Below are 57,671 nucleotides of genomic sequence, written 5' to 3'. Positions count from 1 at the left end.
CGAGACGGTGCGGCACGGTCTGGAAGGCAACCTCTGCCGCTGCACCGGATACCAGAACATCGTGCGCGCGGTGCAGGATGCAGCGCAGCGGCTGCGCGGCGGTGCCACCTCGTCCGGCGACGCTGTGATCAAGGATGCCGCGAAGGCCGAGACGGCCGGGGGTGTGCGATGACCGCCACCGCTCAACCGGAAATCGGCAGGGCCCGGCTGCGTAAGGAAGACGAGCATCTGATCACCGGTCGCACCCGGTGGACCGACAACCTCGTGCTGCCCGGGATGCAGCACCTGGCCATTTTGCGCAGTCCCGTCGCGCATGCCCGCATCACCGGCGTCGATACCACCGCCGCGCGCGGCATGCCCGGTGTCGTCGCGATCTTCACCGGCGCCGATCTCGCCGCCGAGCAGGGCAGCCTGCCGTGCGCATGGCCGATCACCGAAGACATGAAGGCGCCGCCTGCACCCTCCCTCGCCGTCGACACGGTGAACTTCGCCGGCGAAGCCGTGGCCGTCGTGGTGGCCCGCGGCGCCTATGAGGCGCACGACGCGCTCGAGAAGATCGACGTCGACTACGACGAACTGCCAGTTGTGCTCGATCTCGCGGGCGCGGCCGCCGACGGCGCGGACCTCGTGCACCCGGATCTTGGTACCAACATCAGCGCTACCTGGACCTTCGACTCGGCGGAGGCCGGCACGGGCGGCGACGTCGAACAGGCCATCCGCGAGGCCGAAGTGCTCGTGCAGCGCACCTTCCGCCAGCAGCGGCTCATTCCGGCGTTCATGGAGCCCCGCTCGGTGGTGGTCGACCCGACCGCCGCCCAGATCACTATGTGGTCCTCCACCCAGATCCCGCACATCCTGCGGCTCATGCTGGCGATGACGCTGCACATCCCGGAGCACAAGGTGCGGGTCATCGCCCCGGATGTCGGTGGCGGTTTCGGCGGCAAGCTCCAGGTGACGCCGGAGGAGGTAATCGCACTGCTCGTCGCGCGGCGGCTCGGCAAGCCGGTCAAGTACACCGAGTCCCGCAGCGAATCCATGCTTGCGGCCCACCATGGGCGCGACCAGATCCAGAAACTGACGCTTGCCGCCCGCCGCGACGGCACCGTGACCGGCCTCAAAGTGGAACTGCTCGCCGACATGGGCGCCTATCTGCGGCTGGTCACCCCGGGCATACCGATCCTGGGCGCGTTCATGTTCAACGGCATCTACAAGTTTCCGTCGTATAACTTCACCTGCACCAACGTCTTCACCAACAAGGTGCCCACCGACGCCTACCGCGGCGCCGGACGCCCGGAAGCGACGTTCGCCGTCGAACGGATGATGGACGAACTCGCCGCCGAACTGTCGCTGGATCCGCTCGAGCTGCGGGCCCGGAACTGGATCACCCACGAGGAGTTCCCCTTCGACACCGTCGCAGGCCTGACCTACGACTCCGGCAACTACGAGGCCGCCACCGCGCGGGCGCGGGAATTGTTCGACTACGACGGGTTGAGGCGCGAGCAAGTCGAACGCCGCGAGCGGCAGGACACCGTGCAACTCGGCATCGGGGTGTCCACGTTCACCGAGATGTGCGGTCTGGCCCCATCGCGGACGCTCGGCGCGCTGGCCTACGGCGCGGGCGGATGGGAGCATGCGGCGATTCGGATGCTGCCCACCGGCAAGGTCGAGGTGGTCACCGGCGCGTCGCCGCACGGTCAGGGGCACGAGACGGCATGGAGCCAGATCGTCGCGGACCAGCTCGGAGTCCCGTTCGACGACGTCGAGGTGCTACACGGCGACACCCAGACCTCGCCCCGCGGCCTGGACACATACGGGTCCCGATCGCTGACGGTTGGTGGGATCGCGGTGGTGAAGGCCGCCGAGAAGGTGATCGCGAAGGCCAGGCCCATCGCGGCGCACATGATGGAATGCGCGGAGGACGACCTCGAGTTCACCGGGGGACGGTTCCGCGTGACGGGCACCGAGAAAGCCGTCGGTATCGCCGACGTCGCCCTCGCGGTGTTCGCCGCACACGACCTGCCCGACGGTGTCGAACCGAACCTGGATTCCGAGGCCACGTACGACCCGGACAACTTCTCCTTCCCGCACGGCACGCACCTGTGCGCCGCGGAGGTCGACACCGAAACGGGGCAGGTGCGGATTCGCTCCTACGTATGCGTCGATGACATCGGGCACGTGGTCAACCCGCTGATCGTGGAGGGGCAGGTGCACGGCGGGCTCGCCCAGGGCATCGCGCAGGCCCTGTACGAGGAGGCCGTGCACGACGAGTCCGGGACCCTGCTCTCCGGCTCGTTCGCCGAATACTTGATGCCGTCGGCGGTCGATCTGCCGTCGTTCACCACGGGACGGACCGAAACTCCTGCCACGGGTAACCCGCTGGGAGTCAAGGGTGTCGGCGAGGCGGGCACGATCGCGTCCACTCCGGCCGTGGTGAACGCGGTGCTTGACGCGGTGCGCCAGTTCGGGGTGCACGACATCGAAATGCCGTGTTCCCCGATGCGGGTCTGGCACGCCATCCACACCGCCCAGGGAGGTGCCCGATGATTCCGTCGAACTTCGACTACGTAGCCCCGACCACCGTCGACGAAGCAGTGGCGGCGCTCGCCGAGGGCGGGGAGGACGCCAAAGTCATCGCTGGTGGGCAGAGCCTGATGCCGGTGCTGCGGCTGCGGCTGGCCGCCCCGACCACCCTCGTCGACCTCAACCGGATCGATGAGCTGCGGGGTGTGCGCGAGGACGGCGACACCCTCGTGATCGGTGCGATGACCACCTACTACGAGGTGCTGCGCAATCCGCTCGTCCACCAGCACGCGCTGCTGCTCGTGGAGGCCACCCGTACAGTCGCGGACCCGCAGATCCGGCACCGAGGCACGCTGGGCGGGGGGCTGGCGCATGCGGACCCGGCGGGCGACCTGTGCGCACCAGTGCTGGCTCTCGACGCGACGCTGACGGCCGTGGGCCCCGCGGGTCGACGCACCATTGGAGTCGCGGAATTCTTCCAGGACTACTTCACCACCGCGCTGCAACCGGACGAAATCCTCGTGGACGTGCGGATCCCGAAGCACACCGACTGGGGGGCACGGTATGAAAAGTTCAACCGGGTCGCGCAGGCCTGGTCGATCGTGGCGGTGGCCGCGACTGTCGAGATCGACGGCGGGGTGATCCGGCAGGCCCGCGTCGCGCTGACCAATATGGCATCGGTGCCGGTGCGGGCCCGCGGTGTCGAGGAGGCGCTGATCGGTCAGGCGGCGAACGGGGAGCTGATCCGGGCGGCGGCCGAGCACGCTGCCGAGGACACCGACCCCATTACCGACGGCAACGCCGACGCCGAGTACCGCAGCCACCTTGCGAAGGTATTGACGCGGCGGGCCGTGGCGACAGCGGTCGGCGTCTGAAGGATCCTGTCGACCTGGAAGTCATCTCATGCAATTGGAACACCAACTTTCCGTGCCGGCCCCGATCGACATGGTGTGGCAGGCACTGCTCGATCCCGAACGGGTGGCACCGTGCGTGCCCGGCGCCACTCTCACAGGGGTCGACGGTGACTCGTTCACCGGCACCGTGAAGGTCAAGGTCGGTCCCATCGTGCTGCTGTACAAGGGCACCGGCAGGTTCACCGAACACGACGAGCAGGCCCGGCGCGCGGTGCTGAAGGCTGCCGCCAAGGACACGCGCGGCAACGGCACCGTAAACGCGACCGTCACCATCACGCTCATCGGGGACGGCGACCACACCACGGGGACCGTGGCCACGGACCTGTCCATCACCGGCAAACCCGCCCAGTTCGGCCGCGGCATGATCGCCGACGTCGGCGGGAAGATCATCGAGCAGTTCGCCGCGTGCCTGTCGGACAAACTCGCCGCGCCGGTGCCGGGTGCTGTCGCGGAACCAGAATCCGAGTCCGTCGGCGAGTCGGCACCGGAGGCTGAGCCGCTCGATCTGATGCGCTATGCGCGGGGCTCGGCCCTGCAGCGGATCGGCCCGGTGGTCGCGGCGGTGGCGGTGGCGGTACTAGCTGTCGCCCTTCTGCGGCGCCTACGGTCGCGCGACTGACCCGCTGCCTCCTGGCCAAAGGTCCCCCGATAGCCTGCGTCAGCGGCCAGGCCGGCGTTGATGACGTCCGAATCATGATGGTCATCGAGTTCAACCACCACGTGCTCTGTCCAAACCAGCCTCACCAGAACGTCTTTCGCATCAGACGCCATGAGGTATGCGAAGTCGCCGTCGACCATGCGCTGCAACGCGGCAACGCAGCGCTGGAGCCGGTGCTGCACCTCAGGGTCGTGGCCGACAACAAGGGCGGACGCTTCGACGCGGTCACCCATGGCGCACCTCCTCTCGGCACTCCTGGTTCTCGGCCGCCATAACAGCACGGCAGACCAACACGCCGCTGAAATGACGTTTACGCCGACTGGTCGTCGGCCGCAAGGGCGTTCGCTCTGCGACATCTCCCAAGGAAGCGTCCGAGCCCCGATCATGCTCGGCCGCACGGGCAGCCCGCGAACGCTCGCGCCGCGGCCGAAAGCCGTGTGGCTGTCGTCGAGTCCGTGACAGCCACGTCGGCTGTTGCAACATTGGTTCTTGCGGTCAGGACAACCGGGACTCCCGTGTTCTGAGGAACGGCGAGGCAGGACGAAGCTGATGGATGTTGTGATCAGCGGAGACGACGCTTTGTGCATCGGCGCGGAGTTGACGCGCGGTGGCCATCGGGTGCACTGCATACCGAGCGACCAGGAGGCCGCTGCCGAGAGCAGCACCCAACGGGTATCTCGGAAAAGACTCTCAAGACGCTACCGCCGGCCGATGCCGAAGTCGCGGGTTTCGCAGACCACGGTCTTCGGTGCTCAACGCCCGATGCTTCGCACTCTTCACGTCTAAGCATCCGCGGGATGATGGTGGAACCATCGGAGGTGACCGACATGGACCTGTACTTGATGCAGCACGGTCAGGCGACGACCGAAACAGAGGATCCCGAGCGACCCCTCACGGATGCCGGTCGAGCGGCGGTGCAGCGTGTCGCTAAGAGAGCCCGGGCTGCTGGCGTTCGGATCAGCGGCTGCCTGCACAGCGGAAAGCTGCGCGCAGAGCAGACTGCGCAGCTGCTCGTGAGGGAGATCGGCGTGGAGCCGAGCGTCGAGGCTCGACCGGGTCTTGCGCCGAATGACCCGGTGGTACCGGTCGCGCAGTGGCTTCGAACGGAGACCGAGCACCAGTCGCTTGCGCTCGTCGGCCACATGCCTTTCCTCGGCAGGCTTGCCTCGCTGCTGGTCGTAGGCGACGAGCAGGCCCAGGTGGTCGGCTTCCAGATGGGTGGCCTGGTGAAGCTGGAACCGAAGGTCGATCGGGACGGGTTCTCTGTGGCATGGGTGCTTCCGCCCGACCTCGCCTGACCATGCACAAAAAACCTGGACGGCGCCATGCATCACCGAGAACGGTGCCGCGATGATGGCGACGAGTCCGAGTAGCAGTGCGGTCTCCAGCGCAGCGGACGCGTGGACCTCAAGGTCCGGAGAGCCCTCGAACAGTCGTAGGTTTCCGACGTCTGAGATCAGGGGAAGTCTGAGTGATAGTCGGCGTTCTCCGAAAAGCGGAGATTCCCTCGCCTTAATATCGGTTCCCTTGTGCGGGAGTTCGCCCGCTTGCGTCGCGCAGCAAGTCGCGGTTGCGGTGCGCGATGGCCCCAAGACTTAGGCCAGGAAGCGGTCGTCGGCGCCTTGGGTTCGCAGCAGTTGACCCGCCATCGCCTGGCGGTATCCAAGGCAGACGCCGCTAGCGGTCATGATCAGCATGCCGGCGGCGCCCGGCAGCGCACCTGCGGCCATCTCCGACAACCGAGGGCTGCGCACGTACTCGTTGGAGTAGCCGGCCTCTTTGGACGTTTGTCCGCGGGCGGTCAGGCCGGCGTTTGTGGTTGGCGGCTCATGCAGTGGCGGCTCACTCGTCGATGGCTGACGCATCGGTGGCGCCGGTTCACCGGCCCACCGTGACGATGACGTGAATGCCGGACCACCGAATGTCGCGCGCGGTGCGATCGACGCGCCGAGGAGGGGGCCGGGCATAGCCGGCACAGGCGCGACGATGACCGGTACGGTCAGTACCGGCGGTTCGTTCCCGCCGTGAAGGGCCGCACCGGCTCCGACCGTCGTCGCGTCCACCGGCTCAGGCCAATCGGGCTCGCCGGGGGGTTGGTCGATGGGGGGCAGCACCGGCGCTAGGGGAGGCGGGGGCACCTCTTCGGGGAGGGGGGCGAGGTCGACGGGAGGCGGAGCTTCGGGAAGCAGCGTCGGCGCCCTGTTGATGGTCCTGCCGCCGGGACCGTTGTCGGCGCCGGAATTGTCATCGACAGGTTTCTTTTCGCCGCCTTCCGCACCGCCGGTCGTGTTTTGGGCAGTGTCGCCGGGTTGATCCCCTGCAGTGTTGGCATTCGCACCGCCGGCGTAGGTACTGGCGTCGGTGCGGTCGGCGGACTGGTCGGTGCCGCTCGCTGAATCGCTGTTGTTGGTGCTTTCGCTTACTGCCGAGTCGCCGGTATCGGCGGCGGCTACCGCGCCGCCGGCACCTGCCAGCAACGCAACGGCGATCGCGCATGCTGCGAAATGCATATCCGCCCGACCCATAGCGCCTCCCCCACGCCGGCGTTGCAACTGCCCGTCAGCATCCCCGACCTCGTACCAGTGTCGCATCTCATCCGCCGCGGGTCACGGCACATCGCGAAATCGCTTCGTCGGTGCAGTGTCGGACGAAGTGCGTTGTGTCGCAAGGCTTTGGCAGACGGATGAGGTGTGAATCGCCGACGACCAATCGCGCAGCGGCGGGGATGCAATCCTCCGTGGCGGACGAGAACCCATGTTGCGATGCCGCAGATTACCGCCGTCGCAACGTCATCGAACTTTGGCTGCAATAACCGCGGCAATGGCGCTCACTGGCATCCTATTAGGACAACTTGTCATCATATTGAGCCGTCACCGTTCATTAGTTCCGCCGCCGATTGATCGGACATGCCCTGGTTGTAGCACTCACTGGCCGGTAGCCCACCCTCGCGCTGAGCGGCGGCACGCGCGGATGCATTCCCGTTGGCGCGGCACCAAAGGTGATGTCGAGCGGCGGGCTTGGACGCAGCCACGACAACGAATCAGATTGAGAGACAACGACTTCTGCTGAAGCGCTGTGAGCGCAGGTGAAGAGTTTGCGGTCATCGGCACTGAATCCATCGGTAACTTACCGTTGTAGTGAGCTTCGCACGGGTAAGCGTCTTTGAGACTCACCCGAATGCTTGACGTTTCATGCGCTGGATCGTAGGCGTCGGCCCGCTCGGTCGGCGGAGAGTGCGTATCGCAGTCCCAGGGGTCTTCACGGTGTGGTTGCGACCAACTGCCACCGCAAACTGCAACGAGGAGAGCGTCAATAATGTGGCAATCTCTTTAGTGAAGCAAAACATACGTAATTCCGTGTAATGAATGCGTCAGGCGGCATGCACCGCAAATTCAGCCGCAGAGAACCCATCGTGTTCAAGAGGTCTTCGATTCCGCCCGAACGGCTGGCCGGCCGCAAGCCACCGTCAAACGCGGGGAGACCATCCGGACCCCGGGTCACTGGCCGCTAGCGCAGCCGCGGCAACCCAACGTGTCGTGCCGACCAGCGCTCGCCCGAGTGCTGCGGGGAGTCGCGTGGTGAACTCAGGGCCGTGGCCAAGTCTCCGGCAGACCATGGCCGCCGTCGGCCACCACCACCGTCCCGGTGACGAACGAGGCCGACTCGTGGCCGAGAAACAGCACGCACGCGGCGATCTCCGCCGGCGTGCCACTGCGCCCGATCGGTCCCGCCGCCGCGGCGGCGGCTTCGAACGTCAACTGTGACTCGGTGGCGATGTAGCCGGGCGCAACGACGTTCACGGTGACGCCGTCTCCGACGACCTCTAAAGCCAGCGCCCGCGACAAACCCACCAGGCCCGCTTTCGCGGCGGTGTAGGTCGACTGGCCCGGCATCGCGTTCACCGTGCCCGTGGTCGACCCGATTGAGACGATTCGCCCGTATCCGGCCGCTGTCATCACGGGCACCACCGACCGGCACATGAGAAACGCCGTCGTGAGGTTGCGGGCCAGCGCCGCATCCCACTCTGCCAGCGACATCTCCGCGACATCGTCGTCGGCGTCCCAACCCGATGACACCGACGTCATGCCGGCGTTGTTGACGAGCACGTCGACACGGCCCCACCGGTCCAGCGCCGCGCGCACCAAACCGTCGGCCGCCCCGTCGACGGTCAGGTCGGCGATTACCCCGACTGCCGAGTCGCCGAGTTCTGCGACCCGCTGATGCACGCGCTCGGAGGTGGCGCCAAGCACCACGCGGCCACCCTCAGCGACGAGCTCGCGTGCCACCGCCGCACCGATGCCGCCCGGCGCTCCGGCGCCGGTCACGATCGCCACCCGGTCCCGAAAGCGCGCCACGGGTCTAAACCTATCCCGGGTCGGTTGAGCGGGTGCTGTCTTGACCGACCCGCGGGGTGCGGCTTCAGTGCGTTGACACCACCTCACAGCCATAGACACCAAAGGTGCTCAGGCAACGGGGCGGAAGCGCGATCAGCGGTAGGTATCACGGCAAAGGCGAAGGAGGCGAGTACCTCCGGCGGTTGGGCGAGAAGCCCATGACAGTGAAGGCAACCCGCGCCCAGGCTCGTCGCGGCGGGCGTCGATGCCCGAGCGCTGACCAGTGCGCACGGGGGCGACGATCTATCGCAACTACTTCGCACCTGTCGACGGCGAGAGCGGGCAGACGCGCGAGCGGCAGATCGATGCGGTGAACCCGATGGGTGCGGCGTTGTCGTCGAAGCTGGGCCGCCCGGTGTCGACCTGTGGACGATGAGCAATGGCTACGCAGTGTGTACGCAGAGTGGGCTCGACGCGATCGCCGGCCTGCTCGCGGGGTGCACCGACGAGGATCGCGACGAGCTGCGGGGCCGTTTGGCGATCGGCGTGCACCGCGACGTCGAAGTGACGGATGTACGCGAGAGCGCGCGACGCCTTGTGTCGCAAGCATTCTGCTCGGCGCTACCCGTCGTGTACGGCGGTGACGCGCTCGTCGTGGGAGGCCATTGCGCGGTTGGTGCTGGAGGCCAGCTATGAGGCGACGCTGCTGTCGGCGGTGGAGCAGTCGGTGGCCGGCGGGTCGAACGTCGTGCTGCTGACGCGGGTGGGCGGCGGCGTGTTCGGGAACACCGACGCGTGGATCGACGATGCCATCGTGCGGGCGCTGGGGATCGTGGAGCATGCGGGGCTGGACGTTCGGTTGGTGAGCTTCGGCAGCGTGCATCCGTCGTTCCGGGCGATTAAGGAACGGTTCGGTGGGTAGCGCCGCGGCGTGGCCGCACGACGGCGTTCTTCATGCGTGGTGGGTGGAACCGGGGCGGTTGCTTGCGGGTGAGGATCCGGCCTCCCTCTCGCCCGGGACGACGGCGGAGAAGATTCGTCTGCTCGTCGAGGCGGGCGTCGAGTCGATCGTCGACCTGACGACGCCGGAGGATCGCCTCGACTCGTATGCGGAGGCGTTGAACGTCGCAGCGCAGAAGGTGCTGCGCCCGATTCGTCACTTCGCGCATCCCATTCCCGACATGGGTGTCCTCGATCAGGAAGGATACGACCGGATCATCGCGTGTATCCACGGCGAAATGGACTCCGGGAGAACCGTTTACGTACATTGTTGGGGCGGCAAGGGCCGCACGGGCACCGTGGTCGGGTGTCTGCTGATCCGACGCTGGGATGGACTACGACGGTGCGATCAAACGGATCGCCGAGCTACGCGCGGGCACTCGCAAGGCGAGTGAACCCTGTCCGGAGTCGTCGACGCAGCATCGCGTGTTGCGGGAGCGGGCGGGTCTGCCGAGGCGATGACGACGTCATCACGTCATGGACCTTCGGGTGAGATGTCGCCGTGCTCGCCGACGACCTCCCGTTCCTCGGCTGGGTGTCGCCTTCGAATGGGAGAATGGACGCCATGAGTGAGCCGGATGTTCCCGAGGATCTCCCGGCGCCTCTGGAGTCTGTCGGCCCGATGCCGGCCGTGTCCCAGCCTGTGTGTGGTCGTTGCGATTGCTCCCATCCCTCCGAGTGCCTTCTCCGCCCGCACGGCCCGGAGCGTCCGTCGTTCGTTGTGGTGTGGGTGGTGGGTGCGGCGGTGGTGGCGGTCGTGCTGCTGGTGCTGGTCGTGGCGTTGTTGTTGTGACGCCGCCGCGCGGGGCTGCGCTCCACCAGAACTGCCTCCGATAGCGACCGCAAAGTGGGCTGGATTACGACGGTGCGAACGAACGGATCGCGCTCCGCGCAGGCACTCGCAATGCGGGCCAACCCTGTCCGGAGTCGTCGTCGCAGCACCGCGTCCCTGCGGGAGCGAGCGGCTCGGATGGGGCACGAGTAGTCCACGTCCCGCGCTCAACCCCAGGGTCGGTTGGTCGAGTGCCGTCTTGACCGACCTGCCAGTGCGGCTGTCAGCGTGTTGGCACCCGGATCACAGCAGAGACACCAAAGGCCCTCAGGCGCCATCACTTTCAACGTTGCGGTCGTCGATCGCTCCCAGATTTCCTACCACCTAGCAGGGGCCCCAAATGGGTACCAGCGGTAACGCCGCCGGGCCGATTGCGAGCGACTCTGGAGGGGCAAGTACATAGACAAGCGAAGGAAACTCCACTATGCGAATCGGATTGAAGACCATCACACCGATGCTGGCGGCGGCGGCTGCCGCGGTCGCGATCGGCGCCGCACCGATAGCCGCGGCCGCTCCCGCTCCCGCTCCCGCTCAGCTGGCGACGATCGCTCCGGCCCCCACCGTGCAGGCGGCCGGTTGGGGCGGCGGCGGTTGGTACGGGGGCGGTCACGGCGGTGGCTACGGTCACGGCTTCCGCGGTGGTTACGGCGGCGGCTTCCGCGGTGATTACGGGCACGGCTTCCGCGGTGATTACGGACGTGGATTCCGGGGCTGGCGCTGGTAAGCGGCCGATGACGCGCGAGGTCGAGGTCGTGTTGTCGCGGCCTCGACCGCGCCGACCGCGCTCCGCCGGCAGTCGTCGGGGGTTGAGGCGCGAAGCGGCGGACGCAGCGGCCGCTCAGCTGGTTCAACGCCTCCAAAGCCACAGTTGGACAAGCGATTCCGACCTCAAGAGTCATGGTGCGACGCCGAAGTCGTCAGCCTCTCGACTCCGTAGCCGTGACCTAGGGGGTGTGCTGCCACCGGCGGCCCAGCAATGGGAGGTCAGTGGCGTACGCGGGCTCGATGACGCGCGGAGCGAATATCTGCGGAACTTGTTGCGGTTCGCCGCAATTGGTTTCGATACGTGGTCATTGCGCCTAGCATCGGCATATGGAGCGGCTCAGCGGGCTGGACGCGAGTTTCCTCTACATCGAGAGCCCCACCCAGCCCCTGCACGTGTGCTCGATCCTCGAGCTAGACACCTCAACGGTGCCCGGTGGCTACACCTTTGATCGACTTCGCGGCGCGTTGGCCTTAAGGATCGCGGCCGTACCCGAGTTCCGGGCAAAGCTGGCCGACAGCCAGCTCAATCTGGATTATCCGGTGTGGGTCGATGACGATGCGTTCGACCTCGATCGTCATCTGCTCCACATCGACCTGCCGTCGCCGGGAGGGCGCCGGGAATTGGTGGAGGTATGCGGACACATCGCTTCCACGCCGCTCGATCGCGACAAGCCGCTGTGGGAGATGTGGGTAATCGAAGGAATTGCCGACACCGACCCCCGCGCGGGTGGCGTGTTGGCAGTGATGACCAAGGTCCATCACGCCGTGGTGGATGGGGTGACCGGCGCCAGCCTGCTGTCGCAGCTGTGCACTGCCGAACCCGACATGCCGCCGCCGGAACCGGTGGAGGGCCCCGGGACGGCCGGCCCGCTCCAGATCGCGGCGGGTGGCCTGGTGAGGTTCGCCTCCCGTCCGTGGCAGCTGGCCAATGTGATGCCGTCGACCGTCGCGACGATCGTCAAAACGCTGAGCCGTGCGCGCACCGGCCTGACCATGGCCGCGCCGTTCGCCGGCCCGCCAACCCGGTTCAACGCATCGGTCACCGCCGACCGCAACGTCGCGCTGGCCCAGCTGGACCTCGACGACATCAAGAAGGTCAAGGACCGCTTCGACGTCACGGTCAACGACGTGGTGATGGCCCTGTGCGCGGCGGCGCTGCGGTGGTTCTTGGGCGATCACGACGAGCTGCCCGCCCGGTCGCTGGTGGCGATGGTGCCGGTGTCGGTACACGACAAATCCGACCGTCCGGGCCACAACCAGTTGTCGGGAATGTTCTGCAAACTTCAGACGCACATTGGTGACCCAGCGGAACGACTGCGGGCGATCGCGCTGGCGGACGCCGCCGCCAAGAACCACAGTTCGGCCATCAATCCCACGCTGTTGCAGGACTGGGCACAACTCGCCGCCCGAGCGGTGTTCGGCGCCGTCTTTCGGGTTGTCGCCGACTCACCGCTCATCGCACACCCCGTCCACAACCTCATCATTTCGAATGTGGCGGGTCCGCAAGCTCAGCTCTACTTCTTGGGCTGCGAGGTCGAGGCAATGTATCCGCTCGGCCCGCTGTTCCACGGCTGCGGGCTGAACGTCACGGCGATGTCGGTGAACGGAAAGCTGAACGTCGGCGTCGTCTCCTGCCCGGACCTGATCCCCGACCTGTGGAGACTGGTCGACGGCTTCAATGTTGCACTCGACGAGTTGCTTGAATGCACGGCTCCGGCGCGCATGTGAGGTGACGTACCGCGGCTGCGTCCGAACCCGCATCACCCGGACGAACTGCGCTCGCGCAACGCTCGGCTCGGGCAGCTCCATCGACCGCAGGAATGGTTCGGTGTCAACACTCGCACCCGATGCCGTCCTGGTCGCGGTCAAGCTTGGCTTGGTAGTACGGCGAGTCCGAGGGAATGTCGCAGTCGCCGTTGGCCTTGGCCTGTGAACAGTTGGAATACGGGACGGCGTTGGCGATGACGGGCGGTGCCAACGCCCCGATTCCAGCGATGGCGAGTCCGACGAGAGCAGCACGAATCAACAAGGTGTTTCCTTTCATGGGCGGGTTGTCTTCCAGGGGTTGAAAGCGCGGGGTGAGGTCGCCACGTGTGGACGCGGCGTCGTTGAGCCTCACCAACTGGTCGGGCGCATGTTCACCGCATCGGAAACGGTGATGATTGCTGCCTGGACGGGGCGCACCCACGGAAGCGATGGGCGCGATGGCCACGCCTGCTGCGGGGAGTTTGCGAAATTTATTTACTCCCCAGTAAATGCACACGATTTGGCCACTTTATACATAGCCTGAATGTTGCTGTGCCAGATTGGTGATTCCAGTCCGTCATCCCATGAATCTCACTGGTGGATGGCTACGAGTTTGCCCAGCACGCCGAATGGGGCGGTAGCCTCTCGCGTCCCGACGTGGCTGGCACGAGGCTTTACAGCATGCAGGAATCAACTACGGACGTCGCGAGTTGCCGTACGTCAATCGTTGGCCGAACTCGGCGCTCGGCACCGAAGGACGCCTATGTTCCATGCGCCCGGGCCCAGCGAAGAGCACAAAATTGGTCACAGCGACGCTACGTGTCTATCGTCAGGGGTGACCATCGACGAGCAAGAAGCAGCGCCGACCGTTGAGTCGGACGATCTGATCGAGGACAGCCCCGAGCTGCCAGCCGACGAGCCAAAGGTTCCAGGACCATGGCGAGCGTCCGACGGAGCACCGATTTCCTTCGCGGAGGCGCAGGCCGAGTGGGCCCGAGTCGCCCACGGAGTCCTCGTCAAGACGGCGACGCGTTACAACGACTACCTCACCTACTCCGAGCTTGCGCGCCGCGTCTTGGACGAGTCGGGCATCCTGTACGGCGCGCATCAACGGAACTGGATCGGCAAGGTCCTGGTCGCGGTTGCCGACCGGAACGCCACTGAAGGCGGTCCACTGCTGACGTCGCTTTGCGTCTCGAGCGGTGACGAAAAGGTCGGCGCGGGTTACGCATATGCGTTGAAGATCGCGGGCCAGCCAAAGCCAAAGGATCTTCAGCCCCACGCCGCCGAGTCCAGGCTCGAGTGCTACCGCTTCCATGGCGCCGACATGCCGGCTGATGGAGGCCAACCCACCACGACGCGCGCGGTTTCGGCGAAGCGCATCAGGACCGAGCCGCCGGTGGAGAAGCCGGTCATCCTCTGCCCGGTGCACTTCAGTCAACTTCCGTTGAGCGGGCAGTGCGACCTGTGTGACTAGGCGGTTCTAGCGGCTTTGCGATTGGACGAACGCTGGGTCAGGCACGCGAACCTCACCGGCGACTAGTCGAGGGCGAACGACTCGTCACGGAGCCGCTCCATCGCCCGACCGTCGGTAAGTTCGGACCCATCATCGGTGTGGCGCCAATAGTGCCGCACCATCCAGTACAGCGCGGCCCCGCGCGGCACGTAGAAGTCGGCCCCGTCCACGATCTCCTCGCCACCGTCTTCAAACAGAAGACGATCGCCCTACGAGTCCGACGCTTCGTGTCCGTGTCGTCCTTGATGTCGACGACGTCGTCCCAATCGACGGACTTGGTAGAGACCATGTTGGCGACGTCGATTCCCACCGGCGTCACCTTGAGGTATCCGATTCCTCCACGCCGCATCGCGCTGACGAGTCCGAGGACGGCGGCCACGACCGCTAACGCCATCACCGTCGGTGAGAAGATCTGATATCCGCGTGACATCAGGATGTCGAGTCTGCCTGTCGGGGCGTTGAAGATGAACACCAACCCACTGGGAACAACGCACGCGAATCCGACGATCATCAGCGTGCTGAACAGCCGGTCAGGACGCAAAACAGTGCCGTCCGAATCGGTTTCAGCGCGCAACGAGGTCCGACCCAACGACACCAGTAGTAGCGCTGCCGTCGCGATCAGCGGAAACACGGATATCCCAAACAGTGCGGTCGGCGTCAGATAGTGGCCCCGAATCGTCGCGACCACGGACCAGTACACCCCGAACGAGGTGAACGCGAGCACACCCACGGTTATCCACACGAGAAGGCGCCGGCTCGCTTGCCAGTTGGCGGGCTCGGGAAGCTTCTGGATGGACAAGCAACTCCCCTTCCGCCATGGCCCGTCGCCAGCTCGACTCTGCACCTCTGTCAGCTGCCGCGAAATCCGCTGGGGCTCAACCGGGCCGACGCCGCGCCATCCGTAAGCTCCGACCTCGCTTCAGGATGTCGCCAGTAGAACGCGACCATATCGCGGAGCGCGTTCTCGTCAGCCGTGTATGACCCTGTTGAAGCCACTGTGCAGACTTTGCGATCGGACAACTTGACGATGATCGCGCTGGCCGTCAGGTTGCGTGCGCCGGGCCGGGTGTCGGTGACCGCCTTCACCGCCGACCAATCGCCTCGCATGGCGGAGAGGCCGCCGCCGAACTCGAAACCTGAAGTGGTCAAGCGCATATAGCTCAGAGAGCCTTGACGGATTGTGCGCCACAACATCGTTGCGCCTATCAACGCCACGATAGCCGCACCGACCGGCAAAGCGTAGCGCTGAACGCGAGGAATGGGTATGGCCAACAGGCCTACGGGAGCGAGAACTGCGAACAACGTCGCGGCGGCGGTACCGGATGCGAGGACCGATCTGCTCAGCAGGTCGACGACACGATCAGGGCGGATAGTCGTGCCCACAGCATCGAATTCAGTTCTTGCAGTTACCGTTCGGCGAGATGTCCTGATACCGATCGCCACTAGCCCGAACCAGCTGACGCCGACCGCGAGGACTGCCAAAGCAGTCATGAACTCACCGCGGCTGAGGAACACCACCCCCCAGTAGGCGCAGAACGCTCCGAACACGGAGAAGAGCACAAACCCGACGTATTTCATTACGGACAGATCACTTCGCCGAGCTGAGTGCCCGCCCACCCGAACAACCATCCTCCGAACACCGACGCCGTCCCCGCCGCAAAAGGAGCTAGCTCCGGCACCCCAAGCGCCGTCGAACCGGCAGCCGCTCCAGTTCCACTCAGATCTCCGCCATAGAAACCCAAGGCGCCCGAAATCCCAGCCACGCAAGCCTCGTGGAAATTCGCGGCACTCATCACGTCGTATGCCGAGGTTGCGATTCCGAGGACTGGGCCGGCATAGCGAGCCGCCTTGCCGACGTTCTCCACCGACGAAGAGGTGAGCATCGGGATGCCACCGCCCTGGGATGCGTGGACGTCAAGAGCAGTGAGGGCCCCACCGATCGAACTGAGCACCGGATGCGAGAAGAACGGGCTGTCTGCAGGAATGGTGCCTTGCCGACCATCCGGCATGATGATGCCCGCGGTGCGTTTGCCGTCCGCTGTGACCGTGGTGGTGAAGACGGTGTGATCCGCCCACTCGATGGATGTCGACTTCACGCCAGTGAAGGGGTCGTTCCACGAATGAGAACCGACGACCCACTTGCCGCTCGGGTCGTAGTAGTCGTCGGCGACGTTGTCGACTTCGGGCCCGCCCCATCTGGTGATCTTGTGCTTGCTTCCGTCTTGCATCATCAGCGTGGTGACGTGCTGTCCGTCGCTGGTGTCTTTCTCGCTGCTGTCGCGGACTGCCGTGGCCATGTCCTCGCCGCGTATGACGTCCTGTTGATGCATGCCGAGGAGTGTGCGCGGGTTGGGTACGTCGTCACCGGGACGTTTCTGGCCAGGAACGAGAACGGAACTGGGATCGTTGGGATTGGGCAACGAAAAGCCGTGATCCGCACCCGCTTTCGTCACCGCGTTCGCGGTGTCCTCGTCGGCGTCTCCGACCGCAAGCAACATCTGGTTCACGGCGGCCTGCTCCGAGCGTGCTTGACTCAGCAGGGCGGCGGCCTTCTCGGCGGACATTCGCACGGGTTTGATCAGGACGACCCAGTTGTCCGTGACGTGCAACTCGCCCTGGTCGATCTGGTCGGCCTTGTTCAGGAGTGCCGTACGTGCGTTGCCAAGGGGTCCACTGCCGTTTCGAAGTGCGGTCGCGACATCGTTGGCGTACTCCGAGAACTTCAACGTCTCGCGGTTCGCGCGGCCGAACATCGCGGTGGCTGCTGAATGCGACTTGCCTTCCCACGCGCCCGCCTCCGGCATGTGCTCGATCGTCGAGCCGACCCCGTTCACCGCATTGGAAATCGCCCCGGCGCTCGTCGAGATCGTCGATGCCGACGTCGTCAGTGATCCCGGATCCCAGCCTTGAAGTCGAGGGCGAGAGGGCAGCACCGTTAGAACAGTCCGTCGAACGTGCCGGCCAACGCTTCATCGACGACCTCGAATCGGTCGCCTGCACCGCGGACGGCCACGCCCATGTCGGTGAGGCTCTTGGCCAGCTTCTCGGTGGTTTGGGCGAGATGTGCACCTACTAGGCGCACCGCCCATTGGGTCGTCGACCCTGCCAGTCCGTCGGCGGCCGTCTCCGTCTTGTGTCCGATGTCCGCTGTACGGATCGACACCCATGCGGCATCTACCTGGGCGGCGAAGCTACGCAGGATTTCCGGATCTACCAGCATCGAGCCACTCCCCCAAGGACATGTGCCTGCAGCTGGTTCGCCATCGGCCAAACTGCAGATTGGTACTTAACGAGGCTAACATCGGGCCGACGTAGGATCGGGCGGCAATCGGTACGGCTTTGAAGCAGCCGCAGGGCCTGGGTCAGCCAGCAGAACTGGAGTGGTTCGATGGCAACTATGCGCACCTTGCATTCGGTGTTTGTTGCGGCGCTGCTCGTCGCTTCGGTTGCTTGCTCGACGACCAACGGTGGGGGCGAGGCTCCCGCGACTCACACGCCGTCACCGGCACCAACCATGATCAGCAAGGCCTTCGACACGGACCTGACCGCGGCCGGGATCCCGCAGGATGCGCACCTGACGCTCGAGTCGTGGGCAATGTCGGCTTGTCAGCTCCTCCCGAAAATGGGTATGAGCGACAAGGAGGTGATCGCGAACCTGCCGGGTGACGTCGCACCCAATGGCGTGACGCTCACCCCCGAGCAGGCGACCAAGGTGTGGGCCAGCGCGAAGGTGAATGTCTGCGGGCTACCGAAGACGACGTTGCTCCCTCCGAGCTGACGGAATCTCGTCATTAGGCACCCCCGGTGATTTTCATCGAAGGGTGCCGTGGCACGACGACGGGATGCGGGAAGGCGATCTGACGATCCGGGCATCGATGACCGGCTGGTTCGCCGAAGCCCTTACCGCTGCGGGACATTCGTGGGTGCTGTTGACCGGATCGCCGCAGGAGCGATTGGACATCGCCATCCGCACGATCGATCCCCTGCTGGCGCATCGCGCTCGATTCGGTGAGCCCTTGCACGGCCCGGGCTTCGAGGCGACACGTGACTGACTAGGCCGCAGCGCGGCGAGAGTTGTCCGAGAAGACCGGCGTCGACGCCGATGCCGCTGGCGTGCACGTCGAGCAGCTCGATACTTACCGCGACCCACGGATCGCCGCCAGTCTTCAGGTGGTGTCGGTCGCTGCACGTCCCGCTGGCACCCGACCTGCCCGAGGCCGTAGAGGGTCGCGATGCACGCGATGCGGCGTGGTGGCCGGATCGCGAAGCGATATCACTAGATCGCGTCGTCGAGATCCCAGTACCTGGCTCGCCTCAAGACATCGCGCTAGTAGCTCGACCTCAGCGCGTCGACCATGGCAAGTGTCGGTGCGGTCAATTCGTCTCGAATCCCGCTCTGCGCGTGAGCGTATGGAATGAACGCGCGTAGCAGATCGGGAGCGTCCAGCGCGACCTCCAACGGAATTCCGTCCTCGTTGTACGCCGCGCCGCCGACCGCTTGCTCGACACGCGCCGAGCTCCACCGCAACGGGTCGCCCGTCCCCGTCTCGAACAGCTCCAGCAGCAGTTCCCGATGGCTATGGTCGGTGAACGGTCCTGCGGAACTGGTCGCGAAGAACTCGTCGCAGAGCTCGTCGTTCGCCTCCCAATCGCCAGCAGGTGACCGGCGTTCACCGCCTTCGGGTAGCCGACCCAGCAGCCACTGAACCAATGCCCTGTAGAGCGGCCAGGTATCGGTCGCGGGTGGGAGGGTCGGCTTGTCGAGCGCATCCTCGATCCACGCCCGCGCGTCAGCCAGACTCATCTCGAAAACGTTCGTATCGGTGCTCGTTTCGGCTACGCGTGCGAGGGTCCCATCGATCGGCTCCGGCACCGCGCCTGCGTCAACAACGCTCGACCACAGGTTGTGATCGATCTCGACCACGACGGTTAGCTCATGGCCGCTGTCGAGTCGCATACCGATCACGAGTTCGTCTACGTCCCCGAAGAGATTGGTTCTGCGTACGGCGCGGTACACGTCGACCCGCGGCAAAGCGGAGATCCATCGCGGCAGAGGCTCGCCTCGTTCAGCCACCTCCTGTCGGCATCGGAGCGCTGGCGCGGCGTCGTCGATGAGAAGTTCGGCGATGACCGCCAGAAGCGCCGTCGTCTCCCGGTTTTGCACACCGATCAAGCCGGTAAGGACCCGATCCAGATGGCTGGTGTCGGGCTGGCCGGACGTCAGCGATATCCGCGGCTCGGGTTTCGCCACGTGGATCACCATGCTGGCCATGCTGAGCATGCTCAGCGGATGCCCTGTCACGGCACCGCGTAGTGCGTCCCTGAATGTCCAGTCGGCGGAACTTTCGCCGTTGCGCTTGCTGGCCCGCCGCTGGCCACGTCGGACCTGTTTGGCCCTGCGGGCCCGTCGTTGGTTGCTCATGTCGCGGACGCTACTCACGGGCAGTGACATCGCTGCCGACACGATTTAGAGCTTCTTGGCGTCCAGCGCCTTCATCAGCGAAGGACGCCGACCGTAGTCCAGGCGGATCTGCGCGATGAACGACGCGAAATCGGCGCTGCGACCGCCTCGTTCATAGAGTTTGGCCATCGTCGACAGTCTCGCCGCGATGTCCGGATAGAGCTTGGAGTTGGGGTACCGCAGATCCTTCTCGAGCTCCGGCCGGTACAGGTCTGCAGCGTCGACGGGCCGAGCCTCCGCCCCACGGTCGGCCAATTCCCGCCACGCCCAGCCGGGGCCGTAGCGATCGGCGGCCTGCCACGCGGCATCGACATCCCCGTCGCTCAGCGAGAGCTGGACCAAGACCGCACCGGCGGCGAAGCGGTCAGATGCCAGTTGTCGCGCGTGGTCCAACGCCCAGGCGCGTTCGGTATCGACGCGGTCGACGCCGGTCGCGAAATCGACGAGGACGCGATAGGCGCCGACCGACGGCTGTCGGACGAAGTCCGCGCGGAGGACGGCGATCGCATCGTCGATCCGACCGAGTCCCTGGTAGGTCCGCGCAACATCGTCCGGGCTCAGCCAATAGGCGTTGCCGCCAACGTGGCTCGAGAATCGCCCTTCGGCAACTGCGCGATCGATCCACGCCACCGCGTCCTGGGTGCGGCCGGCTGCCCGCAGCCGGTCGACGATCGCGCCGTACTGCGGGTGGTCCCGCTCAGCAAGCAAGTGGACGGCCCGGTCGACGTCGCCGTCGTGATCGGCGAGCTCCAGCAGCATGGCGTCGACCTCGAAGCGTCCAACCTGATTACGATCTGCGAGCTTGCGGTCCAGCGCCGCCACCGCCCGGCGGTAGGTCCCGAGTGCGTTCTCGTCGAACGCGTCCACGAAGTCGGCCAAGACCAGGTGCGGCCACCCTGGCGACTCAGCCCGGAACTTCACCAGCCACGTCGCGAGTTTGACGGGGTCGGGCTCGCTCAGCCGGCAGGCCCGCGCGTAGAGGTCGGCGGCTCGCTGGCATTCACCGCCGATCGAGCCCGAGGAGTCGTCAACCTGCTCAAGGATCTTGCGCAGCCGGGTCAGGGCAAGCAGCGATGCCGATCGCGCGACTTCGGCGGCACCACTGTTGACGTGGTCCTCGAGTTCGTCGAGCACTTCACTGGCCACTTCCGCGACCTCAAAGGAACGCCGGTAGTCGATGAAGCCACGAAACTCCAACGTGTTTCGTACATGGGCTTCCAACTCGGCTTTCGCTCGCGAGTCATCACCCGACGTCGTCGTGGCACGAATCTCCAGCAGGCGACGCACGCCATCATCGCGCTGTACGAGTGTCATGACCAGGTCGCGCAGCTCTTCGACGTCCATCGCCTGCACCGCCGCTTGCAGCGATGCGTCGGCCGTACTGCTGGCCGTGTCGTCGACCGCGACCCGACCGGTGTCGATCGCGGCGAGCCCGGTCGCGACCAGATGCTTGCAGAAGTTGCCGTCGGCATGGTGTGGGCAGGTGCAGGACCCGTCGGGGATTCGGCCGGACCAGTCGAGCTCGACTTGGTAGACCTTCTTGGCCTGGACCGATGCGTAGGCCTTGACGTCAGTGATGCGGAGCCCTCGGACGTACCGAACGTAGTCTTCGCCCCGCGCGTAGACCAGATCACCAGCTGCCATGAGGAGCGTCGTTTCGGACAATGGCACGTCACCATGGTGCCGGATGCCGAACCTCGGCTCGACCGCATCATCGAAGACCCAGTACTTGGCGTGCTTAGCACCTCCGGTTCGTAGCTCGATCTCAGCGCGTCGACCACATCGAGTCTCGGTTCTGCGGCCCTCATGGCGGGGCGAGTGCGCGCACGTACTCGTCGCGCGAGAGAACGAGCGTGTTGGTCGGCGTCGCTATGTCGACGTAATCGTGGCCTGGTCCCTCGTTGCTACTCATCACCGTCAAGTCCTCAACGATTTCAACCGCCTTGGCTTGGTCCGCCACACCACGCGATGTTCGCCGAGTTCGATATCGGCTGCGCCCGCTTGTATGACGAAGTGGTGGGTCACCCCGTCATGCTCCAGTTCAGATGACCCTCGCCGTTCGGCGTCTCTGAGCGCGGTGATGAATGTGGTCACCCCAGCGCCATCCATGGCCAGCAACACCACGTCTTCTCCTTTGAACTCTGGAGCAAGTTCTACGCGGATTATGTTCATGCGACTCCAGGTACTCGAGTCGACCGAATCTTCACATCTGGACTTTGCGATCAGAGCGCACACGAACGCCGAGCGCTTGACATTCAACTCGTTCAGCAGCTCCTGCTGACTCAGCTCTCCCTTGTCGCGCAGCCTGTCCCATGCGGCGGCGATCATCCAGGCCGGTACCCGCTGAGGGCCAGTGCCGAGGCTCATCGACCGTTCGGTTTCCACCAGGACACCTTCACGATCCAGGACGACGATCCTGTTGAGCTTCTTGGCACTCAGCGTCAGAATCACTGTGCCCGGACCGACTACCTCCGAGACCTGATCATAAAGTCCATCGCCGAACTCTCTGGGGCTCATGCAGACCCAGTGACCACGACACCCGACGGAAGCCTTCTGAGGTTGCCGCTCGCCAACGCACGGTCCAACGCTTCATCAAGTCGAGCTCCGACATCCCGAGTGATGCGCACCCCGCCGAATATGGCGAGAGCGTCGCGCTTCAGATCATCGGTCGCGATGCCGCCGGACTGCTCGGTCACGATGGCCATGGCGTTTCCGATTTCGACCAGGCTCACCTCCGCGATCGGCCGACCCTCACCCTTCTTCGAGGCTCGGACCATCCGCCAAGTAGCCGGGTGTGTTCCTCTGGGCCAGTAGAAATCTCGGTCGTCACTCCGCATGTATTCGACAGGCACGATTCGTTGAATCGCGCCTCGACGTGCCTCGTTGACCTTTCCGAGGCTGAACGCGCTTGCTACGAGCTTGGCCAATCGATCACACTGAATCGGCGCCTCGGATTGCATGATCGACTCGACGATCTTGAGCACTTGCGATTTGTTGTAGGCACTTCCGATCGCGTCCAATACGCTGATATCGCCGACGACGATTGGCATCCATGCGCTGAAATCCGTCACATTGGCGTGGCGTCGAACGACGACTGGCTGGGGCGGCATAACCGTTGAGGGCGCCGACCTGAACGTGAAGTCCCCTTCAGTCGTGTGAGTGGGCTGCTCGATGGGCGCGGCCGGCATCACCTCGACCGAAGGCTCCAAGCGCCGTAGCTTGGCCACCGTCACCGCTTCACGCAACCGCGTCACGGTCGCCTCTCGTTGATTCAGCCACTCCGGCAACCAAACACGTTCCACGCCGGGCCAATGCAACACACGTGACAACACCTCCACCGGCAGGCCGTCACGATCAGACACCGTTCGACGCTCGTACCATTCGAGTCCATCGAGAAGCACTGCTACCAAGGGCTGGTCGGGCTCGTCAGCGTCAGCGATCACCAGATCGACGCGAAAGTCGGACAAACCTACGTCTGAACTCACGACGAAGCCGCAGTCACGGAGCGCAGCGGCGATGTCGTCCCGATGCCGGTCGATGACCGCATTTCGACGGCCGCCCGATGTGATGGTTTCCACGCCGCGTTGCGCCATGTCGAGGTAAGCCCGCAGATGCTTGGTGCCCACCTGCGTGGTCTCCTCAGCTCGAAGGTCCGCAGGGTCGAAGCTGGCGTAAAGCACCACTTCCCGCCGCGCACGGGTGATGGCGACGTTGAGTCGCCGCTCCCCACCCGGCCTGGACAGTGGCCCGAAGTTAAGTGGCATCACTCCGTTTTCCTTCTTGCTGAACGCCACCGAGAACAGAATGGTGTCCCGTTCGTCGCCCTGGACATTCTCCAGGTTCTTGACGAACAGGCCGTCGGGTTCATCCAGCGCCTGCAACAGGCGATCATCCCCCGCATCGCGTAGCAGATTCTCGATGAGATCACGCTGCTGCGCGTTGAAGGTGATGACACCGATTGACGGCGCGGTCTCGGGTGACTGTGTGAACCGGCGTCGGATATCGGCCACAATCCGATCAGCCTCTACCCGGTTGGTGCGCAACGTCTTTCCACGCCCCGACCGCTCGAACTGCCCTTCGACCCGGATTAGTGAGATGCCGTGGCCGGAGTCCGGAGTCAGCGGCGCAGGGAACGACGCCAGGCGACCGTTGTAGTAGTGGATGTTGCTGAACGCAATCAGCGCTTCGTCCTGACTGCGGTAGTGCCATGACAGCCACTGCTGGGGCACTAGTGACTGCACGCATTCATTGAGGATCGATTCCTCATCGGCGACCACCTGAGGGTTGGCGTCCTCTTCGCCTTCATCGACCGAAGCGCTCGCATCAGCGAAGCTGGTGGGTGGCATCTGCTTGCTGTCACCAACCACCACAACGGATTTGGCACGACCCATCGCACCGATGGCATCAGCGACCCGGATCTGCGACGCCTCGTCGAACACCACGATGTCGAACAGGTCAGCCTGCGCCGGGAAGAATCGGGCAACCGAATCCGGGCTCATCAACGTACACGGCAGGATCTGCGTGATCAGATCCCCGAAGTTGTCCATCAGACTGCGCACGCTCATACCGCCGCGTTTGCGGTCAAGTTGACGTTTCAGCAGCCCGATTTGGCCGCTCTCCGCAAAAGCATCGAAGGTCCGACTGCTGAGCAGCTGGAACGGTATCGACCGGCGGAGTTCGTCGCGAATGGCCGACGAGCTGGTGGTAAATCGTTCAATGGCCTTGTCGTGGGCGGTCACATTGAACTCACCGAGTCCGCTGGCGTCCAGACGTTCGGCGATCGACGTAGCAGCCACCCCGCGGTCGAACGCAAGACTGGCGTCCTCGGGCACAATCTCGCCCGCAAGGATCGCGATTCGCGCATCCTTCATGCCCGCGCGCAGCAGGGGCTCGGCATGCTGGAGAAGTGCCACCCATCGCTCGATGGTCGCAGGTGACTCCAGCCTCCGGGCGCCACGGCCGTCCCACCAGTGCGCGACGAAGGATTTGTCTCTTCGTGGCGCCAAGGCGGTTCCGGTCGTGGCCGACAGTTCACGCCACCCCGTCGCCAAAGCGTGGATCGTGCCAGCGTGGATGCCGGTCTGGGTGGCGGCGTAGAACGCTCGCAGATCCGCAACACGTGGGTCCGTTGGGTTCCTCGACAGCACCTCACCAACCCGACGCATGCCAGCGAGTGTGGCCGTGAGGTGAGCGGCATCCTGAGGGATAAACGGGTTCCATGGACGGTCGAATATGCCCGCCGGCAACGTAGACACCCTCTGCCGCAGGTCAACAACGGCAGCGTGGCTGGCCAGCATATCCGCGGTCAGCGCGGACAGTGTTTTGAGACTGATTGCCGCCGGATCAACCGACAGCACATCGGTGAGTTGGGCGAGAACGGCGCGGCGCCGCTTCTTGCGGCCGAAGAAACCGGACTCGTCGGCAGTCACCGCCGCGGCGTGGATGGCGGGAATGTCCAGGTCCATGGCTGCTGGCGTCGCGCTGGTGGACCATTGCGGCGGATTCTGCAGAGTCGCGAGCAACTGCTCGGTGTTGGCGACATAGCTCTGCCACTGCGGGGTACTTACGTTGTCGACAGCACCCAGTGGATAACGCGGCTCATTGGTCAATCGTGCCCACGCATCGATGACGTCCGCGGAGTCGTACTTGCTCAGCATGTCCAGCGTCACACCGCCTGCATGCAGTTCGGCTAGCGAACCGTCCAACACGCTTGCGGCGGTGTGGATGGCTGCCGGATCGAGATCTGAAAGCGGAATCGAATCAACGAAGGCCCATGGGTGGTCCGTCCGAGGTCGAGCATCGTCGAACTTCTCCGGCAGGGTTCTGAGCGACTGCGCCACCTCGTCGAACAACGTCGTATCGGTATCTGTGACAAGATTTCTCGGCACGTCGAGCGGCAAGACTTCCTGGTCGGCGGCCAATTCGAACGAGCGTGCGGTGTACAGCGACTGGCCGACAGCATTGCGTTCATGCAGGCGCTCGGCATACCGCGACAGGCTATGTCGGCTCGACTCGGCGACCTGCAGCCTAGTGCGAAGCAGGTCGGCGTCGTGGCTCAGCCGGAGTTCCAGCGCATCCTTGATCTGCGCCCGTACCGCCGCCGGACGTGCCGACTTGTCGTGGATGTCCAGCGACAGCTCACCCAGGCCGACGCTCTCCAGCCGCTTCTTCACCACGTCCAAAGCAGCGCGCTTCTCTGCAACGAACAGGACGCGACGGCCGGACGACATGGCGTGGGCCAGCAAGTTGGTGATGGTCTGCGATTTACCCGTCCCCGGTGGCCCCTCTAGAACGAAGGTCCTTCCGTCGACGGCGTCGGCGACAGCGTGCAGCTGCGAGGCGTCGGCGGATACAGGCATAGCGGTGCTGAGCGCGTCGAGGTCACGGTCTCCGACCACGATGACCGGGTCGACGAACGGGCTCTGCGGGCTCTCGATGAGATGGCGAACCAAAGTGTTGCGCGACAACTCTTTCCAGGACTCGTCCAGGTCCTTCCATAGCGGGAATTTGGCAAACTGCAGGATCGACAGGTGCACCGTGTCTTCGACGCGGAACGGCAGCTTGGCATCGGCGATCGCTTGGCGGACGGCGTCGAAGGTGCCTGTGAGGTCGATACCAGAGGCGTCTTCGTCCGGCCGGCTCAGTGCGGCCACTTCCAGTCCGATTGCGGTGCGCAGCTTTTCGACCAGGCAGTAGTTGGGCGTAGACGCGCCAGCCTCGTCGATAGTGATGACGTAACGCTCGCCACGATTAGTGGTGCTCAGCGTTACCGGCACCAGGACGAGCGGTGACCGCAGGGGGCGGTCGTTGTACTGCCAGGCCAGCATGCCGAATGCGAGGTAGAGGTTGTTGGCGCCGGTCTCTTCGCGGATCGTCTTCGCCTTGTTGGCGAGATATCTCAGCTTCGTCTTGTAGGACGCTTCCGTAACGTCGATGTAGGCGCTGCGTTTGTCGGCGAGCAGGGTCTCACGTTCGCGCTCGGGTAGGTCACGGCCGAAGCGAATGCCGCGGGCCACCTCGACGCTATGCACCTCGTCTGAACCCAACAGGTTGACGGGTGCGCCAGCGTTGATGTCGTCCTCGAAGCGACTGAGTGCGGGCGCAGGAACTTCGAGTCGGTATCCGGCGCGGTCGGTGTAGTTGATGAGCTTGTTCCGCAGGCTGAGGTCCAGCAGCGCGTTCTTCCACTGCCCGATGCGCGGCGGAACCGATTCCAACTGTGCGGCTGGTTTATTCGCGCTAGGCGTATATGGCACGAACACCGGACTTGAATCCGGCTTGTACTCTGTTACAACGCTATTGCCGGCCCGGTCGACGCTGCGACTAGGCAGCGGGTAGATCCGCGCACGCCGCGCCTGCCGCACATCGGTGACGCCGAGGATGTTGCTTAGGTCATCGGACAGATGCTTGACGCGCGGAATACGTCGCGCGTCATCGAAGGTCGCGTCCGGTACCGACTGTGTTGCGAGGGTGGTCTCGACGAGCCCGATGTTGACGAGGTCGACTTGGTTGACGACCTCGACCGGCTCCGTGGTGGAGACACTGGCAAGCCCGGCATCGATGCGCCAATACCCGAGGAAGGCGTGACCGCGGAGGAGCCAAACAGTCGAGTTCACGCCGCACTGTTCGAGTACGGCAGCCAGCACCAGTGTGGTGTCCAAGCAGGTGCCCAGCCGACCTTCGAGCACTTCGGCGGGCGTGCGAACCTTCTGGCCGACGTCTCCCCAACTGGCTGGCGGTTCCGCATATCGAATGTCGCGCGCTTTCATGGCATCGAAGGCAGCGCGAGCAATAGCGTCGACGCGTTCGGGGTTCTCACTCTGATAGCCATCGATGGATGAGTTGCCGGTGGCAGTGTTCAGCCGGTCGGAAATGTCGATCATGAGTTCGGCGATGACCGCCGCATTGGGCTGGATGTGGGCAGCCAGGACTTCCATGGCGAGTTGTGGCGGGGTGGCCTTCCACTGGTTGGCGGCCAGGATGCCGACCTCCTTCGCGGCGTAGGCAAGGATCGCCCCGGTGCTGTCGCGGAGCACGACGCGGATGTCGCCGGGGCGTTGTTCATCGACCCGCAGCATCGATTCGGGATCGAGTTTCAGGTCGACGGCACTGAGCACGGTCGGCTGGTGCGCCAGCAGGTCGAGGTGGATCTCGGTGGGTCCGCCGTGGGAGCCATCTGCGCTGACGACATCGATCTCGATGACCGCGCCTTGACGGTCACCTCCGGTGTTGTCGACGGTTATTCGGTCGATCACCGGGATCCGGCAGTGCGCCATGGCGTAGCTGAGGTCGGCAATCGCCGAGATGTCGATGCGCGGAGAGCCAACTGCTGTCGGTCGGGCAGGTTCTAGGGCAGTTGCGGGTGCCGCGTGCTTCGGCGCCGCGGCGGCCGGCGCGACTGCGCCTTTGAGGCCTTGCATTCGCGCAGCCACATCGGTGGCGCCGATGGCCCGCAGCAGCAACTCACCCGAGTCGATCGCCCGGTACGTTTCGGCGTCATTGAATTCACCCGTATGAGCCCACTTATTGCGGACCTCCCGAAGCTCTTTGGCGTAGATCTCGGCTTGCCGAGGCATGGCGCGATTGAAGGGGTATCCGAGGTCGCCGAGGCGCTCGGTCATCGCCCGCAGCATCAACGCGACATCGCTGCTCTGGTATTCGCCACCGCGGCGGCCGTTCGAGGCATCCTTGGCCCGCAGCAGATCGGCCCAGTCGGTATCGGGCGGGAGGAGGCGGTTGAGGACGTGCGCGACAAACGGTGACAGGCCCCCGGCCAGGGTGGTGAGTAACTGCCCCACGAGTTGATGACGGTCAACGGAGTTCACGGCTCACACCTCGACATTCAGGGCTGTTGCGGATTGCGGACGCGACGCTTCTTCTCGGACGACCCACGCCATGACACCGTCAGCCATTCGAAGATGACCCCCAGCTATTATCGTGAACGTTAGTTTGCCGGGCATCGTCGAATCGAAGATTAGCGTAGCTAGCGCTGGGCTGGGTGCCGATGCCTCGTAGTCGGTCATTCTGGAGTTCCGTCCGTCGGGTTCTAATGCCCGCGGAGGCGAGCCGACCAGGATGACAGAGGGCACCGACAAAGCCCGGGATCCGCTTGCTCGCGCAGGTGGAAGCCACACCCCGGTCAACGCTTCGTCGCCTAGACTTCTCAGCGCGAGCAAAAGGAGGCCCAGTTGGCTGGCGATCTCGACCCGGTAGCACCGGCGCCCATCGAGAGGGCGTCCGACACGTTGCCCGCAGCAGCTCAACAAGACGGCGAGATCGCGATTTCCGTGCAGTCCGAAGGGCTTCTGGTCGCGGGCGATCCCACGGAGATCGAGGCGTACATCGAGCGGATCCGCGGTGTGGCGGGTTACGCGATCGACGTCGTCGGCGTGGACAAGGCCGCCCTCGGCAACGCGACGGGGCTCGCGGCGGGCGCGGCATCGTTCCTTGGGCAGACGGCCAAGTTCGTCCAGTTGCACCCAGAAAGCGTCAAAGCGATTCAGAAGGGTCAGCTGATCCCGGGTACCGACGGTTTTTTTCGCATGATGACGCGCGGCGCGGATAAGAAGTTCGTTAGCCAGCTGCAATGGAAGAACGCCAACCTCACCCCGACACGCATGATGTCGCTGCAGATGGTTGCTGTGCAGATGGCACTGAAATCAGCGATCGCCGAGGTCGAGGAATCAGTCCGGCGCGTCGAGGGCAAGGTCGAGGAGGTTTTGCGCCTGGCTCATGCCAATCGTTCCGGCGACGTGCTGGGTGATCGCGTCACCATCGACCGGATGGTCGCCTACCTGGATCGGCACGGCTCGTTCTCCGATGCGGACTGGGACGCAATCGCCAGTATCGGACCATCGTTGAATCGCACCGTCGAACAGCTTCGTCATCATGCCGACCGGACCCTGCGATCATTCGACCCGACCAAGCCCATCCAGGATCGCGCTGAGTTCATCGTCAACGCAGTCGAGAGCAACCAGCTTGGTGAGACGCTCAGCCTGCTGGTAGTCGCACAGGAATCCTTATTCAAGTGGCAGCGGCTACGGATTGCCAGAGTCGAATCCACACAGCCCGACCATCTTCAACAGGTTCTCGACGACGCACGCGACCTACTTGCCCGACAGCTGATCGAGGATGACGCCTTGTTCCAGCGCGCCAGGGAAATGGTTGAGGCTGTCGCAACGACCGAGGCAATCGACGGTTTGCGCTTCTGGTCGGTGCAGAACCTGGAACGCAGCCTGCCGGCATTGCGTCAGGATCTCGATCAGTTCGCGAAGGCGCGACGCGCACACCTGCATGAGTGGACTGAGTTCAGAGCGCCGACGGCACGCGAAGGGGCTGGCGCTGCAGTCGATCTCGTCGGTAACACGGCTGCGAAAGGCCTGGAGGCCGCAGGTGACGCAGCGACGCTCGCGCTTGGCGCCGCGAGCGACGGCATCGATCGAATCACCGAGTTCTTCGGTCGGGCGCGGAACAAGAGCAAGGTGCGGCGCCAGGAGAACGCGAGTGACACCGAAGAGTCGAGCTAGCCACGACCTGCGACACGGCTAGTGTTGCGAAATGGCACGCGTCCGCACGCTCGCGCAAGGTAACCAGGCGATTCGCGCTCACGAAACCGAAGTCGACTGCTTCTACAACGTGATCAACCAACCCGACGGCACACGTCTACTGCATCTGAGCACCTTCGGATCCGACTACCGCCAGTCAAAGCCGAAGAGCAGTCAAACAATTCAGATCGATGAGGACATCGCTCGGGAGCTGATCGACCTGCTCGAATCGACATTCCCACAAGTAGCGCGCCGACCGCGGGATTAGTACAGAGGTAACCCGTTTCGCTTGAGGCCGGCCATTCTCCCGAAACAAATTCAACGAAAGTGTATGCCTCTCCAACGAGGCGAATATTCTCACCAACATGTATCTCAGCGCATATCACATTTCCGAGGATCGACTGCCCGTCGTCGAATCGTCAGCGCCAGCGCGTGGAGAAAGCGGGCGAGAACGACCCGCTTACATTTCCATCTATCCTTTCGGCGAGATGCCAGAAAGCGGCTTCTATCTGGATATGTCGCTCGATGAAGCGGAGGTACTTGGCCGCCACATCTCACAAATAGTCACGGCTGCACGAAACGGCCGCTTTACTCACAACCACTGAACAACTACAAGTAGCAACCAAAGTCCCCTAACGAACGTGAGATCGAGGCCGCACCCCTTGGGTCCCTCGGAGTTCGAGTAGATTTCGAATCCACCGCGAGTCAACGAGTGTCGCCACCGAAGAATGAACGCACATCGATACACTGAACCCGTTGCTAGGCAAGCGAATACAAAGTCCCGCGCTTGCTGGCCATCGTCGACTCGACCGATGCTGCAAGGCCGCTGTCGCGAATAACCAGACCGAACTCGATGTTTCGATTCTCGGCGTTGTAGGAGAAGTTTGCGCTTGTTAGCAAGACGATCTCATGGTCTACGACGATGAACTTGGTGTGACTGACAATCGACTGTCCGTTGGCCAGGCGGGCGGAGCGATACACAGTGGCCCGGGGAAGCCGTGCTTTCACGCCGGTGGAGTCACCTTTTGCGGCGTCAACGTAGACGCACACGACGACCTCCGGCTCTTCGGACGCCGCCTTGAGTGCATCCCACATATTCGACGTGGGCGAGAAGTTGTAGGTGGCACAGGTAACCGAGGAGCGGGCGGCGGCAACCACATCATGAAACTGGTTTGTGAGGTGTCCGGTCGTCGCTTCGTTCCCGGGCATCGTCCAGACCGGTGTGAGGTCGCGATGCGCCGACTTGGCTCCAGCGATTCCGCGAAGCACCGCTACTGACAGTGCTGGTTCGGAGTGTCCGATTCCGGCCGTCTTCAACAGGTTTGCGACTCTGTCGCGCCGAGCGGGGCTTACTGATACGAGTGCGTGCGTGGTGTGCTCGCCGGCGCCGATGAGCACTGCCAGGCTTTCAGCCTCGGTTGCTGTCAGGTACTCCCCCAGCTGTTTCAGCGGATCATCGGACATCAGGGCTCCCGAAGAACCCTGGCACCGGTTCGCCGTGCGCGCTGGGAAGGGTGAGCAGGAATCTGCGATCGAGGAACCGATTGGCCCTCTCACAGGATGTTTCCGAGGCGAAGGTGCAGCAGTGGCACGCCGCTCCATGCAGGAAGTCTTCCGGATCGCTGGGAGTCCGCATCGCGCACAACGGATCTGAGGAGCAACGACCAGCTCGCCGAAGCGCTGAGATCACCAATCCTTGCAGGCGAGAAGGCTCGGACAGCGCGACCAGACCTCCGAGGGTGCCTTCGCTGTCTGAGGCGGTGGTGCAGATCAGTAGCCCGGCCGCACCCTCGCGGTGGGCAGAGGCGGGCCAGCCGTAGATCCGCTCGGTCAGGCTGGCCGCACCGTAGCCGCACGACATTGCCATCTCACGGATCAACACGTGAGACAGGGTGTGCAGCAGCCAGTATCGGGGCGCAGGGAGCCTGGTGGCAGGGTCCACGACCTTCGCGGTTTCAGAAAACCGGCGGAGGAAGTTGCGACGACTAGCGGCACGGTGCGCCGCCCACAGTGGCGTGGTGTAGACGATGTTCTCCCAGGCTTCGACCGCATCGAGATTGAGCTGCAGGAAAACCCCCTCACCGCGGTCTTCGGTCGCGGGTACCCATGTCGGCTTGCCACCCCGGGTCAGTTTGACCAACCGGCCGGGTAAATCGTTGACACGATCCATCTCATCGAGCCGGGTGAACCCGATGAAGGCGTTAACCTTCTTCATTTGATTGACCGCGACGACCCGGCTGATCCGATCCGGAAGCTCAGGGCCGCGAGCCATGTCGGTCACCATCAGTCCGGTGGTGTTCTTCTGCGACGGAAACAACGCCGGCTTCTGTAGGTACTGCCATTCCGGGACCAATAATTCCACCGGATCCCAGTCGTCGCGCTTCTTCTCACGCTCCTCCTCGGACTCCGGCGGCGACAACGCATCGGCGATCGCAGTGAACAGGCCCGCGTTGGAGACACCGGCCAGGTCGATGTTCTTCAGACCCGCCATCGTGCGGATGACATCGACTTGTTCGGCGAACTGTTTGACCGTATCGACGCCGAGTTCCAGCCGGAGTAGGTCACCGAGGGCCTCGGCCTTCTCGGCGTCGGTGCGCGGCATGACAATGATCGATTGCGTTGAGGCGAACCACAAGTTCGACGCTCCCATCATGATCAACGTCGGTTGGGCGCCGCATTCCTTGTCGAAGGCGTTCAAATGCGGGTGACGCCCTCGGCAGGTCTGGGGTAACTTGTCGCGGCCGACCGATCCTTGCGCCTCCGCCATGCCGCGGGTGGTCCCACATTGCGTGCACGCGATCATCGATCCGACGCTCTTGCCGACGTTGGCTTCGCGCATCTTCAAGTCGGGCCGCTCCGCCTTGGCACACGGCCGCCCGCGGTGCGCCCACAGTTCGTACGGGAATTCGTCGAGGTGACCGTTGGAACATGTCAACAGGTGTTGCGCGGGCACCGCGGGGCTCTCCCGCCGCCCTGTCTTCGCACCCGCACGCTGGACGCCGCGCCCGGGACAGCTCTTGTGTGTGAACTGCGCCAGGTCGGGGCGGAACGGGTGGGTGTTGGTGTAGCTGAACCGCGGCAGTGGCCCGAGGTAGTCACATCCGGTGCAGCGCAGCCACTGTGGGAATACTCGGGCCGGAATGCCCAAGTCGGCGCCCTCTTTGGCGAAGGAGTTCAGCTTGGGCTGCCAGGGGTAGGGCCGTAGCGCGTCCACCTGGCTGCCGAGGTGCATGCGGATGACATTGAGCAGCCGGGGCTCGATGATCGACGGGATCTTGTCCCGTCGTTTCCAGATGGGTTCCCAGTCGTCTAGGCCTGCGGGCATCACCGAGAAGCCCGGTAGGTCCATGATTGCGCCCGGCCCGTAGGTGTACAGCAGCGACGAAGGCCGAGACGAGCCGACCTTCGCACGGTTCTTCACCACCGCGTCTTCGGCGTCAGCAAGCGGATCCAGCGTTTCCCCGGGATCGTGCAGCATCACCGCGTCAGTCGTATCGGTCATCAGTCCTCATCCCCCGCTGGAAGGGTCCACCGCGGTGCACCGTCAGGAAGCCGGGCGAACAGGCGGTCGGGAATGGGACTCACCAGAATGTTGATCTCCGGCTGCACTTCCCGCATCGAGTTCGCCACGACGAACGGCGCCTGGCTAGACGACCCCGCATCAGCCCTGGCATTCTCCGGGCTCCTCATCAACGGCTCGTACTTGTCCCCTTCTCCGGTGCGCTCATAGACCAGCGTCTTGTGCGCGTCGCTGGCGCGGTTGGCCGTATCCACCCACCGGTCGATTCGGTTCACCAACCGGTCACTGGCGTACTTCACCGCCGCCTCATCCTGCGCCGCCGCCGAGATCCGCGCCTTGAGACGCGCGGCGACCCGCTCGACCACTGGGCGATACTCCTTGATCCGCCACGCATTGCGCTCCTGCGACAACCCATCGGCGAGAAGCGCCTGAATCACCCGGGCGACGCTGACCAACAGCCCGTCGAGTCCGCGATCCAGCGACGTCGGCGAATATGGCGTCACCGACAACGCCTCCACCTGGGAGTAGAACGTCTCATGGTAGTGGCGGAATTGTTCATAGTGCGCCAGATCGCGGGGACGCGCCCAATTACCCAGAGCCACAACCAAACCCGGACGTTCCGCGTCACGGCCGACACGAGACGAGGCCTGAATGTACTCCGCGGTGTTCTTCGGTTGACCGACCACGAGCATCAGCCCGAGTCGCTGCACGTCGACGCCGACTTGCAGCATCGAAGTCGCGAGCACCACGTCGAACGGGGGGACCTTTCTGGCAGGCACCTTCTTGCCGTCCTTCTGGGCGGCCATCCGAGCGTGGAACGCGGAGGTGGAATCAAAGTCAGGATCGAAGTCCAACCCCAGCCGGTCCAACGTCTCACCGATCTTCGATGAGGCCATCCGTCCGGTGAGCTCGCCCTTGTTGAGGAATCCGTAATCGGTTCCAAGACGCGGCGGGAACCCAGAATCCTTGCGGGGCCGCTTGACCCGGTTCTGCACGTCATCGCCCAGATAGCGGGTCATGCCCGCCAGCTCACGGGTGGCGTTGAAATACCCAACCAGGGTCATATAGGGGTCGGCGGCGAGTCCGCTGCGGTCCAACAGCAACTGACCGGCCGATAGCAGTACCTCGGCGATCCGGATTTCCGCGGCGGCCAAGCGAACCCCCTGCGCACTGACCCCGATATACCGGCGTCCCGGTTTCGTTTTGGTGATGGGAATTTCCTTGGAGAAGTAGGTGTCAGCGACATCGAGCACCTGCGGGGGAAAGATTTCGACGCGACGGCCGTACAGGCCGCGCACCTGTTCCTGCGCGTTCCGGACTGTCGCGGTGGATGCGACGATCAGCGGCCGCACCGGCGTGCCGTCGGGCCGCTCCCAGGAGGCGAGAGTTTCTACCGCAACTTCGAACAGGCCGACCGAGGTGCCCAGCGCCCCGGTGATCAAGTGCAGTTCGTCCTGGATGATCAGGTCCGGTGGCCTCAGCCGACTCACCGGGTGCACGGTGGCCGTGGGGTATCCGGGCACAGCGGGATGCGAAGTGGAGATGTTGCACGCCGCGTAGTCGGGGTGGACGTAGCCGTGGCGGGCGCAGCGCCGCCCGACGTAGCCGAACAGCGCCGCGGCTTCGCCTTCGCGGGCCAGGCGAGCGAACTTATCGACGGTAGCGATGACGAATGCCGGTGTCAGCCGGTAGATTTCCTCGTCCACAGTCAGGATCGGAAGGCCCTCGCTGACCTGACCGCCTTTGGCAAACGGGCAGCGCGCGAGATCGTCGCCGCAGTAGACGAACACCCGCCGCGCCGTAGCATCAGCCTTGACCTGGGCGGCGGTGATCGGGGTGCCACACCACGGACAGCGCTGGACCTGGAGGACGGTCAGCCGATGTGACCCGTACTCGTTGGCCTTGGTCAGCTGCTCGTCGGCTTCCTCGAAGCGTTTCGGGCTAACGTCGGTGCCGACCCACAGCCCGATCCGGAATGGTTCGCTGCCCCAAGTGGTCTCGTCGGCTTGACGCGCCAGCTCGGCCGCGCACACCAACGCGGTCGCGCGCTGGAACTGCTGGGCGGTCAGCAGTCGCAACGTGTAGCGCATCAGTACTGCTACACCGTCGCGGCCATCCAACGGCTCATCAGCGGAGTCGACGACGCCCTGGCGACGGCGGGTCGCGAACGTGTACGCGGCCAGTCCAAGATAAGCCTCGGTCTTACCACCACCGGTCGGGAAGAACAACAACTCGACTCGGGCGAGGTGCTCGGCGCTACGCAGCGGCGCCGCCGGGTCAGTCAACGCAGCGAGCTGCATCAAGATGAACGCGAGCTGGAACGGCCGCCAGGATGCAGCCTTTGCGCCCGCTTCTGCCACCGTGCTTTGCGCATCTGAGATCGTTAAGGAGGGATCCGATGCCCGTAGCGCGGCAACCTGGGAGGCGATGCGCTGATCGCGCATCACACCGTTCATGAACTGAAAGCAACGCAACGCCTCGGCGTCGGCGACCACGTGATCCAGCCCGTCTTGCAGTCGCTTGTGAGCGCGGCGGCCTTCCAGCAGCGCCAAGTCCGCGGTGTCACGCAGATGGTCCGGCAGTTGCGTGACTGCTGTCTCCTGCGTGTCGAGCCAGTCCCCGTAACCGCCGATGAGCGGCTGCAGTCCGGCGCGGACGCTTCCTGCGGTGGCGGTCGCCAGCGCGTCCATAGAAAGCAGTGCATTCTCCACATCGCGCGCTTGCGTTTGCGGTGTCTCGGCCACCGGCAGCCACGTGGTCCACACCGCAGTGGCGCGGCGGGACTCCCTCTTGACTGTCCAGCCCACCGAGCAGGTCCGACCGATCGCATATTCAAGGCGGTTGCGGTACTGCAGGTTTAGCCGCTGCACCTCAAGGTCATGCTCCGGGAAGTTCTGCTCGAGCACATCGCACACCGGTAGGAAGGCCTCCGCTCCCGCGGCGTCAATATGGAGCTTCGTCTGGAACATCCACATCCCGATCGGGATCGGCATCGGTGTCTCGCGGTCATTGCAGAGCGCGATCTCGATGAGCAGACGGTCACACGCCGGGTCGTCGTAGCGATCCACCCGTAGGCAGATGGTGTCGCGCAGCGGGATTGTCGTCATCTGACCCGAGATCAGGTCGGCAAGGCGAATGGTGCGAGGTTCTTCGATGGGGATGCGTTGGAAGTTACGGATCGGCCGTCCTGCTTTGGTGACCTTGTCGGTCTGCACCGACTCGTAGGTCCCCCACGAAGCCGTGACGATGAACGCCTCCAAGTCTGGCGGCACTTGGAATCGCAGACCCATTGACGAGGGAATCATCAAGCCCTGCTTGGGTGCTCGATCCTCGGCATCATCGTCGTTGGCATCGGCTTCGTCCTCGTCGGCCGCGAAAGCCGGAATACCCCGCCCCTCCGTCGCCGCGTTCTCGTCGGCCCGAGCCTCAGCCAGTTCGCCGCGCTCAGCAGTGTCCCCCGTGTCGTCGCCTGTTGCCGTGGCACCGGTGAGCCGCACCGGCGCGATGTGCCCGACCAAGTACTGCGAACGTGGGCTGAACGGCAACAGCTCATCTGCTCCGTGGATCGGGCCGAGCAGCTCTCGCTCAAGAATGTCGACCAAGTTCTCCCGGACCGTGAACGACGAACTGTCCGGCTCGTACGTCAATTCGTAGGCCGAGACCGGTTCCCTCGGCCTCTCCGTGGTGTTGGTCACTACAGCAGTGTCCCTTGCTCATCTGACACGTTCTTGCCAGGCCTGCTCTTGTTTTTCGGTTTGCCTGTTTGCTTGCCTTCCTCCTCGGCAGAACGTCGGTGATTCTCCTCCAAGAGCCGGTCCAGAATCTCCACCCGCGCCGCCGGACTTACGGTCCAACGCTGCATCTGCCGGTAAGTATGGAAATCGTGGTCAAGAACCACATCCGACCAGCCGTACGCATCCATCACTGCCCCGTCGAGTTCGACGTGAATAGCACGCATGCGGGCGATGTCCGGGTCCGAGGCGTCGGTGATCTCAGGGTTGTTGAGGAAGTTATAGAGGCTCGTCAAGCCGAGGCTGCGTCGCAGCATTATCTGTCGGCGCTCCTCGTCGAGGGTTCGGCCGATCTGTTCAAGCCAGTCGGATCCTGTTGGGCGTGGGAAGGTTTCAAACACGTCCGACGGCGTATAACGAACCCGCGTCTCAAGGGTTGAGCCGTAGGTGATTGCCCACAGCTGATGGGGTGATGATGACAGCACCGCCTCATCGGCGCACGATTCCGTGGCGAACACACCGAGACCGTGGCTGAAAACCTGCCCTGTCGGGGCCCGCATTGGCATCACATGTTTGCTATGCAACACAATGACGAGCACCTCGTCGAGACCAGCGGTCGCCTTCCGTAGAGCCGGCCGTTTGTCGCCGTATTGCCACCATCGTTCACGGTGCGCCTTACGATTCCCTTTCTGGCGCTCTGGGTACACGAGACTCTTGACGCGCTCGAAAGGCAGCTTCCACCGAGACGCCGTCTCCAGCGATGCGTCGTTGAAGTCGATGACCCACCGTGAGGCTGAACAGTCGGGGCGCTGGTTCACATCCTCGCCGCCGAGGTAGGGAAAAAGGACCTCGGCATTGCGTGGATCCTCCGCAATCCATTCCTGCGCGTTGTCGGGTTCGAGAACGAATCCCATTCCCAGCACGAAGCACCCGATGAACGAGATATCGGCATTTTCCCTGAGCCGCAGCGGGTTACCAGTGACTCGTCCTTCCGGCTCCAGGAGTGTGGAGATTCGTTTAACCGCGATGTCGTCACTGATATAGGGCACACGGGCGGCTACCGGTCCGACAGTTCCCCACACGGCGGCGTACTCAAGCGCCGCGCTGGCGACCGGCCAGGATCGGCTTTGAATGGCACGGGTGATGGTGAATCCGCTTTCAACCATCTGGTCGAGCCCGACCTGGCGGGTGTCACCCTGGGCGATGGTGTTGGTGGCGATCAAGCCAATGGTTCCGTGGGTGGCCAGTAGTGATTGCGCGCGCAGGAAGAAATAGGCCACCTGGTCAGCGTGCCCCGTAACCCCATCGGCGAGCACGTTGACGAGCCATTCACGGAGGTCGGAGCCAAGCGCCCCAGAAATCTTCTTGCCACCTAGAAACGGCGGGTTCCCGATGATCGCGTCGAATCCGCCTCGATCGACGATCACGTCGGGCGCTTCGATGATCCAGTGGTTGGGAAGCCACCGCCGATAGTCGGTCGGCACGGTCGGCCTCAGGCCGGTATCGATAATTGCATCAAGCATCGTCGAGTTGGGTTGCACGGATTCGGGGTGCGCGGCCTTGACTGCGATCCGCAGGTTCTCGTAGGCCTCGTCGAGCGCCTTGCCTGACTTCCCACCAAGCGGAAGACCAGCCGCAACAACACCATCAGCGATTGTCCGCAGATCAGTTGTGAGTTCACGCAGTTGAGCCAGCTGGCGACGTTTGGCGGCGCTATTACGGGCAGGGTCGTTCTCGTCGATCTCGGAAGCCAATCGGCGCCGCAGTTCCGCCGCCTTTTGGATGATGGCGTCGATGTCGACCTCGAAGATGTCAAACATCTCGCCGGCCGGAACGCGCGAAGGATCGATGTGCAGCTTGCGGAGCTGTCTGCGATCGGTCAATCCAAGTAACGAGTTGCCGAGGAAGATTTTGTCGTCGACGAAGGAGAAGGGCAGGTCGCGGTCCAGGGACACCAGCCATAGCGAGAGTTTGCACATTTCCACGGCCATATCGTTGATGTCTGCGCCGTAGAGACAGTTGGCAACGACCTCTCGGATGGCCCGCCGGTGGAGGTCGGTGCGGTGGGTATTGGCGGAATCCTCAGAGGTCCATGCTTCGATCACCCTGTCGGCGAGATAGCTTGCCGCCGATACGAGGAATGCACCTGAGCCGCAGGCAATGTCGGCGACCTTCAGGCTCAGCAAGTCATCTGACGGCTTGAGTTTCCATTGTGATTCATCGGCCGTCTGGTAGGGGCCGGGGGCGTAGCACAGCGGTTGCAAAGCGTGCAGGACGACTTCTTTGGCAAGCGACTTAGGGGTGTAGTGCGCTCCCGCGTTCTTACGCGAGGGGGTTTCTTTGACCATCAGCCCGCCGGCGAGCACCACGAACGGGCGGCTCCGCAGATCTTGGCGTATCACTCCGAGCCAGGGAAGCACGCGTTCGCGCAAGGCTGGATCATCGCCGACTGCTTGCGCCAGGCCGCTGATCACACTCGGATCTATCTGGGCACCAATGCCTTTGGCAATCGCAGCGGCCGACTGGGGTTTGGCAGAGGGTTGATCGTCCTCGATGTGCGTGCGGACCGCCTCGGCCAGCTTCTTCGGGGTGATGTTGGCCGCGGCGAACCGTTCCAGGTCGGCAAGCGTGATCTCGGGTTCCTCGCCGCGAGTTCCCTGGAGTCCGAGATAGGTCTCAATGACGGTGACGGCTGTGTAACCGAGGAGGCCTTCGTAGATGTAGCCGATCTGTTCGACGTCGATGTCGCGGAAAGAGATTCGACGTGCCTCACCTCCTTTGAGGACGGCCTGCTGCACCGAGCGCAGAGCGTGCAACATCACTCGGTCGGACACGGTGATTGCCAGCGTTCCGTTCACGGTGAGTGCGCTCAGGAACGGGAATCGGGCCGGGTCGAACAGGGAGCCGCCATAGGCGGGCACCCGCATATTCTCGAAGGATGCTCCTCCGTAGAGCGCCTGGCTCGTCGCGAGCAGTCTGTGCCAGGTCAGCGAAGTGGCATCGAGGGCTTCTTCACTGTCGTCGTCTTGTCGGGCTTGCAACCGGTTCAATTCGCGGGAAATCCCGTAGCCCTGCTCGAATAGCTCCCCCGACGGCAGCAGGCCGCGTTCCTCAGCGAAGAGCAGGAACACGATGCGCATCATGATCGTCACCGCGGCCTCATAGCTTTGGTGGGTGTCGACGGGCAGCGGGTTGGGTTCGCCGCGCTGACCGGCATCACGGGCGGATTCGGAGAAAGACTGGATCAGCAGTTCGACCGCATTGCGCACCTGCGCACCCAGGGCTTCGGTGATTTCCTCGGCGGCGGCAACCGACTCCTCGAATAGCAGCGGCAGTCGCTCGCTGGGGTTGCCTCCAATGATGTGCTGACGCGAGATCAGCGCAAGGAAGGCATCACGGGTGCGGGGTTCCTCCACCCAGGTCAGCGCATCCACGGCTCCGGAGGCTGTCATGGCGCCCGGCCGTGCGCACACCAATGCCCACCAGCGTCCGTCGGTGACGATTCCGATCGGAATATCGTTGTCGCGCAGCAGCGCTTCCATCCGGTCGATCGGGGTTGCAGCCCACAGGTCGGAGGGGACTTGACGCAGCGAGTCGACCGGATCGATCACCGACACCAGGGCACCGATAGCGCCGTCGGGACCCAGCAGGGCTGCGTCGGCGCCGACGGTGACCGCCCGGTTTGGTGATTGAGCCGCGATCCCGGCGACGGGTCCCCAGGACAGGAATTCGGCCCAGCCGGCCACGTCGCGCAGGACGGTTTCGACCCATTTGTCACGGGCGATGCGATACGCGTCGTCGGCCGTGTCATCCCCGCCGGTGGTGCGGTCTGCAGCTTCCCAGGCGGTTTCGAAGTCCTTGCGGGCGTATTGCAGCGCTTCTTTGCGTTCGTCGTCGAGGGCGGGCATGCCCTGAGGCCATACTCGTTTGAGTGGTGCGATCGCGAGGAAGGGGCCGTCGGTGTCGACCAGTTCGAGCCAGCCGCGATGCATGTCGGAGACATTGGGCATAGACCGCTGTCGAAATGTGCGAGGCGTCATTAGCGCAGCCCTCCTTTCGCGTCTTCGGGGGTGAGGGCGAACACCAACGCCGCGGCGGTGGTGTGGGGTTTCACGTCGGCGTAGCGGTCAGTGATCGCCGCGACCTCGCGGGCCTCCTCGTCGTCGAGTTCGTTGAGGCGGCGCTGCATCGAGTCGATGTCTCGGCGCCATTGCTTCTGCTGGTCGTCGGCCCACAGCATGGCCTGGGCTTCGGCGTCTCTGCCGCGCAATAGATCCAGCGATTCACCTAGGTTCGTCCGAAACGCGGCGAAGATGTCGCGGGCCCGCTGGATATCGGAAGCTCGACGTTTGTCCAATTGTTCTAGTACCCGCGTGTGTCGGCGGTCGGCGCGAGCGTGCATCGAATCCTCCAGCCTCGCCCGCAGCGGTGCGTCCGTGGCGTTCCAGATGTCGCACAGGTCAACGCGAATCCTGCGGCTGGCCAGGGTCAGCCGGTCGTCGTCGAGGGCATGATCGAGGGCGTGTTCGGCCTTCTCCTCGGCCATCGCTCGACGTCCCCGTAGCCGAACACCAACCAGGAACACTTCCTCGTGCAGGCGTATCCCTCCCCGACCGACGAGCACCATCCGGGTCACGGCGGCCACGAAGGACTCTGCCGTATCGTCAATCACCACCGCGGTCACCCGGTTCAAGGTCGAATCCACACTCCACAGCGAGCGGCGCAGCAGCCGTTGCGCTTTCTGCACGATTGGATGCCCGAGGTGGACGTACACCAGATCGGCGCGCCCTTCGGCGGCAGAAGAATCGAACGTAATCGGGCGTAGCACATCGGGTTTCAATCGGGTCGGCAAGCCTTTGAGGGTGTCCTGCCATGCGGGGCTCAGCGGAGGCATCTTGAACACCTCGGCATCAGTGTCGGCATCGCCGACCGTCTCCAACGGAAGCTGATGGTTGATCCGCAGTGCCGTGTCGACCACGCGACGTAGGTTCTGCGGTTCTAGATGTAGATCGGCGCGGGATGCGTCGAAGCCGCGCTCCAGCTCGGTGAGCCGCGTATTGAGTTCGATGCCGCCGGCCAAGGCTTCCTGGATCACCTTGTTGCCATCGAGTCCGTTGGCTTTACGTTTGGCCGGTGCGCGGCGGGCGAAGTGTTCTTGGATCTCGTTACCGATTACCTGGTTGGCCGATCCCAGATCCACCTCGACCTGGGCGATCTTCTTGGCGATGCGTGCCATGAAGTTCGCGTCGGCGGCGTAGGTGGAGGACTTGTCGTCGGGCACGAAATGGAACACCTCGGGTGTTTCGGTCTGCCCGTAGCGGTCGATGCGGCCGATGCGCTGTTCGAGCCGGGACGGGTTGAACGGGATATCGAAGTTGACCAGCCGGTGGCAGTGGTTTTGCAGGTCGATGCCTTCGCCGGCGGCATCGGTGGCCAGCAGCACCCGCACCGGTTCTTCGGCCGGCTCGGCGGTGAACTGCGAGCGGATGTACTCCCGGTCCTCAGGGGGTGTCGCACCCTCGATGATGGCCAGCCGGTCGGCGTAGCCGCGCTGGACCAGTACCCGCTGCAGCCAGCCGAGGGTGTGGGCATATTCGGTGAACACCACGACGCGCTCGTTGGACCAGTGGGTGCCGTCGGGCCGGCACACCGCGTCCAGGAAGCTGATCAGCCGCTCCAGGCGCGAGTCGGGTCGGCCTTCGTAGCTCAAGCCCCAGTCGGCGAGCTGTTGTAGTTGACCGGGCTCGGCGGCACCGAGCGGATCGGAGGTCTTGGACTCCCGCAGCCGCTCGGCCTCGTCGTGCTGCCACAGACCTTCTTCTTCGTCGGCCTGGCCTTCTCCGAAGACTTCTTCGTAGTCGTCGTCGCGCAGGCCGCGTCCGGCTCGCGTCTCTCGGTAGTGGCTGATCGTCATTCCGAAGGCGAACGGGCTAGACAGGAACCGCTTCTTGAGCAGCATGGTCACGATGTCGCCGCCCGGTTTGGTGCCGTTCTGCTTGGCACTGCGGGTGACGATCCCGTCGAGCAGCGAGAACATCTCCTGCTCGCTGTCTTCGGGCGTGAAGTCGAGGGTTTTGACCTTGCGGTCCTTGAAGCCTTTGTCTTTGAGGTCGCGCTTGAGGCGGCGGACGGTCACGTCCTTGAGCGCGGCGGCGTCCAGCAGAGCGCCGCGGGAGAACCGACGGGGGTCGATCATCTCCATCAGCGCGGTGAACGATTCCGGGTAGCCGTTGTGCGGGGTCGCGCTCAGGAACAGACGGTGCTCGCAAGTGTCGGCGAGTTGGCGCACTGCAATGGTCCGCTGTGTGTCCACCGAATAGCCGCGTCCACCGGCGATGGTCGAAGGGCTCGACGGGGCGACGTGGTGGGCTTCGTCGACGATGAGCATGTCGAAGGCGAATCGCTTGCCCAGCTTGGGGTTTCTGGCTTGGGCGTAGACGTCGCGCAGAAGACGCTGGCAGCGCACCTGTGGCAGCCACGCCATGGACACGATTACCCGTGGATACAGCTGGAAGGGGTTGGCGTGCAGGCCGTGGGTGCGACGCACCTCGGCCATCAGCACGCTGTTGACGATGACGAACTGCAGGCCGAACTTGTCCCGCATTTCGTCTTGCCACTTCAGTGCCAGGCTTGGAGGGCACACGATCACGGCGGTGCGGGCACGATGCCGCAGGAACAGTTCCTGCACGACCAGACCGGCCTCGATCGTCTTGCCCAACCCCACGTCGTCGGCCAGGAGCAGATTGGTCCGCGGACTCGTCAGCGCCCGTCGCAACGGTTCGAGCTGGTAAGCCTCCACAGTGACGCCGGACCAGAACGGCGCCTGGTAACGGTTGGGGTCTGCCGAGGTGACCGCGCCCCAACGCATCGCGTCGATGAACCCTGCCAAGGTGACGGGATCATCGAAGCCATCCGGGTTGATCTGCTCGGGTAACCCTTGCTGCGGGGTGACAGTCTTGCCGACCTCCAACTCCCAGACCACCGAGAGCTGCTCTCCAAGGCGATCCTCGTCGAGTGACTGGAGGTCAATGACGTGGTTGAGCTTCGCGGCTGCGTCGTCTGCCGGGCTGAGTGGCAGGCCCTGGGCCTGGACGTTGGCGACGGCCCACGTGGAGCCGCGGACCTCGACAACCTGACCCGGTTCGGGCAGGGTCGCTGCAGCTACAGACACAGGTGATCCTCCGAGTGGTGGCGTTGGCCGAACAGTATCGCCGTCGATACCGACAACGGCGCGGATGGCGTCTTCTGACACTCCGAAGTGCTCGGCGGATTGCTTGACCGCCTTAGCAGCAGCGTTCCGTCTTTGGATTGGGTCGGTGGTTGAGGTCGCGGCGCTGAAGTCCCGTCGAACCCTGTTGCGCTGGCCCGAGGTCAGCAGTTCCTCGGGCAGTGCGGCCGGTAATTCGGCATGAAGCAGGTACTCGATCGTGTCGTACGAGATCCCGTACTTTGCTTCGAGCTGAGCGCAGGTGTTCCGCATTGCCCATTCGATGCCGTGTTCGTTGATTGCCTCTTGTACGGCTCGGCGGATTGTTGAACGTTGGCCGGGCGATAGGTAGTCAGCCTGTGCCTGCGGTGTCTCCCCCACGCAGCACCACGGTAGCTGGGGTTCTCGGACATTGTCCGGATTTCATTACCGTCGTGGCGCTCCAGCAACCTTTAACGATTATGACAATATCTGTCCGTGACTGAAGCGCTCTCACTTCCTGAGGTAGTGGACACCCTCGTAGAGATGGACCTCGTCGATCTCGACAGCAACGGACCGTGGCCTGGCGAACCAGACGACTCCGATGTATACGAGCCGGACTGGACCCAGATCCACCCAAAGGACTCGGACATGGGTGCGTCACTCGACTGGGCGCCAGGGCGACCGAACGTTTACGACGAGATCCGAGAGCGGGCGAATGGCGGTTTCCTGGTCCCGCCCCCCGACGTGTTGGACGCCCTTGCCTGGTACACACCAATCCACTATTTCGGTCTTGGCTCGGCGATCTACATCCGGGAGTCAGCTGTCTTCGACGTTGCCGCCACGATTCTCAATCGATTGCCGGAGCCCGAGCGCGAGGTGCACGACAACGTTGACGGTGCGTCACGTGCAGCAATGTCGGTGCTCTACCTCCATGAGGCGTATCACCACAAGATCGAATCGCTAGCGATCCGATTCGAAATTGTGGAGCGCACCCGGCGCTACATCCCCTATTCAAAAGCTGTGTACATCCCACTCATTCAGCAAGGATCTGACGACGTGCTCGAAGAGGCGCTTGCGTGCGCCGAGATGTACCGCCGCTTCAAGACTGAGAATCTCTACCGCCGAGGCGTTCCCAAGCCGGTCCGTGAAGCGACGCTGGCGATGCTCACGGAATGGTTTCGGACTCTTCCGCCCAGTTATCGCGAAGCTGGCCGCTACCTCTATGACCGAACGTTCGACCAGGCGCAACGCGGGCTGATGAGCCAAGTGCATGAAGCAGCCGCCGAACCCAAGCGCACGGCCGGTGAGTGGAGTCTGGCCCCGCACCTCTGCCGTGGCCTGTTCGACTGCCAGCGCATCACCCACGTACTGGTGCCGAAAGGCCAGGAACCGATCCTGCCCTGGATCGGCCACACCCCGGCACTGCCCTCCGTAAGCAGCAGAAAAGCCATCCAGCATCTGGAAAATCGAGGCTGGAAAGTTGACCCGGGCCGAGGCAAGGGGTCACATATTCGACTCAAACATGTTGGGAAGCAACCGCTTACGATCCCCGCGAACCGCGAGTCGCTCTCTCCGCCCGTGTTGAAATCTGTCGCGTATGCGTTGGGTGTGCAGCTCGCGGATCTGGCGTTCTAACCGCTATGAACGCTCACGAACATTGAGCAACCTAATCACATCTGCAAAAGCAGTCGAAGCCGGCGCTGCACAAGTTGTTCAAATCGCGTGCGATGAATCCGGTTCTGACGGAGAAAATCTCATCGAGGGCAGCTCAAGAGTCTTCGCCCACGGCAGCACCGATCTCGATGCGGCCGCCGCATCGCAGTTTATCGACGGCCTTCGCGACACCGTGAAGTTCAAAGGTCCCGAACTTAAATCCACTACGCTGCTACAGAATGCGCAGCGGCGGGCCGCGCTCCTGGATACGTTCGCGACCGGTGGACCACTGTCGGACCGAGTGAAGTTTCTGGTAATCGACAAGTGGTATATGGCGGCAGCCAAGGTCATTGATCTGGTGGTCGAGGAGGACGCCTACGCGAATGGCGACGACATCTATTCGACAGGCGAGGCCTATCGAATGGCACAGACGCTGATGCAGGAAGGGCGCCGCGCGTTCGGCGAAAGCCGTTGGCAACAGCTGCTCGGTGAGTTCGTGTCGTTTGTTCGTCGCAGACAGCGGGTGGGAGCGAAAACGACTGAAACTGAGCTGCTTCAGACGATCGATGATCTCCGACTTCGGAACAATCGACGCAGTGTTACCGCCATCATGCAACGGCTATGGCAGGGTAGGCACCACCTTGCGGACTACGGGCCGGATGGTCCGATCACCAGCATGGGAACGCTGGAACCGATCATTCCCGCGATCGTCAGCGCGGCCAAAGCCTGGCATGAAGTGCATCGCGTTCCTATTGAGGTCGTTCATGATCGCTACGCGGCGCTGACTCCCGCCGCGGTCAAGGACATACTGGCAGTATCCACCACCACGTGGCCAAACATGGTTGCCCCGCCGCCAATTGCCGCACTGCAGCAGGTGGATTCGCGTACCGACGCACGTGTGCAAGTGGCTGATCTTGTGGCGGGGGTGGGTGCCTGGGCCGCTCGCGGCGCTCTAGACGGAACGCTAACCGATCAGGACGCCGAGCTCATCCGCCCATATTTACTGACCGATTCGATGTGGGCGGACGTTCCAAGTTGGACTCATCTGTACGGGCGGACGATACGGTGATATATGACCTCACCGCAACAGTTGCCCAGTGGACAGCATGTCAGCCAAGACCAGCGGCCGGAGAGCGTACGCAAGACCAGAGGATCCGACATACCAGCCGAACGGTCGCAATGATCCGACGCCAGACTGCCGATCTGAATGCCTACCGACGCCGTGTAGACGCACCGCTCTCAGGAGGTCGGCGTGGCGATTAGTACAGCCAATGTCTGGGCCGAGCAGTTCGATGTCGGCGGCAACACAGTTCGTCAGCTACTCGTCCCCGCATGCGGGGAGCTAGCCGTCTCCGAGGACGCTGTCGGCATCAGTGTGCATGGCAGTCACGGTCGATGGCCGGCGATTCGCGGCGCCGGCGATGCCGCTGCTGAGCATCTCGTCGCGGTCCTTCCGACGGTCAATGGGTCGACATTTCGCGTCAACTGGAGCGGCACTCGCAAGCAGCTCGATCCCGATGTGGTGCTTGAGACTTTCAGGGGTGCAATCGGATTCACTCCCCACGACGAGCCTGGCAGCTTGCGACGACCACAGATCGCTGCATTGCACTCAATTGTCGGATACCAGTCTTCGGGCTTGGACGAGCCCGCTATCGTCGTAATGCCCACGGGCACTGGGAAAACTGAGACAATGTTGGCGTGGATGGTGGCCACTCGTCCCGCCAAACTATTGGTGATCGTTCCGTCTACTGCACTGCGGGATCAGATCGCGGCGAAGTTCGAATCTCTGGGGATACTGCAGCGCGAAGGCATTGTGTTGCCGATGGCACAGCGCCCATGCGTTGGGCGCCTTGAGCACGGATTCACCGATCCCGGTGAAGCTGCGATCTTCGTTCAACGAAGCAACGTGGTCGTGGCAACGCCGAACGCTCTACACGGGGTGATCCCGGAGCGCGTGCGGTGCTATTGGATCGCTTCACCCACCTTGTAGTAGACGAGGCTCATCATGCGCCTGCGACCACGTGGAACGCCATCATCCGTCAGTTCGATACGCGCCCAGTTTTGCTGTTCACCGCGACACCGTTCCGCACGGACGGACGTTCGCTACCAGGCCGTGTCGTCTCGCGATTTCCGCTGCGCGAGGCCCAAAAGGACGGCTACTTCAGTCGCATTGAGTTCGCCTCCGTTGTCGCGATCGGCGACACTGACCGCGACCTGGCGGCCGCTGCGGTCGCGCGACTGCGGAGGGATCGCGAGGCTGGATTCGAGCACATCCTGCTGGCGCGCGCCGCGACAAAGGCGCGTGCCGACGAGATTTTTGCGATGTACCAGTCGATGGCACCCGAAGCTGAACCGCGGCTATTGCACGACGGTCTCAGCGCGCGCCGAAAGGCAGAAGTACTCGCCGCACTTTCCAACTGCGAATGCCACTTGATCGTATGCGTCGACATGCTCGGCGAGGGCTTCGACCTGCCCAATCTGAAAATCGCTGCCTTTCACGACAACCGCAGGTCCCTCGGGCCGGTGATACAGCTCGTCGGACGTTTGGCGAGAACGAAATCCGCAAAACTTATTGGCCCGGCGAGCGTATTCGTCTCCCGAGACCCCGCGACGCCCTTCTCACCCTTGCGGAAGTTGCTTAGGGAAGATCCCGACTGGGACAAGGTGCTCAGCGACATCACCGACCGCGCGATAGCCAGGGCTGAAGAGATTAGCGAGTTCGATCAGTCCTTTGCAACGACACCGTCGGAGGTGCCCGTCGGGTTGGTGGAGCCGAAGATGAGCGCCGTGGCCTACCGCACCTACGCGACCGAGTGGAATCCTGATGCAGCGCTGGATGTCTACGGTGAATCTGTACTAGAAGGCGTCATCAGCATGAGCTCAGCCGACAACGTCGCGTGGTTCGTAATCGAGTCGGTCGGCGACCTCAGATGGGGTGAGGTACCTGGATTGCAGACCGTGTCATACGACTTGGTCGCGATGTACTTCGACAACAGTCTCGGTTTGCTGTTCATCCACGGCTCCGATACCGACCGCAAGTACGACGAGTTGGCCCTGGCCGTGCTCGGCGAAGACCCGGCGATGATCCGCGGGATGGACACGTTCCGTGTCTTTGCTCGGGTCGATCGCCTGATACCGACCAACGTCGGCTTGCTCGATTCGCGCGACCGCGACAAGCGCTTCTCCATGCACGTCGGCAGCGATGTGGAAACCGCACTGAATGAGGCCGAACGCAACCACAAAACCAACACCCATATCGCCGCGAAAGCGTTCGAGGACGGCGAACGGGTGACGATTGCTGCCGCGCTGTCGGGCCGCTTCTGGTCGATGCGTACCGCACCTGGCCTGTCCCAGTGGCGGGACTGGTGTCGGCGCCAAGGCACCAAATTACTTGATACATCGGTCGACTTGCGTTCCTTGTTCCGCGAGATGATCATCCCGATGGCGGTAACACAGCGCCCTCAGCATCCGCTGCTGGCCCTGGAATGGCCGTGGAACCTATACCTCGGCACCGGCACCGCTCAACACGCGGTCTACGACGGCAAGCGGTTCTTACTCACCGATGTCGACTTTCGGGTCGACGATTACTCAACCGAGGGACCATTCCGGTTCTCGGTACTGACGACGCTGTGGGAAGTTTCGTATACCGCGGTGGTGGGTCACACGGGTCTGCATTACCGGGCCGTCGGCGCGGAGGTCGAAGTCGAGAGCCGCGGATCGGCAGTCCCGCTGTCGACGTGGTTCAACAACCACAAGCCGACCCTGTTCCTCAGCGGCGACCGACTCATCACCGGCGATGATCGCTTGCTGGAGCCGCGCACTGAACTGCCGCCCTACGACCGCGTCAACCTATCGCCGCTGCCGTGGTCTGCCGACGGAGTCGACATCACGGTGGAGTCCCAAGGCGACCACCGGCGCCAAGATTCCGTGCAGGCCTACATGTCTCGACACCTGCAGCAGCATCAGGCATTCGATGTCCTCATCGACGACGACCGCGCCGGCGAAGCAGCTGATCTAGTAGGTCTTCGGATCGACGGCAGCGATTTGATTGTCACACTGGTGCACTGCAAGTACTCATCGAAATCCATTCCGGGCGGCCGGCTCGCCGACCTCTACGAGGTATGCGGTCAGGCCACCCGCGGGGCCCGCTGGCGAGACCATGGTGCGATCCCGCTGATCAACCACATCGATCGCCGGGCACGTAACTACGCGTTGCGAACAGGACAAACCGCTTACGAAGTCGGTGATCGAGAAGCACTCCTGCGCATTCAGGAACGTGCACCGCTGCTATTCATCCGATTCGCGACCGTCATCGCCCAACCAGGCCTAAGCATTGCGGCCAGCACGGACGAACAGATGCGCCTGCTCGCGGGCGCCCAGTCCTACGTCAAGGCGGTGACCAAGGGGACGTTCGGTGTCTACTGCTCCACCTGACCGATCCGGACGGCCCCGGGTGCCGCGGCGTCCATGGCCAAACCCAGCTGGATCAACCGGATGAACTCGTCCGTCCGGCGCTCTCAACTCTTGCTGCATTTTCATCCGGCACTCTCACGTTGTCGTGGATCGCCTTTAAATGACCCCGTCCGCAACAAGATGAGAGTGCGCCGGTCAGCACGTCCCCGCACTCTCAACTAATCCCGGATCGGACAGCGACTGGACGATCTGAGCACTCACAACGGTGATTTAGGATCCTCGAGCCCTCCGGACTGCTCGCATCGATGATGGACGCGGCGAACGGGGGAAGGTCGGCGACTTGCTGTTACCCGGGCGTCGCATAACCACCACGTCAGGCCAAGGCAACTATTCGAGCGCAAACGACTCGTCACGAAGCCGCCCGAGCGCCCGCCCGTCGGTAAGTTCCGACCGATCACCGGGATGGCGCCAGTAGTGCCGCACCATCCAATACAGCGCGACCCCATTCGGCACGTAGAAGTCAGCCCCGTCCACGATCTCCTCGCTGCCGTCTTCGAGACAGAAGACGATCGCCTTGCGGGTCCGTCGCTTCGTGTCCGTGGTGTCCTTGACGTCGACGACGTCGTTCCAATCGACGTACTTCGTAGAGATCATGTTCGCGATGTCGATTCCCTGTGGTGTGAGCTTGAGGTATCCGATTCCTCCACGCCTCACCACGGCAACCAGTCCGATGACGGCGGCCATGACCGCTAACGCCATCACGAACGGCGAGAAGATCTGATATCCGCGTGAAATCGGGATGTCGAGGCTGCCGGTCGGGGCACAGAAGATGAAGACCAGCCCACTGGGAACAACGAGCGTGAATCCGACGATCATCAGCGTGCTGAACAAGCGGTCGGGACGCAAAACAGTGCCGTCCGAATCGGTTTCAGCGCGCAACGAGGTCCGACCCGACGACACCAGTAGCAGCGCTGCCATCGCGATTAGCGGAAACGCGGTTATCCCAAACAGTGCGACCGGCGTCAGATAGTGGCCCCGAATAGTCCCAACCACAGACCAGTACAACCCGAGCGAAGTGAACGCAAGCACCCCAAGAGTTAGCCACACGAGAACCCGCCGGCTGGCTTGCCAGTTCACGGGTTCTGGGAGCTTCAGTACGGACAAGCAACCTCTCCAATCGCCTTGCCAAGTTCGCCCATACCGAATCCACCGAACAGCGATCCCCCGGCTGCAAGAATTGGTATTGCGACAGGCGCGCCGGGCCCAAAGAACGTACCTAGGAACGCGCCCCCTTCAGCGCCTCCCCAACCGCCGCCCGCGCCGAATGCCCCAGCCACGGCTGCGGCGCATCTTTCCCGTCCCGTGTCGGCCATCGCCATATCGAAAATCGTCGTTGCGACGCCTAGGGCAGGGCCGCCGAACTTCGCCGCCTTCCCCACGTCCTCGATCGAGCTGGCCGTGATCATGGGCAACGAGCCGCCTTCCACCACGTGCTTCTCCAGCCCCGAAAGGCCGGCACCCGACACCAGGGAGATGTTGTCGATCATTTCGACGGGAATCTGCGCGTGTCTACCCCCAGCAGTCGTGAAGCCAGCATTTCGGACGCCCGTTGAATCAACCGTCATCGTGAAGTTCGAGTTATCCGGCCAGCTGATGGACGTGTAGTCACAGCCGTTCCCGTAGTCGTGCCAGGAACTGGCCTCTGAAGTTTTGTTTCCGTTCTTGTCGAACTGATCGATGGTGATGAAATTTCCCCTGTCCTGCCAATCGAAGGGGCTGTGCTTGGTGATCACGCTCTTGCTGCCGTCCTGCATGATCGCGGTCATCACCTGCTCACCGTCCTTGTTGACCGATGAGGTGGTCTCCCGAATCGTGATTGACATCTCGCCATCGCGAAGCGCCTCTTGCTCGAGCATTCCGACCGAGGTGTTCGGGTTCGGCACTTGGTCACCGGGTCGTTGAGCGGGCGGAAGCATCAACGACCCCGGATCCGACGTCATCGGACCCGGGTCGACGAAGCCGAACTTTCTGCCCGCCGCCAGAACGGCATTCGCAGCTGCTTCGTCGGTCTGCCCGACCGTCGTCAGCATGCCATTGATGGTGGCTTGCTCCGCCTTCGCCAACTGCTCGAGGTTCGCGAGTTGCTCCGCTGACATCCGTATGGGGTCGATCAGGACCACCCACTGGTCGCTGACGTTCAGCGGACCTTGGTCGACTTGGTCCGCGGTAGTCAGGAGAGCCGTCCTCGCGGCACCGATCCCGGCGCTGCCACCCCTGAGTGCAGACGCGATGGCGTTCGCGTACTTGGAAAACTCCGAAGCATCATTGCTGGCACGCCAAAACATCTCCAGTGCGGCATCGTGGGAGTGTCCCGACCACGCCTCAGCCGCCGGCATGCTTTGGCACTTGGCCTCGATATCCGTCACTGCGCCAGACACCGACGGCGCACCTGCGTCGATCGCATCCGCGGACGTGGCAAGTGATTCCGGGTTCCAACTGCGGAGTGTGGGGCGCGACGGCAGCATCGTCAGAACAGCCCGTCGAATCCGCTTGCCAGGGCATCGTCCGTGACCTCGAACTTGTCGCCGGCGCCACGGACTGCCTCTCCGAGCCGTGCAACGTTCGTCGCCAGCTTGGCAGCTTCTTGCGAGAAGTGATCCCCAACGGAATGCACCGCCCACTGGGTCGTCGAACCCGGCAAACCATCCGCTGCTGACGAAACGATGTGGCCGATGTCGGCGCTGGTGATCTCTGTTGCCGCGACGTTGACTTGTCCAGCAAACGCCCTCAGTATCTGCGGATCCACCAGCATTTCCACCACCCCCATGGTCAAACTTCGGCGACCCCAATTATCCGGTATGCCGGGACGACCCAACTGCAGATTTCACGGACACTCCGTAACAACACAGCCTGCCATGCCACGAGATCTGGGACGCCGCGCATCGCATCTGGCCGTCGTGCCAAGCCGCCGAGCATGGCGCTCGCCGTGAGATTGGTCACCGCTCCCGAGTGAATGCCTGCTCCGGCAAGGCCTTTCGCTGCACACCCCACCTCTCACAGCCAAGTCTCAGGAATACATAGGTTTCCTAACCTACTTTCGATTAGTAGGCACAACGAGGTGTCCCGACTAGTGAACTAGAGACTCAATTTGTCAGAGGAGACACCCATGTCAACTCCCGCCAACGCTCGCGAAGCGCGGCTCCAATACCGCTTCCAGCAGTTGACCTCTGGCGACGCGCAACTCATTGCCGCCCAGCCCGATCCAACCATCTCCGCCACCATCCGCGACCAAGGCCTGCTGCTCACCGACGTCATCCGCACCGTCATGACCGGCTACGCCGACCGGCCCGCCCTCGGCCAGCGCGCCGTCGACTACGTCACCGACGCCACCGGCCGCACCTTCGCGAAGTTCGCGCCGCGCTTCGACACCCTGACCTACGGCGAGACCTGGGCCCGCGTGAAGGCCCTCGCCGACGCCCTGGCCAACAACCCCGTCCACCCCGGCGACCGCGTCGCCACACTCGGCTTCACCAGCGCCGACTACGCCGTCGTCGACATGGCCCTCGCCCTCACCGGCGCCGTCTCCGTTCCGCTGCAGACCAGCGCGCCCGTCAAGACACTGCACCCGATCCTCGTCGAGACCGAACCGGTGGCCATCCTCTCCAGCGTCGACCACCTCACCGACGCCGTCGAGCTCGCCCTCACCGCGCACGCCCCGCAGCGCCTGGTGGTGTTCGACTACCACCCGGAGATCGACGACCACCGCGAGGCCTTCGCATCCGCCGCGACCCGCCTGGCCGAGCTGCACGTCACCGTCGAGACACTCGACGGCGTCATCAGGGCCGGCGCCCAGCACAGCGACGGCCCGGAGCTCTCCCGCGGCCGCAGCGACGACCTGCGCCTGCTGATCTACACCTCGGGCAGCACCGGCACCCCCAAGGGCGCCATGTACACCGATCGCCTGATGGCCAAGACCTTCGGCGGATGGTTCGGCCCCGACTGGGATACCGAGGGCAAGCTGCCCGCAATCACGCTGAGCTTCATGCCCGTCAGCCACATCATGGGTCGCGTCATCCTGTACTCCACGCTGGGCGCGGGCGGCACGGCCTACTTCGCCGCCAAGGCCGACCTGTCCACCCTGCTGGACGACCTCGCGCTGGTGCGCCCCACCAAGCTCGACCTGGTCCCCCGCCTGTGGGAGATGCTCTTCCAGGAGGTGCAGAGCGAGGTCGATCGTCGGGCAGGAGACGGCACCGATCGCGACACCGTCGAACTGCAGGTGATGGCCGAACAGCGCGAGAATCTCCTTGGCGGACGCCAGTTCTCGGCGCTGACCGGCTCCGCGCCCATCTCCCCCGAACTGCGGGCCTGGACCGAGGACTTCATCGACATCCACCTCGTCAACGGCTACGGCTCCACCGAAGACGGCATCATCCTCGTCGACGACCAGATCCGGCGCCCACCCGTGCTCGACTACAAGCTGGTCGACGTGCCCGACCTCGGCTACTTCGCCACCGACCGGCCGCACCCCCGCGGCGAATTATGGGTCAAGACACCCGATGTCATCCCCGGCTACTACAAGCGCCCCGAGGTGACCGCCGAACTGTTCGACGCCGACGGCTGGTATCACACCGGTGACGTGTTCGCCGAACACGCACCCGACCACCTCACCTACGTCGACCGCCGCAACAACGTCCTCAAGCTCTCGCAGGGCGAATTCGTCACCGTCTCCAAGCTGGAGGCGGCCTACGGCGGCCACCCGTCGGTGCGCCAGATCTTCGTGTACGGCAACAGCGCTCGCTCCTACGTGCTGGCCGTGGTCGTCCCGACCGACGATGCACTGGCCAGCGTCGGCGGCGACGTCGACGCGGTCAAGCCGCTGCTGAGCGACGCGCTGCAGAGCATCGCCCGCGAAGCCGATTTGCAGTCCTACGAGATCCCGCGCGACTTCATCGTCGAGACACGGCCTTTCACGCTCGAGAACGGTCTGCTCACCGGCATCCGCAAGCTGGCCCGCCCGCAGCTCAAGGAGTACTACGGCCCCGAGCTCGAGCAGCTCTACGTCGACCTGACCGACGGCCAGGCAGACGTTCTGCGCACGCTGCGCCAGGACGGCGCCAACCGTCCGGTCCTGGAGACGGTCAGCCGGGCAGCTGGTGCGCTGCTCGGCGCCGCCTCCGCCGACGCGGCACCCGACGCCCAGTTCACCGATCTCGGTGGAGATTCGTTGTCGGCGTTGACCTTTGCCAACCTCCTTCACGACATCTTCGGTGTCGACGTGCCGGTCGGCGTGATCGTCAGCCCGGCCAGCGACCTGGCCGCCATCGCCGCCTACGTCGAGGACCAGCGGTCCGGCGGGTCCAAGCGGCCCACCTTCGACGCCGTGCACGGCCGCGACGCCACCGAGGTTCGTGCCAGCGATCTCACGCTGGACAAGTTCCTCGACGAGGCCACCCTCGCGGCCGCGCCGTCGCTGCCCGGCCCGAGCTCCGAGTTTCGCACGGTGCTGCTCACCGGGGCCACCGGGTTCCTCGGCCGCTACCTGCTGCTGGAGTGGCTGGAGCGGATGGATCTGGTCGACGGCAAGGTCATCACGCTGGTCCGCGCCAAGGACTCCGACGCCGCGCGGGAACGCGTCGACGCAACGTTCGACAGTGGCGACCCGAAGCTGCTCGCCCACTACCGCGAGCTGGCCGCCGATCACCTCGAGGTGCTCGCCGGCGACAAGGGCGAGGCGAATCTCGGTCTGGAGCACGGCATCTGGCAGCGCCTGGCCGACACCGTCGACCTGATCGTCGACCCGGCCGCCCTGGTCAACCACGTGCTGCCCTACAGCCAGCTGTTCGGGCCCAACGTCGTCGGCACCGCGGAGCTGATCCGTATCGCCCTCACCACGAAGATCAAGCCGTTCGTCTACGTCTCCACGATCGGCGTCGGCGACCAGATCGAGCCAGGCATGTTCGTCGAGGTCTCCGACGTCCGGCAGATGAGCGCCACCCGCAGCATCGACGACGGCTACGCCAACGGTTACGGCAACAGCAAGTGGGGCGGTGAGGTCCTGCTCCGCGAGGCGCACGATCTGGCCGGCCTGCCCGTGTCGGTGTTCCGCTGCGACATGATCATGGCAGACACCACCTATGCCGGACAGCTCAACGTGCCCGACATGTTCACCCGCATGATGCTGAGCCTGGTCGCCACGGGCGTGGCACCAAACTCCTTCTACGAGCTGGACGCTGGCGGCAGCCGACAGCGCGCGCACTTCGACGGCCTGCCCGTCGAGTTCATCGCCGACGCCATCTCCACCCTCGGCGCCAACGTCATCGACGGGTACGAGACCTACCACGTGATGAACCCCTACGACGACGGCATCAGCATGGACACCTTCGCCGACTGGCTCATCGAGGCCGGCTACCCGATCATCCGGGTGCCCGGGTACGCGGCATGGCTCGAGCGGTTCGAGACCACGCTGCGGGCACTGCCGGAGAAGCAGCGCAATGCGTCGCTGATCCCGCTGCTGCACAACTACCAGAAGCCCGAGCACCCGATCAACGGGTCCCTCGCGCCGGCGGATCACTTCCGGGCGGCCGTGCAGGAAGCCAAGATTGGGCCCGACAAGGACATCCCGCACATCTCCGCACCGGTGATCGTCAAGTACGCCACCGACCTGGAGCTCCTCGGCTTGCTCTGAGCGGTAGACCAGACTGCCCACCTCGCAGCGACTTCCATTCCCCCTGTCGCTGCGAGGTGAGCACCTTCGTGGGGTAGTGCGCTTACGCTTGCATGACGGCGCTCATCGAAGATCCCCAGGTGTGCTTATCGGAATTCCCCACCTGTGAGCAGCGGTCAGTGTATCGGTTGGCGGGTGCCGGTGGTGGC

Annotated in this window: 42 protein-coding genes and 1 pseudogene (1 of these 43 running past the window's edge); 23 read left to right on the top strand and 20 right to left on the bottom strand. The window is 63.9% G+C overall.

The genetic code is table 11. The features are described 5' to 3' along the window. The 6 genes from HNP02_RS20255 to sixA form a co-directional block, all read left to right on the top strand. Positions 1 to 172: the 3' portion of a (2Fe-2S)-binding protein gene (locus HNP02_RS20255; protein ID WP_184441857.1), read on the top strand. The gene continues 362 nt to the left of window position 1, outside the view; 172 of the gene's 534 nt are visible here — the last part of the coding sequence; the start codon falls outside the window, past its left edge; its stop codon occupies positions 170 to 172. Beyond that, positions 169 to 2,544: a xanthine dehydrogenase family protein molybdopterin-binding subunit gene (locus HNP02_RS20250; protein ID WP_184441855.1), complete on the top strand. Its 2,376-nt coding sequence runs from the start codon at positions 169 to 171 to the stop codon at positions 2,542 to 2,544. Before HNP02_RS20255 ends, HNP02_RS20250 begins: the two co-directional genes overlap by 4 nt. Next, the gene (locus HNP02_RS20245) at positions 2,541 to 3,395 is read left to right on the top strand and encodes a xanthine dehydrogenase family protein subunit M (RefSeq protein ID WP_184441853.1); all 855 of its coding nucleotides are present in this window, start codon (positions 2,541 to 2,543) and stop codon (positions 3,393 to 3,395) included. The genes HNP02_RS20250 and HNP02_RS20245 overlap by 4 nt, the downstream gene beginning before the upstream one ends. 28 nt (positions 3,396 to 3,423) lie before the next feature. After that, complete coding sequence (locus HNP02_RS20240; RefSeq protein WP_184441851.1) at positions 3,424 to 4,053, top strand: SRPBCC family protein; 630 nt, start codon at positions 3,424 to 3,426, stop codon at positions 4,051 to 4,053. 74 nt (positions 4,054 to 4,127) lie between these two features. Further along, a complete protein-coding gene (locus tag HNP02_RS44080; RefSeq protein WP_184441849.1) occupies positions 4,128 to 4,367 on the top strand; it encodes a hypothetical protein in 240 nt (79 codons plus the stop codon). A gap of 522 nt (positions 4,368 to 4,889) precedes the next feature. Continuing rightward, positions 4,890 to 5,390, top strand: coding sequence for a phosphohistidine phosphatase SixA (gene sixA / locus HNP02_RS20230; protein WP_184441847.1), 501 nt, complete (start codon positions 4,890 to 4,892; stop codon positions 5,388 to 5,390). Between the two features lie 297 nt (positions 5,391 to 5,687). On the opposite strand, the gene HNP02_RS20225 is transcribed toward sixA, so the two are convergent. The 3 genes from HNP02_RS20225 to HNP02_RS20215 form a co-directional block, all read right to left on the bottom strand. Further along, entirely contained in the window at positions 5,688 to 6,617 is a 930-nt protein-coding gene (locus tag HNP02_RS20225) for a hypothetical protein (RefSeq protein ID WP_184441845.1), read from the bottom strand. 1,059 nt (positions 6,618 to 7,676) lie between these two features. Continuing rightward, positions 7,677 to 8,447, bottom strand: a complete 771-nt coding sequence (locus HNP02_RS20220) for an SDR family NAD(P)-dependent oxidoreductase (protein WP_221317813.1) — start codon at positions 8,445 to 8,447, stop codon at positions 7,677 to 7,679. 291 nt (positions 8,448 to 8,738) lie between these two features. After that, entirely contained in the window at positions 8,739 to 9,032 is a 294-nt protein-coding gene (locus HNP02_RS20215) for a hypothetical protein (protein ID WP_184441841.1), read from the bottom strand. Between the two features lie 34 nt (positions 9,033 to 9,066). Here HNP02_RS20215 and HNP02_RS20210 point away from each other — a divergent pair, with 34 nt between their 5' ends. The 5 genes from HNP02_RS20210 (at position 9,067) to HNP02_RS20190 (ending at position 12,750) form a co-directional block, all read left to right on the top strand. After that, positions 9,067 to 9,348, top strand: a complete 282-nt coding sequence (locus tag HNP02_RS20210; RefSeq protein ID WP_184441839.1) for a hypothetical protein — start codon at positions 9,067 to 9,069, stop codon at positions 9,346 to 9,348. Further along, positions 9,341 to 9,820: a tyrosine-protein phosphatase gene (locus HNP02_RS20205; protein ID WP_309241639.1), complete on the top strand. Its 480-nt coding sequence runs from the start codon at positions 9,341 to 9,343 to the stop codon at positions 9,818 to 9,820. The genes HNP02_RS20210 and HNP02_RS20205 overlap by 8 nt, the downstream gene beginning before the upstream one ends. A 170-nt stretch (positions 9,821 to 9,990) precedes the next feature. After that, entirely contained in the window at positions 9,991 to 10,218 is a 228-nt protein-coding gene (locus tag HNP02_RS20200; protein WP_184441837.1) for a hypothetical protein, read from the top strand. Between the two features lie 463 nt (positions 10,219 to 10,681). Further along, positions 10,682 to 10,981 carry a hypothetical protein gene (locus HNP02_RS20195; protein WP_184441835.1) on the top strand — a complete coding sequence of 100 codons (300 nt, stop codon included), beginning with the start codon at positions 10,682 to 10,684 and terminating at the stop codon, positions 10,979 to 10,981. A gap of 368 nt (positions 10,982 to 11,349) precedes the next feature. Continuing rightward, positions 11,350 to 12,750, top strand: a complete 1,401-nt coding sequence (locus HNP02_RS20190; protein WP_184441833.1) for a wax ester/triacylglycerol synthase family O-acyltransferase — start codon at positions 11,350 to 11,352, stop codon at positions 12,748 to 12,750. A gap of 103 nt (positions 12,751 to 12,853) precedes the next feature. Here HNP02_RS20190 and HNP02_RS20185 read toward each other — a convergent pair whose 3' ends face one another. Beyond that, the gene (locus tag HNP02_RS20185; RefSeq protein WP_255506732.1) at positions 12,854 to 13,051 is read right to left on the bottom strand and encodes an excalibur calcium-binding domain-containing protein; all 198 of its coding nucleotides are present in this window, start codon (positions 13,049 to 13,051) and stop codon (positions 12,854 to 12,856) included. A 552-nt stretch (positions 13,052 to 13,603) separates the two neighbouring features. Between HNP02_RS20185 and HNP02_RS20180 the strand changes: the two genes are divergently transcribed. Next, positions 13,604 to 14,245, top strand: coding sequence for a hypothetical protein (locus HNP02_RS20180; protein WP_184441829.1), 642 nt, complete (start codon positions 13,604 to 13,606; stop codon positions 14,243 to 14,245). Positions 14,246 to 14,297: 52 nt separating this feature from the next. On the opposite strand, the gene HNP02_RS20175 is transcribed toward HNP02_RS20180, so the two are convergent. The 4 genes from HNP02_RS20175 to HNP02_RS20160 are packed head-to-tail and all read right to left on the bottom strand — an operon-like array spanning position 14,298 to position 17,504. Continuing rightward, entirely contained in the window at positions 14,298 to 15,083 is a 786-nt protein-coding gene (locus HNP02_RS20175; RefSeq protein ID WP_184441827.1) for a hypothetical protein, read from the bottom strand. Positions 15,084 to 15,133: 50 nt separating this feature from the next. Then, complete coding sequence (locus tag HNP02_RS20170; RefSeq protein ID WP_184441826.1) at positions 15,134 to 15,862, bottom strand: hypothetical protein; 729 nt, start codon at positions 15,860 to 15,862, stop codon at positions 15,134 to 15,136. Further along, a complete protein-coding gene (locus tag HNP02_RS20165) occupies positions 15,862 to 17,217 on the bottom strand; it encodes a WXG100 family type VII secretion target (RefSeq protein WP_309241638.1) in 1,356 nt (451 codons plus the stop codon). Before HNP02_RS20165 ends, HNP02_RS20170 begins: the two co-directional genes overlap by 1 nt. Before the next feature lie 2 nt (positions 17,218 to 17,219). Next, on the bottom strand, positions 17,220 to 17,504 hold the full coding sequence (locus HNP02_RS20160) for a type VII secretion target (RefSeq protein WP_184441824.1): 285 nt from the start codon (positions 17,502 to 17,504) through the stop codon (positions 17,220 to 17,222). A 168-nt stretch (positions 17,505 to 17,672) separates the two neighbouring features. Here HNP02_RS20160 and HNP02_RS20155 point away from each other — a divergent pair, with 168 nt between their 5' ends. Both HNP02_RS20155 and HNP02_RS20150 read left to right on the top strand, forming a co-directional pair. Beyond that, complete coding sequence (locus HNP02_RS20155; RefSeq protein WP_221317812.1) at positions 17,673 to 18,062, top strand: hypothetical protein; 390 nt, start codon at positions 17,673 to 17,675, stop codon at positions 18,060 to 18,062. A gap of 43 nt (positions 18,063 to 18,105) precedes the next feature. After that, the gene (locus HNP02_RS20150) at positions 18,106 to 18,336 is read left to right on the top strand and encodes a hypothetical protein (protein ID WP_184441820.1); all 231 of its coding nucleotides are present in this window, start codon (positions 18,106 to 18,108) and stop codon (positions 18,334 to 18,336) included. 275 nt (positions 18,337 to 18,611) lie between these two features. On the opposite strand, the gene HNP02_RS20145 is transcribed toward HNP02_RS20150, so the two are convergent. The 4 genes from HNP02_RS20145 to HNP02_RS20125 all read right to left on the bottom strand — a co-directional run bounded on the left by HNP02_RS20145 (position 18,612) and on the right by HNP02_RS20125 (position 28,570). Then, on the bottom strand, positions 18,612 to 19,706 hold the full coding sequence (locus HNP02_RS20145; RefSeq protein WP_184441818.1) for a hypothetical protein: 1,095 nt from the start codon (positions 19,704 to 19,706) through the stop codon (positions 18,612 to 18,614). Between the two features lie 45 nt (positions 19,707 to 19,751). Next, a complete protein-coding gene (locus tag HNP02_RS20140; protein WP_184441816.1) occupies positions 19,752 to 21,416 on the bottom strand; it encodes an SWIM zinc finger domain-containing protein in 1,665 nt (554 codons plus the stop codon). A gap of 246 nt (positions 21,417 to 21,662) precedes the next feature. After that, positions 21,663 to 22,262, bottom strand: coding sequence for a hypothetical protein (locus HNP02_RS42875; protein WP_255506731.1), 600 nt, complete (start codon positions 22,260 to 22,262; stop codon positions 21,663 to 21,665). After that, positions 22,259 to 28,570, bottom strand: coding sequence for a DUF4011 domain-containing protein (locus HNP02_RS20125; RefSeq protein WP_184441812.1), 6,312 nt, complete (start codon positions 28,568 to 28,570; stop codon positions 22,259 to 22,261). Before HNP02_RS20125 ends, HNP02_RS42875 begins: the two co-directional genes overlap by 4 nt. A 534-nt stretch (positions 28,571 to 29,104) precedes the next feature. Here HNP02_RS20125 and HNP02_RS20120 point away from each other — a divergent pair. The 3 genes from HNP02_RS20120 to HNP02_RS20110 all read left to right on the top strand — a co-directional run bounded on the left by HNP02_RS20120 (position 29,105) and on the right by HNP02_RS20110 (position 30,894). Beyond that, the gene (locus HNP02_RS20120; protein ID WP_309241637.1) at positions 29,105 to 30,271 is read left to right on the top strand and encodes a hypothetical protein; all 1,167 of its coding nucleotides are present in this window, start codon (positions 29,105 to 29,107) and stop codon (positions 30,269 to 30,271) included. 31 nt (positions 30,272 to 30,302) lie between these two features. Beyond that, positions 30,303 to 30,557 carry a hypothetical protein gene (locus tag HNP02_RS20115; protein WP_184441808.1) on the top strand — a complete coding sequence of 85 codons (255 nt, stop codon included), beginning with the start codon at positions 30,303 to 30,305 and terminating at the stop codon, positions 30,555 to 30,557. A 97-nt stretch (positions 30,558 to 30,654) separates the two neighbouring features. Beyond that, positions 30,655 to 30,894, top strand: coding sequence for a hypothetical protein (locus HNP02_RS20110; protein ID WP_184441806.1), 240 nt, complete (start codon positions 30,655 to 30,657; stop codon positions 30,892 to 30,894). A gap of 154 nt (positions 30,895 to 31,048) precedes the next feature. On the opposite strand, the gene drmC is transcribed toward HNP02_RS20110, so the two are convergent. The 5 genes from drmC to drmD are packed head-to-tail and all read right to left on the bottom strand — an operon-like array spanning position 31,049 to position 44,711. Further along, complete coding sequence (gene drmC / locus HNP02_RS20105) at positions 31,049 to 31,753, bottom strand: DISARM system phospholipase D-like protein DrmC (protein ID WP_184441804.1); 705 nt, start codon at positions 31,751 to 31,753, stop codon at positions 31,049 to 31,051. Next, complete coding sequence (drmB, locus tag HNP02_RS20100; RefSeq protein ID WP_184441802.1) at positions 31,743 to 33,791, bottom strand: DUF1998 domain-containing protein; 2,049 nt, start codon at positions 33,789 to 33,791, stop codon at positions 31,743 to 31,745. Before drmB ends, drmC begins: the two co-directional genes overlap by 11 nt. Beyond that, positions 33,791 to 37,504 carry a DISARM system helicase DrmA gene (drmA, locus tag HNP02_RS20095; protein ID WP_184441800.1) on the bottom strand — a complete coding sequence of 1,238 codons (3,714 nt, stop codon included), beginning with the start codon at positions 37,502 to 37,504 and terminating at the stop codon, positions 33,791 to 33,793. Before drmA ends, drmB begins: the two co-directional genes overlap by 1 nt. Then, complete coding sequence (locus HNP02_RS20090) at positions 37,504 to 41,550, bottom strand: DNA methyltransferase (protein WP_255506729.1); 4,047 nt, start codon at positions 41,548 to 41,550, stop codon at positions 37,504 to 37,506. Before HNP02_RS20090 ends, drmA begins: the two co-directional genes overlap by 1 nt. A 29-nt stretch (positions 41,551 to 41,579) precedes the next feature. Continuing rightward, positions 41,580 to 44,711 (bottom strand): DISARM system SNF2-like helicase DrmD, encoded by a 3,132-nt coding sequence (drmD, locus tag HNP02_RS20085; protein ID WP_309241636.1) that lies wholly within the window; start codon positions 44,709 to 44,711, stop codon positions 41,580 to 41,582. Between the two features lie 513 nt (positions 44,712 to 45,224). On the opposite strand from drmD, the gene HNP02_RS43770 reads away from it, so the two are divergent. The 5 genes and pseudogenes from HNP02_RS43770 (at position 45,225) to HNP02_RS20065 (ending at position 50,816) form a co-directional block, all read left to right on the top strand. Beyond that, positions 45,225 to 46,364: a type II toxin-antitoxin system HicA family toxin gene (locus tag HNP02_RS43770; protein WP_184441794.1), complete on the top strand. Its 1,140-nt coding sequence runs from the start codon at positions 45,225 to 45,227 to the stop codon at positions 46,362 to 46,364. A gap of 22 nt (positions 46,365 to 46,386) precedes the next feature. Beyond that, a complete protein-coding gene (locus HNP02_RS20075; protein WP_184441792.1) occupies positions 46,387 to 47,451 on the top strand; it encodes a DUF3800 domain-containing protein in 1,065 nt (354 codons plus the stop codon). Between the two features lie 183 nt (positions 47,452 to 47,634). Continuing rightward, complete coding sequence (locus tag HNP02_RS43765) at positions 47,635 to 48,372, top strand: DEAD/DEAH box helicase family protein (RefSeq protein ID WP_184441791.1); 738 nt, start codon at positions 47,635 to 47,637, stop codon at positions 48,370 to 48,372. Next, positions 48,342 to 48,413, top strand: a pseudogene (locus tag HNP02_RS44075) (hypothetical protein); the annotation flags it as partial. The gene HNP02_RS43765 and the pseudogene HNP02_RS44075, both read left to right, overlap by 31 nt. Positions 48,414 to 48,443: 30 nt before the next feature. After that, the gene (locus HNP02_RS20065; protein WP_255506728.1) at positions 48,444 to 50,816 is read left to right on the top strand and encodes a DEAD/DEAH box helicase; all 2,373 of its coding nucleotides are present in this window, start codon (positions 48,444 to 48,446) and stop codon (positions 50,814 to 50,816) included. 366 nt (positions 50,817 to 51,182) lie between these two features. On the opposite strand, the gene HNP02_RS20060 is transcribed toward HNP02_RS20065, so the two are convergent. The 3 genes from HNP02_RS20060 to HNP02_RS20050 all read right to left on the bottom strand — a co-directional run bounded on the left by HNP02_RS20060 (position 51,183) and on the right by HNP02_RS20050 (position 53,607). After that, positions 51,183 to 51,773, bottom strand: coding sequence for a hypothetical protein (locus HNP02_RS20060; protein WP_184441787.1), 591 nt, complete (start codon positions 51,771 to 51,773; stop codon positions 51,183 to 51,185). 173 nt (positions 51,774 to 51,946) lie between these two features. Further along, positions 51,947 to 52,738: a hypothetical protein gene (locus HNP02_RS42860; RefSeq protein WP_255506727.1), complete on the bottom strand. Its 792-nt coding sequence runs from the start codon at positions 52,736 to 52,738 to the stop codon at positions 51,947 to 51,949. Positions 52,739 to 53,322: 584 nt separating this feature from the next. Beyond that, positions 53,323 to 53,607, bottom strand: a complete 285-nt coding sequence (locus HNP02_RS20050; RefSeq protein ID WP_184442527.1) for a WXG100 family type VII secretion target — start codon at positions 53,605 to 53,607, stop codon at positions 53,323 to 53,325. Between the two features lie 354 nt (positions 53,608 to 53,961). Here HNP02_RS20050 and car point away from each other — a divergent pair, with 354 nt between their 5' ends. Continuing rightward, complete coding sequence (gene car / locus HNP02_RS20045) at positions 53,962 to 57,483, top strand: carboxylic acid reductase (protein WP_184441783.1); 3,522 nt, start codon at positions 53,962 to 53,964, stop codon at positions 57,481 to 57,483. Positions 57,484 to 57,671 lie beyond the last annotated feature (188 nt).

This window comes from Mycobacterium sp. AZCC_0083 (assembly GCF_014202335.1).
GTDB lineage: Bacteria > Actinomycetota > Actinomycetes > Mycobacteriales > Mycobacteriaceae > Mycobacterium.
Note: the sequence above shows the minus strand (reverse complement) of the source record. Positions and strands in the feature narration are given on the sequence as shown.

What these genes read in the sequence shown, in the direction of transcription:
- HNP02_RS20250 (WP_184441855.1), top strand. Translation starts at nt 169, where the DNA reads ATGACCGCCACCGCTCAACCGGAAATCGGCAGGGCCCGGCTGCGTAAG.
- HNP02_RS20245 (WP_184441853.1), top strand. Translation starts at nt 2,541, where the DNA reads ATGATTCCGTCGAACTTCGACTACGTAGCCCCGACCACCGTCGACGAA.
- HNP02_RS20240 (WP_184441851.1), top strand. Translation starts at nt 3,424, where the DNA reads ATGCAATTGGAACACCAACTTTCCGTGCCGGCCCCGATCGACATGGTG.
- HNP02_RS44080 (WP_184441849.1), top strand. Translation starts at nt 4,128, where the DNA reads ATGATGGTCATCGAGTTCAACCACCACGTGCTCTGTCCAAACCAGCCT.
- sixA (WP_184441847.1), top strand. Translation starts at nt 4,890, where the DNA reads ATGATGGTGGAACCATCGGAGGTGACCGACATGGACCTGTACTTGATG.
- HNP02_RS20225 (WP_184441845.1), bottom strand. Translation starts at nt 6,617, where the DNA reads ATGGGTCGGGCGGATATGCATTTCGCAGCATGCGCGATCGCCGTTGCG.
- HNP02_RS20200 (WP_184441837.1), top strand. Translation starts at nt 9,991, where the DNA reads ATGAGTGAGCCGGATGTTCCCGAGGATCTCCCGGCGCCTCTGGAGTCT.
- HNP02_RS20195 (WP_184441835.1), top strand. Translation starts at nt 10,682, where the DNA reads ATGCGAATCGGATTGAAGACCATCACACCGATGCTGGCGGCGGCGGCT.
- HNP02_RS20190 (WP_184441833.1), top strand. Translation starts at nt 11,350, where the DNA reads ATGGAGCGGCTCAGCGGGCTGGACGCGAGTTTCCTCTACATCGAGAGC.
- HNP02_RS20170 (WP_184441826.1), bottom strand. Translation starts at nt 15,862, where the DNA reads ATGAAATACGTCGGGTTTGTGCTCTTCTCCGTGTTCGGAGCGTTCTGC.
- HNP02_RS20160 (WP_184441824.1), bottom strand. Translation starts at nt 17,504, where the DNA reads ATGCTGGTAGATCCGGAAATCCTGCGTAGCTTCGCCGCCCAGGTAGAT.
- HNP02_RS20155 (WP_221317812.1), top strand. Translation starts at nt 17,673, where the DNA reads ATGGCAACTATGCGCACCTTGCATTCGGTGTTTGTTGCGGCGCTGCTC.
- HNP02_RS20145 (WP_184441818.1), bottom strand. Translation starts at nt 19,706, where the DNA reads ATGAGCAACCAACGACGGGCCCGCAGGGCCAAACAGGTCCGACGTGGC.
- HNP02_RS42875 (WP_255506731.1), bottom strand. Translation starts at nt 22,262, where the DNA reads ATGAGCCCCAGAGAGTTCGGCGATGGACTTTATGATCAGGTCTCGGAG.
- HNP02_RS20115 (WP_184441808.1), top strand. Translation starts at nt 30,303, where the DNA reads ATGGCACGCGTCCGCACGCTCGCGCAAGGTAACCAGGCGATTCGCGCT.
- HNP02_RS20110 (WP_184441806.1), top strand. Translation starts at nt 30,655, where the DNA reads ATGTATCTCAGCGCATATCACATTTCCGAGGATCGACTGCCCGTCGTC.
- drmC (WP_184441804.1), bottom strand. Translation starts at nt 31,753, where the DNA reads ATGTCCGATGATCCGCTGAAACAGCTGGGGGAGTACCTGACAGCAACC.
- drmB (WP_184441802.1), bottom strand. Translation starts at nt 33,791, where the DNA reads ATGACCGATACGACTGACGCGGTGATGCTGCACGATCCCGGGGAAACG.
- HNP02_RS20090 (WP_255506729.1), bottom strand. Translation starts at nt 41,550, where the DNA reads ATGCCCAATGTCTCCGACATGCATCGCGGCTGGCTCGAACTGGTCGAC.
- HNP02_RS20060 (WP_184441787.1), bottom strand. Translation starts at nt 51,773, where the DNA reads ATGGCAGCGCTGCTACTGGTGTCGTCGGGTCGGACCTCGTTGCGCGCT.
- HNP02_RS20050 (WP_184442527.1), bottom strand. Translation starts at nt 53,607, where the DNA reads ATGCTGGTGGATCCGCAGATACTGAGGGCGTTTGCTGGACAAGTCAAC.
- car (WP_184441783.1), top strand. Translation starts at nt 53,962, where the DNA reads ATGTCAACTCCCGCCAACGCTCGCGAAGCGCGGCTCCAATACCGCTTC.